The following is a 57671-nucleotide window of genomic DNA, read 5'->3' on the forward strand; positions in this document are numbered from 1 at the left end:
CATAACCGAACTAAAACCAATTTCTAACGTCTCTTGAATCTTTTCAAATGTCATACCGTGATCAAAGTGAACTGCTACTGGAACAGTTGCTTTTTTCGCTGCAGCTACCATCAAAGGACCAATCATATGAATTGGCGAATGATTCAAACGAACTTCCGCAATTTGTAGAATAAGCGGCGAACTTAACTCTTCAGCTGCTTTGATAGCTCCCATGACCGTTTCCATATTAGCGACACTAAAAGCACCAACCCCATAATTCTCTTGATTTGCTTTTATTAAAAGATCTTTCATTTGAACTAATGGCATTACATACTCACCTATTTCAATATTATTTATTAAATTTAAAACCAACCTTCTCGTCTTTTTACTCCTTTTGTAAGAAGATTTGTTGATTGCCATATCATTAACTTAGGGATAATCTCAAAATGCGGAAATTACAGACCTGCTTTCTCTTGTATAAATTTTCGAGCTTTTAATGCGTATTCAAAAGGATTCGCTAAAGCTGGATCTTGCTCTGCTTCTACCACAAACCAACCCTTATAATCAGAGTTTGCAAGGATAGTAAACACTTCATCAAATCCAATTACGCCATCCCCAGGAACTGTAAATGCACCATTCTTCACTGCCTGCAAGAAGCTTAATTCGTTTTCCTTTACAGCATCTACTACTTCCTGGCGAATATCTTTTAAATGTACATGTTTAATACGAGGTAAATATTTTTTCAAAACATAAAGCGGCTCTTCTCCTGAAAAAACTAGATGACCTGTATCAAAAAGCAGTGATACAAGCTCTGGATCCGTCATATCCATTAACTTTTCAATTTCTGCCGTTGTTTGAACACCCGTACCCATATGATGATGGTATACAATATGTAGCCCCTTTTCCTGAGCTAATTTACCGAGGTGATGTAACCCATCTGCAAGCTTATTCCACTCTTCTTCTGTAAAAACGGGCTTGTTTTGAAATAGCGGTACATCCATTAAACCTTGAATACTATGTCCTTGCTCTGAAACAACGATGACTTTTGCACCCATATCATGCAAGAAATCTCTATGTTTAATAAATGCTTGTACCGTCTCTTCAAGCGGCTTCGTTGTCAAGAACGCACTAAACCATGCGCTAGCAATCTCCAGGTTTCGTAATTCCAATGATTTTTTCAATACAACTGTATTTCTCGGATATTTATTCCCTACTTCACTTCCATTAAATCCAGCTAGTGCCATCTCACTAATACATTGTTCAAACGTATTTTCTGCTCCTAGCTCCGGCATATCATCATTTGTCCAAGCAATTGGTGCAATCCCAAGCTTAATCGTGTTTTCTTTGAACATCCCCTTGTCTCTCCTCTTCGCTAAATGTTATAGAGTTTCGCTAAATTCTCCTATCTGTTCGTTAAAAAGAGAGCTTACTAAACAATATGCATGTAGATAAAAAGCTCTCTTTATGTCCTAATCTAATAAGATCTTGCCTTTTGCAAGTTACTTACTTTACTCTCATACGCAGCTTGTACACTTTGACTATTAGATACTTCTGCAACACCTACATGCCACCATGAATCGTATCCATTTGTCATTGTTTTTGGTAATACTTTAATATCAATCAATGTAGAAACTGTTTGTTTTTTCGCATCTATAAGCGCTTCCTGTAATTGTTCTATCGATGTAACACGATACGTTTTTACGCCATATCCAGCCGCGCTAGCTGCAAAATCAATTTTCATAATAGCCCCGTCTAATTTACGAGTTTGCTGGTTTCGGTAGCGAAACTCTGTTCCAAAGCTCCCCATTCCGTTGCCCATTTGTAAGTTATTAATGCAGCCAAATCCGGAGTTATCAAACAATAAGACGTTAATTTTTTTGTTTTCTTGAAGACTTGTGACAAGCTCAGAATGAAGCATTTGGTAACTGCCATCCCCTACCATTGCATATACTTCCTTCGATGGTTCAGCTAGCTTTGCACCCAGTGCGCCGGCAACCTCATAACCCATGCAAGAGTAACCATACTCCATGTGATATGTATTAGGTTTATTTGCTGCCCACATTCTTTGTAAATCACCCGGAAGACTTCCTGCCGCACCAACGATAATTGCATCTTCATCAAGTAATGTATTGATTTGTCCAATGACTGCAGTCTGTGTTAATTGTGTACCAAGTGCGTCTACATACTCATTTAAATTTTCATCGAAATGACCTTCTACTTCCGGCGTGAAACCTTGACCTGTAAAGCGAATATTATGTAGACGTGCTAATTCTGTTTCCCAAACCTCTTTTGCATCAGCGATTTCTACTGTGTAACTAGATTGATACTCAATTGCTTGTAGTTCATCTATTAGAGCCAGAAGTGCTTCTTTTGAATCAGCTATCACCTTCAATGCATCGAGCTTGTTCGCATGAAATTCTGAAATGTTGATGTTTAAAAACTCAACCTCTTCATTCTGAAACAATTGCTTAGATGCCGTTGTAAAATCAGTAAATCTCGTCCCGATTCCAATAACAAGATCCGCTTCCTTTGCAATTGTATTAGCTGCTAAATTTCCAGTTACTCCGATGCCGCCAAGATTATATGGATGATTGCTTTCAATCGCACTTTTCCCAGCTTGCGTTTCTCCAAATGGAATGCGGAATGCTTCAGCAAACTGTTTCAGTTCCTCTGCTGCCTCTGCGTACCTTACACCACCACCACAAATCATAATTGGCTTTTTCTTTTTCTTAATCATTTCCACCGCATCTGCTAAACTGGCTTTTGTAGGTAGACGACGTTCAATGCGATGAACACGCTTTTGGAAGAAGTAACTTGGAAAATCCCACGCTTCCCCTTGGACATCTTGTGGTAAACAAATTGTTACAGCTCCTGTATCTGCCGGATTCGTTAAAACACGCATGGCTTGAATCATAGCTGTCATCAATTGTTCAGGACGATTTATCCGGTCCCAGTACTTACTTACCGCTCGAAAAGCATCGTTCGTAGAAATAGATAAGTCATGTGTTTGTTCAATTTGTTGAAGAACAGGATCCGGTTGCCTCGTTGCAAATACATCACCTGGAAGTAGTAAAACGGGAATATTATTTGCAGAAGCAGTTGCAGCAGAGGTAATTATATTTGCTGATCCAGGACCAACAGAAGAAGTACATGCCATAATTTGTTTTCTATGTTTTTGTTTTGCAAAGGCCATTGCAGCATTTGCCATCCCTTGTTCATTTCTCCCTTGATATACTTCTAATTCCCCTGCATCTTCTTCTAAAGCTTGACCTAGGCCTACTACATTTCCATGACCAAAAATCGTAAAGATTCCCTTAATAAATTTTTGTTGTTCTCCATCAAACTCTACGTATTGCTGATTCAAAAATTTCACCAAAGCTTGCGCCGTCGTCATTCTAACAGTTTGCATATTGTTTGCTCCTTTCTATCTCTATCAGTCATTCTGCATATGAAAAAGGAGTATCAGGAATTGGGTAGACTCCTAATACTTCCTTCTTATGTTTTACTACTTCCGTTACTTTTGCCTACAAGCAACTAGAGAGATTCTACTTCTCTCTTAATGATTATTTTTCCCAGCGAGATGTAAGCATTTTCTTTCTAGTATAAAACTCAACGCCGTCAGTACCATTCGCATGAAGATCACCATAAAAAGAGTCTTTCCAGCCAGAGAACGGGAAGAATGCCATTGGCGCTGGTACCCCAACATTCACACCTAACATACCCGATTCAATTGTTTCACGGAATTGACGTACACTTGCCCCGCTATCTGTATAGATGCAAGCTCCATTTGCAAAGCGAGACTCATTCGCAATTTCAATCGCTTCATCTAATGATTTCACACGAACAATTGATAAAACAGGAGCAAAAATCTCATCTTGCCAGATTTTCATTTCTTTTGTAACATGGTCAAAAATTGTTGGGCCAACGAAGTATCCAGCTCCTTTTACAGCTGTATCTTCGCGTCCATCACGAACTAATGTAGCGCCCTGTTCTACACCTGAATCAATGTAACCAATTGTACGCTCTTTATGCTTATCACGAATAACTGGCCCTAAAAATACATCTTCATCAAGACCATTACCGATCACAATTTTATTTGCTTCTTCTACTAGTCTTCCAACTAATTGATCTGCAATTTCTTCTTCTACTGTTACAACAGAAGCTGCCATACAACGCTCACCAGCTGAACCGAATGCAGCACTAATAATTTGCTTTGTTGCTAGTTCAAGATTCGCATCATTTAATACAATGGAATGGTTTTTCGCACCCGCTAATGCTTGAACGCGTTTTAAGTTTTCTGTTCCTTTTTTGTATACATATTCTGCGACAGGCTGAGAACCTACAAATGAAATTGCCTTCACTAATTTATGTTCCAGAAGACCGTTTACTACATCGTGTGCGCCATTTACGATATTTAATACACCTTTAGGTAAACCAGCTTCTTCAGCTAATTCAGCTAATTTTGCCGCTAGAAGTGGCGTGCGCTCTGAAGGTTTTAACACAAATGTATTACCACAAGCAATCGCAAGTGGGAACATCCAGCATGGAACCATCATCGGGAAGTTAAAAGGTGTAATTCCGCCTATAACACCAATTGGGTAACGATACATACCAGACTCAATACCTGTCGCAATATCAGGAAGCTGTTTTCCCATCATTAATGTAGGAGCACCTGCAGCAAACTCCACGCACTCAATACCACGAAGAACTTCACCGTAAGCCTCGTTATAGCTTTTTCCGTTTTCAATCGTAATCAGTTTCGCTAACTCTTCCCAGTTATCTACTAGTAATTGTTGATATTTAAATAGAATACGAGCGCGTTTTGGAACAGCTGTTTTAGACCAAGATTTGAAAGCTTCATTTGCTGCTAATACAGCTTGTTCAACATCTACTTTTGTTGAAAGGGGTACCTGGGCGATTACTTCCCCTGTTGCTGGATTGTATACTGCTTCCATCTTAGTTGAAATAGATTCTACCCATTCGCCGCCAATGTAGTTTTTTACAATTTGTGCTATTTGTACTGTCATATTCATTCTCTCCCTTTTATGTAATGTAGAAGCGTCCAATAGGATACGCCCTTACTTAATTATTGGTTTATGAGGTTTCTATACAATTTCCTCAGCCGTTTCCATGAATGCAGAAATCTCTGCCCTTGTTGGCATTGCATCCGAACAACTATGTTTAGAAATAACAATGGAAGCAGAAGCGCCTCCTAATCGCATCGCCTGAGGAATTTCAAGCCCTTGCATTAAGCCATAAATAAACGCAGATGCATACGAGTCGCCAGCGCCAAACGTCTTTAATACCTTTGTTTTAAAGATACCGCCGCGGTGCGATTGGCCGTCTCTCGTATAAGCGATTGAACCATCCCCGCCATGCTTAATTACGACGATTTTTGCATGATGAGAAAACCATCTTTCAGCCGTAACTTGATCATTAGATTGTTCGTAGTTTAATAGTTTTTCCATCATATCGAATTCTTCACGCGTTCCAATAATGACATCAGATTTTTCAGCCGCTAGATTGTAATACACAGCCGTTTCAGCTTCTGAATGCCATGTATAAGGGCGGTAATCCACATCAAAAAATATGACTACATCGTGCTTACGCGCATATTCTAGCGCTAAAAATACCGCCTCGCGAGAAGGACTTTTCGCTAAAGCTGTTCCTGAAATTAAGAGAGCCTTTGATTGTTTAATATAGTCCTCAGATACTTCTGTTGGATCAAAATTTAAATCGGCGACATTGTCGCGGTACATTAAAATACTACAATCTTCAGGGCTTTTAATTTCTGTAAAAGCTAAACCTGTCACTGCACCAGTGCGATCAATACGTATATGGTCCGTATTAATATTGTTATCCTTTAAGTACCCTGTAATAAATCGGCCCATTTGATCATCGGACACTTTACCGATAAATCCTGTTTGTAAGCCAAGGCGTGCCGCACCAATCGCAATATTCGCAGGAGAACCTCCCACATACTTAGTAAATGTTCTTGTTTCTTCCATAGGACGTTGTGTTTCATTGGCATTTAAATCAACGCATAAACGTCCAACTGCAATTAAGTCTAATGGACAATCTTCTTTAAAAATAAGTGGATTCATTGTTACTACCTCCTATGCTTTATGAAAGAGTGAATGATATGGTTCATATTTTTATAAACCTAATATTCTTAACTCTTTATCTTTCTAGAAGTAAGCGCTCTCTTTATTGGTTTAACGCAGGCTGTTTATGTTCGATTTGAACAGGTTTTCCTGTTAGTAAAGATTCCTTCGCAGCTTTCGCAATTTGTTCTGCTTGTAACCCATCATTACCACTGCAAATAACAGCTTGTCCTTCTATAATTGACTTTGTAAATTGTGTTACTTCCTCAATGTAAGCCTGCGTATAGCGCTCTAAGAAGAAATAAAGTGGCTTGTCTTTTACAACACCTTCTGTTTTTGAAACTTGTACTGTTGTCGGGCAGCAATTATCCGCAGCGACCGCTCCTTTTTCACCAAACACTTCAAGACGCTGGTCATATCCATAAACAGCTTGGCGGCTATTATCAATTACCCCTAAAGCTCCATTCGCAAATTTTAATGTGACAATCGCTGTATCAACATCATTTACCTCCTGAATGGATGGATCAATTAATGTTGTTCCATATGCAAATACTTCAACAACTTCACTATTCATTACATAACGAGCCATATCAAAATCATGAATCATCATATCCATAAACAATCCACCTGAAGAGCGAACATACTCTATACTTGGTGGTTGTGGATCTCTAGACGTAATTTTTAAAATATGTGGGTGTCCCACTTCTCCTTGTTGAATAAGATCATAGACTTTTCTGAAGTTAGGGTCGAAACGACGATTAAAACCTACTTGAAGAGATACTCCTTGTTCTTTTACTACTTCTAATGCATCTAATGTTTCTTCTACTGAGAAACTAACAGGCTTTTCACAGAAAATATGTTTTTTCGCAAGAGCCGCTTCTTTAATAATTTGCGCATGTGTATTTGTTGGTGAACAAATGAATACAGCATCAATTTCTGCATCTGCTAATAAATCCTGATAGTTTGTAGTCAGAGTGGAAATCCCTTTATCCTCGGCCCACTTTTCTAGATGACTAATCACTACATCTGAAACCGCTTTAATTTTTACTTGTGGCATAAGCTGCAGATTATCAACATGCAGTTTCCCAATTCGTCCAGCCCCAATAATTCCAATCGTTATAACATTCATATGATTTCTCCCTCTTTATTTAAATTTAAGAAACAAAATGAAAGTCTATAAGGTTTAGCACATCAAATTAAGTTAAGCGCTTTCCCTATTTTTCTTCATTATACACACTTGATTCTAAATTGAAAACATTTTTATTTTTTTGAATACTTTTCTTTTTATTCGAATTTCAAATTTCGCAAGTAAACGTACTACGTCCATATACAAATTAATAATTAGAAACAAATAATCTAAACCGCTACAAAAATAATCTTTTAAAATACTGATATAACAAGGGAAGATAAGCCTTTTAAATAGTAAACCCCATCTATAAGGTATTCCTTTCTTTTCATACTCATTATTATTTTATTGTCCAATAAGTAAATAGGATGCCCTTATAAAAGAAAGTTGTAAATTGTCAAAAAATTTCATTGACGACCCTATTATGTAAGCGTATACTTTTTTATCAAAAAGAATTAAGCGCTTAACCAAAAAACTTATCGGTGGTGGGAGAATGAACGCAATGAGTTCAAACAAAACATTTATGGACAAGATTGGTATTCCTTCTAATTTAACTTGGGGATACATAGGGATTATTGTTTTTATGATTGGGGATGGTTTAGAACAAGGATGGTTATCCCCTTATCTCGTTGAGAAAGGCCTAACGCTAGAACATGCTGCTTTTCTGTTTACGATTTACGGAATTACTGTATCTGCTTCTTCTTGGTTTTCGGGGGTATTTGTACAAATGTGGGGACCAAGAAAGGTAATGACATTTGGTTTAGTATCATTCATTTTAGGCTCCATTGGGTTCATAGGTATAGGCATTCAACATATGAATTATCCGGTAATAATAATTTGCTACGCTCTACGAGGATTTGGGTATCCCTTATTTGCTTATTCTTTCCTAGTTTGGGTATCTTACAGTACTCCACAGCAAATGCTCTCAAGGGCGGTTGGCTGGTTCTGGTTCGTATTCCAGCTTGGGCTTAGTGTTATTGGAGCCTTTTATTCTAGCTATATGGTTCCTAAGATTGGGGAAATCGCTACTTTATGGAGCGCCTTAATTTTTGTTGTCGTCGGGGGATTATTCTCAATTGTTGTAAATAAGGACAGATTTAAAGCACAAACCGTAAGCGCTAACAAATCAAGCGAATTACTAAAAGGCATTACCATCGCATTTGAGAATCCTAAAGTTGGTATTGGTGGTATTGTTAAAATTATAAACTCGGCCGCTCAGTTTGGATTTGTTGTTTTCCTGCCTACTTATATGATGAAATATAATTTTACTATGACTGAATGGCTACAAATTTGGGGTACTCTATTCTTTGTAAATATGGTGTTTAATATTATTTTTGGTATTGTTGGAGACAAGTTTGGCTGGGTAAATACGATTAAATGGTTCGGAGGAGTCGGTTGCGGAATTGTAACTCTTGCAATCTATTATGTACCACAAATGGTGGGACATAATTATTGGGCTATATTATTTGTTGCCTGTTGCTACGGAGCAACACTTGCCGGTTATGTACCGCTTACAGCATTAGTCCCATCTTTATCTCCTGAAAATAAAGGAGCTGCAATGTCTGTCTTAAATTTAGGGTCAGGATTATCAGCATTTGTTGGGCCATTAGTAGTAACTGCATTCATCGGTCCATTAGGGGTAGGCGGCGTGATGTGGATCTTTGCTGGCTTGTACTTCTTTGGCGCATTTTTAACTCATTTCCTTACTATTCCAAAGGAAAATGAGATGAAGCAGGATTTAAATACAAAAAGCGGCGAGCAATTCTCAGTTTAAACTCTAATTATAAAGAAGGTCATCATAACTGTACATAGTTACGATGACCTTCTTTTCGTTACATTCAAGTAGGCTATTAAAAAAGTTTTCATGTAATATCCTTTACTGAGGACCTCTCTACTAACTGAGGAATAATTGTAATTTTTTGCTTAGCATGCTCCTTCATTTCCATCGTTTTTAGCAGTTGTTCAAACGTACAGGTCGCCATTTGTGTAATCGGCTGTTCAATTGTTGTTAACCCTGGATCTGCAATCTCAGCATAGATTGTATTATCAAATCCGATAATTGATAAATCTTCCGGAATCGAAAGTCCTTGTTTTCTTGCTTCATTCATTAGGCATATAGCAATCAAATCTGTACAAGCAAAAACCGCGGTAGGTCTGTTAGGTAAATTAAGTAACTCTTTACTTGCACGTTTGCTATCTTCAACTGTCGAATAGCAGCTAATGATAGCATCATCATCTAATGAAACCCCTAAATCCGTAAGAGCTTGCTTAAAACCATTCAGTCTTCCTACGCTACTTTTTCTATCCTTCTCCATCATAATTGTTAAAGATGTATGGCCTTTCTGCGTTAGATAATTCCCAGCTAGATAGCCTCCCCTCATATCATCAGTTGTCACAACATGCGTTGTGATGGAAGGATGATCTACGGTGAATAAAACAAGAGGCAAATCTCGATTCACGATTTTTTTAACAAGTTTATAATCATTTAGTTCCGTTGCAATAATAATGCCATCTACTTGCTTTTTAAATAATAAATCAATGTACTCGTGCTCACGTTTTGTTTGATGATCTGTACTACATAAAATGAGTGTATACCCGGATTCTCGTGCACTATTTTCAAAAGCTCTTGCTACTTCTGCAAAAAATGGGTTTGAGATATCTGGGACAAGTACCCCAATCGTATATGTTTTTTTACCTGTTAACGCTGCTGCTACACTACTTGGCTGGTAATCTAATTCATCCATTACCTGATTTACTTTGTTTATTGTTTTTTCACTAATACGCCCAGTTTGATTAATTACCTTGGATACAGTTGCTATTGATACACCTGCTTTTTCCGCAACATCATAAATTGTTGGTTTCACTTTAATTGTCCCTTCTTAATCATCTTTTTCTATATTTTATCATAAATAGATTTCGCTTCTTGGTATCCAAACGGAAATCTTTTAAAATTTGTAAGCACTTGTATATTCAGGCTTAGTTCTCTCAATTACATACACCTCATTCCAAGTAGATATTTCAACTTATAATGACTCTGTATGGATAACTTTTTACGAACAGCATACTTCGATCAGAAGTAAAAAAATTATATTCTGATCAGTTTTTCGAATGTAAACAACAATTCAGCAATTTTACGATTAGTAATATAGCAATTATGCTCTTTAAATAGTTTATTTGCTTTGTTACAACCTGGACTTCGTTGGCTGGCCATAATTACTTCACACCTTCCCCTTATTCAATTGTTTGCCTTTATTCTCTATACACTCAATATATATGAGAGTTATCCGTATTCACTTCATGGAAATATGTTTTCTCAAAACGAATAATAGTCAATGGTATTTTAAATCTTCACATACAAGGCTCATTACAAACAGAGCTTATATGAACTTTGATATTATCTTTTTACACCACCTCGCATATAAAAACCCCTACAACATGTGCAGAGGTTCGATAAAAACTTTTTAATTAAATGATATTTTCACAATTGTTACGGACATAGCGTGTGACCAACAATGATATTAGAAAGTTGAATAGTTCCAACAACAGCTCTCTGATCGCATGTAACCAAACGATTGCAAAAATTTATAGTTTGAGATCCTGATACACCAAAATTAATTAGTTTAACTAAATTACAGTCCAAATTTTTTAGTACATTAATCTTTTCAGTACTACTAGCAATTATTTCATTTACACATATACTACCTTTAGAACAAATATATGCTATATGGCTATTATCTGTAGCTGTATGATTACATACCGTCCCAGTAATTGCTCCACCACATTCAGAGGTAACTGCTATATTTGCTAAATACGGAATACAGCCTATTATCCTAACATTCTGACAGACACCCTTTACTGGACCACACTTGGTATCACAACATATTTCTTCATCCTCTATCACTATATATAAGCAATCTGTCGTGTATAAAAATCGATAAATTTATCTATTCTGTTTTCACGGTTATCAGCATTGTCATCAATTATTTCATTTTCTTGATATTCTAAGTCCATCACAAACAACCCTTTCATGTATATGATATTTGTATCTATCCCATATACATAATAAACAACAATAAAAAAATGAGTCTGTACGCCTATATATTCAAATATTAATAATTTGTCCATTCCAAAGCATATTCTAAATCTGAAATCATTTCAGATTATATTTTAATTTCCTCTTCTTCGGCTGTTTCTTTAGCTTGTTTGATGCTTTTCAATGACTGTTTATACTCTTTAATTAATGCTTTCATTACCTCATTGCAAAATAAAAAAGGACATCAACTGCTATAAAGAATCAGTGCCTTCACGCTTTTATTCCCGGACTACTTAATCTTGTTCTCTATCTTCTTTAATGGATCCTAAAATTGCTAAAAATAAATTTGCTTTATCTATAATAAGATGATTTCTGATTGCTAAAATTATCATCAATGGAAATACAATGCTCGGAATTAGCATTATGTTCATATTACTGTTTCCTACAATGTCTATAATTGTTTTAACATAATTTATATTCGTTCCACCAACCTTACTGGAAATTTGCGCTAATTGTGCCGTGGTAGCTATTAATATCGTTACTATAATCCCGATAAAAGTAGCAAAAATGGTGTAAATTTGATAATTAATTTTTATAGTATCAATATAAGAAACTAACATAGAATAATAAAGGTTTAACTGCTTCTTATCACTGATTTCTGAGTCTATATATTCTTTAAACTTCTCCATTTCTCCAAGGTTATTACCCTTTTTAAAACTTGTATACTCCTCATTTAAGTAACTATAAATACTACGACTTTTTTCTATACCACGCATTCTTGCTTCCTCTTGAATACTTGTATTACTACTATTCTTTTGAACTTGCTCATTTGCATTAACCTCAGACAAAAAAGATTCCTCCTATCATCAATATAAATATCCGTATATAATTTAATATTAATATAAAGATATCAATTAAAACAACTCATAATAATCATCTGGCGCAATTTCTTTTGGGAATTTATTAATTACCTTTGCTTCATTTGATATATAAACAATAATATATGTATAACACACCTTAGAATTGAATCTCTTAATATAAGCCTTTTCAAAATCAAATATTGTTAGTTACTCAGGCATTATAATCACACCAAACCCTTACTTCTTGGAATTACTTTTTGTTTTTCAGCTTGATCATATACTAGTAAAATTGCTTACTGGGGTTTCCGTTTAAGTATTTTCAAAATGTTCCCTACAGAAATACCAAATTTCCACACCTCTCGAAAATCATTAATCTATTGGATGCTCCACCCATGATTAAATTTCTCTCGCATAATATAATCTGCTTCATTTTGACTTAAGCTTCTTTTCGATATTTAGCTAATACTTGTTCTAAACGTTTACGTTCACCTTAGGCGCATTCTTTTCTAAAGCTATTTCCATTGATTTGAGAACAAGTTGTACATTCAAATCTTCAATCCCCGCATTATTCCCTTCAGCCACAAATGGTTTACTAACTCCAAAGTTTGCTCGTTGAATGCTATTGGATTTTCTTCTACTACTTTTCTATCACTTGAGCAGCTTGCTGCTTCTTTTTCCTTCATATCAAAAGCCTTTAAGCTAATTTTTCTCACTTTAGGTTAGAGCTATCTTGTTAGTTTATTAGGCATAGATCCTTTTTTCTTATCCAATATTTCTGACCTTTAAATCTGACCATTTCCACGAATCACATATTATGAATTCATTTATAAATCACCCTTACAAATAAAAAAATAAGAAGATCCATGCGAATAAACGCTTTAGAATCTTCCTATTTCTCCATATACACCCTTAAAAATAGTTGGCTTATTGCTTTGTATTAGATAATCCCTTTTTTCAATAAACTTACATAACTATTATCTCCAATGATGACATGATCTAGAAGAGGTATACCAATAATGTTTCCACATTCTTTTAATCTCTTCGTTACTTCAACATCTTCATGAGACTCCATACTATGTCCTGATGGATGGTTATGAAAACATACAATTGAAGATGCATTGTTTAATATTGCCGTGCGGAAGGTTTCCCTTGGATGGACTAACGATGAATCAACAGTTCCTTCGAACACAATGCTACAGCCAATAATTTCATTCTTTGTGTTTAAGTTAAATACACCAAAAATTTCATTAGGTCTTGATTCTATATCAAATATAATCTGTGCAAACCGTACAGCATCCGCTGGACAAGTGATTTTCTTTTTCTCAATATCATAAATACGATTACTGTCTTTTACCAACTTTACAGATTGAACCATAATTTTCTTACCCATGTCCTTCTCCCTTCGAAATAAAAAAGACGAGACTTCTCCTCTCATCTTTTTTCAACTTCTTTTGTATTTTGAAATTCAAAATTCTTACTTCCCCACTACAATTCTTAATAATTTAAGATAATCTATCACATCCTTGTTAGTTGATTACTTGTCCTATTCCTACAACGCAAAAAACCTTCCAGGAATACATTCGTATTACAAATTAGCGTATGTGTTTTATACACTTCTTTGTAATGAATCGTAAACCCGAAAGGTTTGTGGTTATTTAGGAATGATTAAAAAGGAAAAATTTCTTAATGTTATTATATAATATACTAAACATTCCTTCAATCCCATATTTCTCAAAATTACATTTTCATGGAAAGAACAAAGTATTCAACTTTGAATCTAAAAATTAAAATAGCCATCTTCCTATAAACTAAATCAAGATAATTAATAGTAATTAACAACTGTTTACTACTTTTAATGATAAGACGGTTAAAAACAATGAAACTGTTTAAAAATCTAATGTTTTTAATTAAATAATTTGATTAAAACTGCAATTTTTCTTGCAGAATCAGTTTCAATGATTCCATGGCTAGCTTATCTTTCGAGTCCCTTGTGTCAAGTTCACCTTTAAATGCTTTAGATAGGATAGATTGTTTTAATTCTTCTAAATCGTTCTTAGAAGGTAACATTTTAAAAATTGATTCTTCTTTTTCTAATAACTTCTCTAAATGAATTACAATTTCTTTTTGTTCTTCTATTGGAGGTAATTTAATCGGTAAACTATTTGCATTTTTTTTATTCAAATAAGCAATAGTTGTTGAAGTTGCTATTCCTTGCATGTATTTTTCCAAAGTTCGAATTTGATACATCAAAAATTTCGGATCGATTATTTTATTTGGTAAGAATGCATGTAATTGTTGATTAATAACCATAGGGTTTTGTACAACCGCAGAAATACCAAACCTACCTACACATGTCATTATCACACTATTACAAGGAATAATCTTGGCTTTTACATGTTTTATTTCTGCTTCTGTTAATCCCAATCCGCTTTTACTTGTACAAACAGTTTCAGATATAATATCAGGAATTGTAATCCATGGAATGTCACCACTAAATGATTTGGGTTTATCTCTTCCTGGTACAATACATTCACAAATAAAGCCTACTGGTAGTTCAATCCAATTATCAGGAAATTCTCCAGTTCTTTTTAGATCATTCTCTATAGAATAATTAGAAAAACTATATTTCTTTAACTCTTGTTTAGAGCCTATTTGTAATTTTCTTTCTGCATGAAACTGCTCAAATTCTTTTTGTGCATAATATAAATTATTTTTTCTCCAACTAGATGTTAATTCTCCATTAAAAGCCTTTTCTAATATCGCTGCTCGACGAAGTTGAAATGTTTCTTTTGCATCTTCAATCAACTTCCTTGCATGTTCAATTTTTATTAATAAATCATTAGATTTAACGATTATATTTTTTTGTTCTGCAATGGGGGGTAAAGGTATAAATAAATTTTTCAACCCTTTTGTATTAACATTGGCTCTAGTTGTCCCTTTGCTATTCTGTTCTATTTGCTTCCAATAGAGAGAAGTTTTCATAAATAGAGCTAAATAATCTGCTAATAAAAGGTTATTAGGAACAAGTCTAATTAAGTATGATGCAAAAACTGAATCCTCCGGGTTTTTGATTATTTGCGATTTACCAACAGAACCCATCCTAGCTACAACAATATCATTATGATTAAGTTTATACTTTAAAAAATTTTCTTTAGAAATTTTACAGAATGGAACGCCTTCCCAATTGATTTTTTCATCCAGGTCTGTAATCCTCAAAAAATGTGGCCCTATTTTTTCATGAGTTGCACTCTCTGTATATCCATACTGAAGATGATCAAGTAATCCCTCCAACTTCACCCACCCCCAACCTTCTGGCAAGTTATAAGGCTGCTTATCTTCTGGAACTGTCGCTTTTTCTAACACCTCGTTCATTGTCTTCAATTTTTTCTTAATTACCATCTTTTTTCACCTCGATCACTTGTAACTCATCTACAACCTCTTGTAGTAATCCCATGGCTTGTGAAAGTTTTGAAATAACCTCTTCTGCAGATTCAATTGGATCCGGTAAGTTATCATAAGTTGATAAAGACTTGTCTGCAATTAAACCAATATCTAAACTGTCATCTTTTTTCATAATTTCTTCATGTGTAAACCTATTAAAACGTTCATCATTTATTTCTTCTCGATTTTCAGCACGGTATGCTTTTATAAAATCTTCAAAATGCTTATGTGTTAATAGTGTTCGCTTACCAAATGACGGCATATTTGTACGTAAGTCATACACCCACACGTCTTTTGTATTATCTTTGTCCGTTATGCCACGATCAAAGAATAAAACATTAGTTTTTACACCCTGCGCATAGAAAATACCAGTTGGTAAACGAAGAATTGTATGTAGGTTACACTTCTCCATTAAATCACGACGAATTTGAGCACCAGCGCCACCTTCAAATAACACGTTATCAGGTAAAACAACAGCTGCACGTGCATTTCCATCTGTTTTTAATGAGTTATAAATTAACTGTAAGAAGTTTAGCTGTTTATTCGATGTTTCAAATGTTAAATCATCACGTGTTGCACGTTCTCCGCCTTTTTTCATACCAAATGGTGGATTTGTTAATACAACATCAAAGTTTTTCATCCACTTACCATTGGCAGATAACGTATCACCTTGCTCTAGTGGACCTTCAATGTCATGTAATAAAGCATTCATGAGAGCTAATCGGTGAGTATCTTTTACAAGTTCCATACCAGTAAATGCTTCATTCTTTTGGAACTTTGCTTGATCTGGTGATAATTCAAAATAATCATCTGTTTTTTCTTTTAAATAGCGATCAGCCGCAATCATAAAACCAAATGTTCCTGCTGCCGGGTCATTTAATTTTTCACCTGGTTTTGGATCCATTAACTCCACCATTACATCAATTAGTACACGTGGCGTAAAGTATTGTCCTGCACCAGATTTTTTCTCACTGGCATTTTTCTCAAGAAGTCCCTCATATAAATCACCAAGTCCTTCTTCTTTCGCATTATACCAATCTAATTCATCAATAGACTTTATTAATTTTTCTAAGTTCTTCGGTTCATCGATGCTTGTAGCCGCACCACTGTAGATCGCTCGTAAACGCTCATTTTCTGTCTCTGAAGAACCTAGTTTTAATAGTAATGCTTGATAGAATTCTTTTAACTCAATACCTTCTTTAGATAGTAAATCATCCCAACGATACCCTTCTGGAATAACACTCTCTGTTTCTTGCTCTTTCATCATTTTTAAGAACAAAATATATGTCAATTCAGTTACATATTGTTGATATGTAATCCCGTCATCACGTAATACATTTGCTAATCCCCATAGTTTTGAAACAATCTCGTTGTTATTCATAATCTTCCTCCTAAAATAAAACACTGCCTATTATTATACCTTTTTTTTATTCAAATCAAAAGGAGCTCAATAACAGAGCTCCCTTGTCCATTAACTAGCATAAAGACCTTCATTGATAGCATACACAAGTTGATTTACTTCTTCTTCACCTAGATCTTTTTTCAGCCTTGTATACCCGCCTTGACTTTTAAATGGTTCTTCTGAAAAAGCATCCTCCGGTGTAGGTGCTAACACTGGGAATTTCAATAATTGTGTTTCGATACGCTGTAGCCATTTTTTCTGTCTAGGCGTCCAATCGTGCATCTCATATACTTTCCTCATCGCATTTTTCACTCGTGCTTCTTGGTCAACCAATGCTTCACCAAGTGCCGCTTGTCGAATAAAGCTAATAATATCCGCTGCAATTTCTTCATTCTTCGCTTGCTTCCAAGCATTTCTCAAATCATTTTCTTTATATCCTTCCGTACTCAATTGCACAATAATATTACGGAGGTCATCTTTCGTTAAGTCTTTAGGACGCTGACAAATAATTTGGAGTGCAGGTATTGTATTCATATTCTCCCGAATATATTGTACAAAACCATCTAGATAATCGACTGGCCTTGTTTTTCCTTCCCCATATCCACGATTTACAGACGTAACCTGATCTTCATGCTTCGAAATTACTTGAAGTTCCTTTTGCGTTCTATAATTTTCTAGATAATCAAATAAACGACTATTTGTCTCCACTTGATTTTGCGTATAATCTTGAATGTCATGTGCAAAGTCATCAACTGTCGTACCTTTTGATAGTTGTTCAAATTCTTTCTTTGCGGTTTCATCTAGCTTTTGTTTTTTACGTTGAATTTTTGCAACTAACTGATCTAAGAAGTGCTTTGCTTCATCCTTTGTCTCTGATTGAATATACGCTTCTTTTAAATCACCAATTGATACATTTTGCTTTTTCACAACAGGTTTCATATCTGTATACTTTTGTAGTTGATGATAAATACCAACTGCATCAAAAATACGAAATACTTCTTTATTGATGTCAGGACATAATCTTGTTGCACGGCCCAACATTTGATCGTATAAAATACGTGATTTAATACGACGTAAAAAGACGATATTTGTAATCGACGGTACATCAATTCCTGTCGTTAAGAGATCTACTGTTACAACGATATTTGGTAATTTTTCATTTTTAAAGCGTTTAATCATTTCATTCGGACGATAAATAGAGCCTGTGATTTTTACAATCGCATCATCTGATACTATATCTCCTCGCTCCTCAAATGCTTCTTTTAATAGACGTACAATTGAGTCAGCATGTCGATCTGTCGCAGCAAAAATCAATGTTTTTTCATCACTTTCAGGATCGATGTAGTCTGTTAATTTCGTTAAAACTGCTCGATTAAACCCATCCGAAATAACTCTCTTATTGAAATGTTCCACTTCAAATTTCAATTCATCTTCCAATTGTTCTAAAATGATTTCACCCTCGTCAGGGTCATACAGTTCAATCTCTTCACCTTGGTTAAATGTAATACCATTTTCCTTAAGTTCTGTTTCAAATAAGTACGGAGGTTCATGATCTACTAAGTAACCATCTAATACAGCCTCAGTATAAGAATATTTATAAATCGGATTTCCAAAAATCTCCGTTGTATGTAATGCTGGTGTTGCAGTTAATCCTAAAACCGCTGCATCAAAATAATCAATAACTCGTCGGTACTGACTCACATAATCATTTTGATTACGGAATAATAGTTCATCTTCTGTCATTTCTTTATCACTTGTATAACCTCTGTGTGCTTCATCGACAATAATAAAATCATATTGTCCAACAGAAGGAAGTTTTTCTCCATCATTATAGAATAAGCGTCGAACCATCCCTTGAACCGTTGCGATTTGAACTTTTGTTTCAACATCAGGTGTCATATCTTCTAAAGTTTTAACATCATAAATAGATGAAAACGGTAAACCATTCTCCATTTTAGAATCTTTTAATGCGTCTTCTGTTTGTTGTCCTAATGAATTACGATCTACTAAGAAAAGAATACGACGACATTTTTTCGCTTTAATTAAACGATACATAAGTGCAATTGCTGTACGAGTCTTACCTGTTCCTGTTGCCATTGCAACCAGCATTTTACGCGCACCTTCTATTAATGCATTTTCAACAGATAATACCGCTTTTTGTTGATACTCACGTAAACTAAACTTTGTAATATCATCCTCTTTTAAGCGCTTATCAGCTTCTTCATTATTCACATCTAATAAAAGTTTTAAATCCTCTGGTGAATGCCACCCTTCAATTGCGTGAGCTCGTTTTGTTTGGTGACGTGTATCCCAAAACCAAATCCCAGATTGATCTTCCAATTGTCGAAGGAACGGACGACCATTTGAAGCATAAACAAATGGCACTTTATATTCACCATTTGGAGGTAACAGTTGAATACCCTCTATTTGTCTAACATTACGTGCATAATCCTTCGCTTGACTATCAAGAGCTGCCGGAATGTCACGGTGTTTTGCTTTCGCTTCAACTACAGCTACTAACTGCTCACCGATAAATAATGCGTAGTCAGCATATTGACTACCAACTTTCCATTCAGCAATCGCCATGTTTCTATTTTTTTCAGGCATTGTTTTATAATTTTTAAAGTTAATAGTTTTTGAATCAACTTCCCAACCAACTGCACGTAATTTATCATCAATTAATATACGTGTTTGTTCTTCTGACATTTGATATTTACGTAAATGCTTACGCGATTTTTCTTTACGTTGAACACGAAGTTCTTTTTCTACTTCACGATCCGAAATGACTTCCAATTGTTTTTCTAAGGCTTTTTCTTTCTTATCAATCTCTGCTTGTAGTTGTTTGATTTTTTCTTGTAATGCAGAAGAATCGGCTTCATCAATTGGAGGAACATAACTTGGCGCACTAAACTCCCAGTCTACGTAAACCTCCATAAACCAAATAGAAACTTGATAAGCTAATGCTAGCAGTTGCTTTGCTTCTTCTGCTGTTCCATAACTACCATCGTGAGCAGCTTTATTTCCCTTTTTACGAAGTAAGTGGAAAATCTCTAACATTTCTGGTTCTGCTAAACCTTCCCGCTGAATTGCATTTAATCTCTCAATCTGATTGGTACCCTGTAGTTCTTTAATATTGTCAGAAGCAAGTACAGATTTTGCAATTGTTTCTCCAAGTAAACGCAATTTACTGATCGTTGTGTTTGAGTCAATATATACATTACGCTCAGCACTTTCACCAATCTTCGCCAACACTTCCCATTCACCTTTAAAAAATGAAAAGTTACTCATCCCATCACCACTTTACAAGTAAATTATCATATTTATATACAACTATATCAATAAATATTATACTTATCTTTACAATATAATACAATTATATACTATTAGTGACATTCAATTGTATCTTTATTTATACACTATAAATGCATATACAAAAATAATATAATTTTAATTATAAGGGGGCATACAAATTGGGCGATATTAAAATATTCCGTTTAAATGAAAATAATGTAGAAGAATTAGTTGGGCAAGCACTAGCGGTCGAAAAATCATTACAAACTATAATAGAACGACACCTAGATACATTTTTAGGAATACGTTTTCTAGCCTCTGAGTATAGCACAGGTAAAAAACACGCAGGTAGAATAGACACATTAGGCATAGATGAAAATAATTCACCTGTAATCATCGAGTATAAACGTTCAGTAAACGAGAATGTTATAAACCAAGGATTATTCTATTTAGATTGGCTACTAGACCATAAGGCAGAATTTGAATTGATGGTGATGCGTAGATTCGGAGAGGAGGTCTCTAATGCTATCGACTGGAGTAGTCCACGTTTATTGTGTATAGCAGGTGGTTTTACTAAGTACGATGAACACGCAGTAGAACAAATTAACAGGAATATTGAACTATACGTTTATAAGCACTATGAAGACGGGCTACTGTTACTTGACTTGGTTAATGCTACAACTGCTCAAACTGTACATATTAATGATGATACAACTGCTCTGACTACTAACAGAAATACAAAAGTTAAAACCGTCTCAGATTACCTTGAGCAATCAAATAGAAATTTAATTGATAGATTTGAAGCACTAAAATTGTACATGTTGGCATTAGGTGACGACGTTCAAGTAAAAATATTAAAACATTATATAGCTTTTAAAAGGATTAAAAACTTTGCATGCCTAGAAGTACACCCCCAAAGCGATAAGATCTTATTGTATTTAAAGGTGGATCCGAAACATGTAGAGCTACAGAGTGGTTTTACTCGCGATGTTAATAATATAGGACATTATGGTACGGGAGATTTAGAAGTTATTATTACAAGTGACAAAGATATCGAAAAGGCTAAACACTTTATTAATATGAGTTATGATGTGAGTTAGTAAATCCTTTTACCAATTAAGGCGATTTATTTATAAAAGTGTAAACTTCTCACAGAAGATTTCGACTCAGTAGGGAAAGCGCACCTTGACAGGGTTTATAGACGGGTTATCAATTATAACTTTAAAAACCGTTGATATATGTATACTGTCAAACCAAAAAAATTAACATTAGGTTCTACTCAAATATTGATTGAAACCCAACACTCCGTTAAATCTGAAATTCAGGATACAAGGAGTGTTCTTTATTGTCTTTAGGATACTTTAACGAAAAAGAAAATGTACGGAAACGCCAGCCGCATAAGCAAAAAGCTGAAAGAATTACAAAGGAAAATGCAGTTGAACGATTATTCGAAAGGTTTCTTGAAGTTAAAGTTAAACAGAACCTGCGACCGAAATCTTTAAATTAATTTGTCCTTATGTTCAACAGTATTAAAACTTTTCATAACGAAAAAAGTACGAAAGCATTTTATCTGTCAGATATTACAACAAACTCAAACATTTTTATTCTTTACTTTGACCAAGTTATCGGATTTATGCCATTCTCAAATGAACAATGATACTCAAAAACCACTCGTCATAATGCGAGTGGTTTTTATCTGTTTTAAATCCAGTATTAAAAAATTATACCTTTTATTTATTACGGTGAATTATACCTTTTAATTTCTCTTTGCTTACGGGCTCAGAAATAAGTATACATTCTAAATGTATCGTACCATCTGACTCATGTTCTTGGTTATACCTGTCCACTTTTATTACGTATTTAACATTGTGATATTTATAATTAACATCATTGTATGTTACACTAAGCTCCAATTCTGGTAAAGCATCCCTGTTAATCGCAGTAGCCCTAAAGACGTGATTAAGGAGCACTAAAACATAGCTAGGCAATAATATCCCCACTTTTTTCCCAGGTTCAATTACATCTTTTCGCCTTATATTCCTTTTAATCTCAAGAAATCTTTTCTGTTTCATAGAATTTTGGAAATATATATCAAATGATTCTTTTTCATCATTAATAGAATCTATTTTAATATCGTGTTGACCATTCTTAAATTTATCATTTATGTTTTCTTGCAGCTTATGTAAATTATTACATCTATAGCTATATGCTATATTAATTGCGGCTGTACCACCGTAATTATATAGCGGTATAGTGGTCCCAGAAAACTTATTATTCAGCTCCTCACCCTTTTCCCAATCCAAATGAGTTTCAGGTAAATCTAAATCAAAACTTTTTATTGCGGGTCCTATGACTGGTTCTCTTTGTTTTTTAAATTGTCTATTTTGAAACCAAATTGCACCAATAGCAACAAGCACAGCACAAAAAGAAATAATTGCCCCAGCTAATGCTACCCAATCAAAGCCACCTTTTTCTAAAACAATTATCAAATAGTTTCCTTCCTATACAACAATATCCTATATATTCCATTATAACACGTTTCACAGAATATACGTTTGGCATTTTCATATATGGAACTCACAAAACCACCAACTTTATTGAAGCTGATGGTCATTTTTATTAAAACTTATGTATTTGTGTATAGCGACAAGCTAGTTTAATCATTTTCAATCAAACTTTTGTATGCAGGAGATAAGATAGTATCTGCTTTGAGCACAAAGCTTCCTCCAGGTTTACCTTTTAAGATTTGTCCATTTGTTTCTTTAATATCAAGTACATCATACTTTTTTATTAAATCTTTAAATTTGTAATTTTTTTCATACAATGAATTAATTAAAATCAATTCAAATTCAGCATTAGACCATTGCGCCCGTAACGTGCCAAAGTAAAATCTTTTATCTCCGATAATCATATCTCGCCCAGTTTTTTTCTTGACCCTTCTTTGTTCTTCTTCATTATCAGCTACATTTTCTACTATAAATTTAACAATTCGGTAATTGTTTCTCATGTAATGACCAATGGCGTTTCCATATTCATTTTGAATACCTTTATATAACTTATTTAAATGTTCTTGATTAACTAGATTTGATTCGTTTAATAGTAGTTTTTTGTATTTATCTCTTTCCTGATGCGGATATTTATTCCATTCTTCTCCTGGATATTTGATTCCAAAAGCTAGTTTAGCCAATCTGTTTTCAAAAATACTTTTCAATTGTATAATAGCTTCTCTTCCCATATATTCTTGCCTCGTGCCAGCTAATCTCACGGGGCCGTTATAATAGACTATCTTAATTTCATTAACAATCTGATGATGTAGCGTTAACATATTAAAAAATGTTGTTTCAAACTGTTGTCTTTTCATCGTTTCATTCGTAATTTGCGTTTCTTTTCTAGCTTCCTCAGCTTGTTGTACTGAAGCTGCCATTTGTTCTACTGAAGCTTCTGTTTGTTTTACCATTTCATCAATACTTTTTCGACTCATTTATAGCTCTTTACGTTGCATGATATTGGTAGCAATTAATAAGAATACACTAGCTCCAGTTAAAAAGGTTACTGTTGTTCCTCCTATGAAATCCCCTATTGGTCCAAGCTTTTCTAAATAACTAAAATCAAAATGATAAACTATAAATGGCATTGCCATCGCAATAGGTACTAAAGCAAAACCAATCCATGTAAAAAATTTCGCCCATCCTTCTGTATTTTTGTTTTCGTTGTCTATACTAGTCAAGTAGTTCATCTCCTCTTGTCAGGATTCTCAATTAACTTATTATAACAATTAATCTAGTTATTAACTATATTTTCATATAAACATCTGCTTCACGAGTTATGTATTTTCTCAATGTTTACTTGTATTCAATTTCCACCATAGGTTGTTCATCACATTTTGCATACGTCCATTCAATTCGCTCGATGATAAATTTCCAGAAGGTTTTCTCCTGTCATCTGCATTTCTTTCCAATATAATACTAGTACACTTATAAAGGTAAGTACTTTTCATCAACTAATTACCCAATTAGTACATCAAAAAGCTTTACTCAAGAAAACATCTTCGTTTCCTTTTGGAATAAAAGTAAGGCTCGAAAAGAAACTTGTTTATAACAAAAAACATCTAACTATTAATTGAACAAGATACGGAATTACATCTAGATGCTATAATAACATAATTACATTATATATATATATATATCCAAATAGATAATACGTTATATAGATGAATATTAGGAGAAAATTAGCAGTGGCATATTTTATTATGGTAAGAGACATTCGATTTCAAATTTTAAAACCTATAGAGAAAAGGTGTATCTGTGACGTTGACTACTATACATTAATCGAGAATCCAATAACCTTAATACTAAAAGGGGAGAAAGACTCAGCGGTATTTAAGACACCAACAAATGAGGCATATTCAAATAGGAAATATCAGAGTAGAGCCATCAGTTTTAAAGGTTGCATATGGAAACTAGATAAAATTAGCGAAAGTTATAGCATCTTATCTCCCAAAAGAAATGACAGCTGCACGGATATCGACCCCTGCCACGCGATACCGTTTGGCAATCACACTCTTTTTAAGCTACCTTTGTTTCTATAAATGGAGTGTATAAATTTGACTCTTAATTATTAAATACTTCATGTAAAATATAATCTCCGATTTCACACCATTCAATTACGACGAAAAAATGAATTAGCTCTCCTATAATTCACTTCTAATTAGATAGCTATTTCTAAATTTTCACTTCTTTTACTAATTGGCGACATGATAAAATAATATGGATAAGTGAATTTTAAGACAATATAAAGATAAAATGTAAGCTTGTAGGAGGAAACAACTTGAATTTTGTTGATGTAAATTACTACCGAAGCAAAATAGAAAGACACTTTAACCTAATAAACAGAGATAATAGTGAAGAATTTTTACCTTCACTAGCCATTTTCTTTGATTTTTTATGTGAAGATCCAATTATTAGATCGATGATGGGTCAAATATTAAAACGTTTAAATAAACCTGAAGATTATTTAATGGAATGTGTAGAAGATCTTTCTAAATTACTTAATATGTTTATTAAGGAGTGTGTAGTGGAAATTAATCACTTAGGAAAATTGAAAGATTTAATTAGATTTGAACTACGTGATCCCGAAAAAGAAACAGATAATATAGATAACATGTTACCACTATCAATAATAATAACTAAAGAAAATGACCTAGTAAGGATAGAGAAGGAACTACATGTTACGGATAACTATAATATTGTTCAGTCTAAATTTAAAGGACTAGAAGACGTAATTTCACATTTCGACTTAAATATACAGAAAATCTCACGAAAGGTCGAATTGAATTTTGAAGATTGGCGAAAGCCTTCTTCTGAATTTATTAATTTAGAACTCTTAAATTTCAATAACATTTCATCAACAAGGGAAGAATTGGAACAAAGACAACTAAGTTATAATTCGGCTTTCCAGAAATTAAAAAGCTTGGTAGGTTTATTAAAAACACCATATAAATCTATAGAAACTCTTAGTAGACAAAATACAAAAACAGATTTATTAGAAATAATATCTTATTTAAATTATAATTTTCCCTACCTGACTCATGTAAACAATCTTGTAAGAGATAATTCTTGCATTATTAAATATGGAAGAGCAGATTATAGGAACCTGATAGTAGAAAAATCTAAAATAATGGCAAACTTTAGTTATACTGAATGGGAATCAAAACTAAATCGAATTTTATCTCATTTGTACACCTTAATAGACAGTACATGGTATATAAAAGCTCTTTTGGACAGATATTTGATGAAAATCACTGAATATGGCTGGGCAAGACTAGCTAGATTATGTGAAAAACTGAGTCAACCAATGGATGAAAGGTTGTTACAATTTGATTTAGCAGAGTATTTATTCGACCATGGAATTACAACTGTGGTAGAAAAAGTGGCTGGTAACGATAGGCTGGATATTATGACTTTCGATGACAACAGTACAATTATGGAAGTTAAATTTTTTAGAAACATTAATGACTTAACTTATGTCTTTCAAGGGATAACTCAAACGTTAAAATATACCCAAATTCATGGAAAAACAATTGGATACTATATTGTTTTTCAGTCTTGTGAGTCACACTCTCTAGAATTAGTAAAAGAGTTTACAATTGGAGGTGTTACAATTTTCCTTCTATCAATTGACATTACTGGGAATAGCGGAAGAAATGATAATAGAGAAAGGATAGATTTAAACGATGCGGAATTTCGTAATTTTATCACTTTCAAGGATAAGAGCTTCAATAAACAATGGAACAATGTAACCTTATCTGATTTTCTCCTAATTGATGATATTAATGCTACTACGGCTCTAAAAATAATTGCACAAAAATCTGATATTAAAGATTGGAGTGATCTAAAAAAAATAAAAGGAATAGGCTCTAAGCGAATCGAACAGATCAAGAAGCATTTGCAATTCTAAACCTTAACTAGTAGTATAATTAAAAAGAGCCAAGATACAGAGAGCAATAAGCAAAAAGACACGATGACATTGAAAAAGATTAGGCCACATATACTGCACTCTCTCATGAACGGTCTTACCTATAGGTCAGATGGTATCATAAAAATTCAATACCATTTTGTGAATCTGTTTCAAAAAAACATAAAAAGGTAACTCTCCCAAAGGATTAGTTGTCTTCCTTTAAAATGAGTTGCGAGACATATACTCCACGTAACTATAGTCCTGATGCTATATAGACCCTAAAAAACTAATCTATCCTCTAAGACTTGCATAAAGTACCTAGTGGGTATAGTCACAGCATTTTAATGCAAACCTTTCTTTAAGCTGATAAGAAACTGATTAAAAAATGTTCAAGATTCTGGTCAAGAAATTTCATTTTTTTACTTTACAGTATTTGCAAATAGAAATATAGAATAACTTATAACCCCTTGATACTACTACTTTTCCGCTCGATATTCTCGAGACATAAAATATACGTTTCTTATCTTGATAGGTTGGAGGTCGTGAGTTCGAATTTCTCCGGGTTCATACCTTTTTAAAGGACCGTATTCTACAAGGACTTGTAATCGTTAAGGTGTTATCCTTTTCACACCAAAAATAACCCTAGTGTTGCAATCATTTACTTTTTAGGGTGCAAGTCATTTACGTCTTCTTATACGGTAAACTGTATGATATAGTGAGGCGTTTTATTTTGTCCAGAACGAGTAAAAGAGAAAAAGCAAAGCTAGGTCGTACAAATATTGAAGTTACACAAGTTGGAACCTACACGTTCGGAGAGTTATTTAACATTTATATGTTTGCAAAAAAAGCAGAAGTTCTTGCCAGAAGAATCCTTGAAAATAAGAAGGGGTATTTCTTAGTATTTCACCAATAATTAAAAGAACATCATGAAGATGTAACACCTAATACACTCGATACAAATACCATTAGAGAGTTTTTTATATTACTTGAAGAATGATCACGTTAAGCATAAAAATAACCCTTTTTGTTTTATTATAATATATTTTCTTATAGCAATACAAAGAAGCCCCAAATCATGGGATTTCTCCATGGTTTGGGGTAAAATTTAATTTTTAAATTCAGAATTCTTCTACTTTCTTTTAAAATATCATACTCATCACACTCAACGTGCGTGGAGTTTAATTTAAAATAACACAGTTGTTGATGGGTTTATTTCACAGCTTAGACATACAATACTTTTATAAAATATTTATGTTTAAATTCATTAAAAACGCACTAAAAATGGAAGAATAGGTTTAATTTAAAAGATTAAGTTTGCTTCCCTTCCGGTCACGCTAAAAATAACATAAAACAAATCCTTACTCATTTCATTAAATTTTATTCCCTATTTCTTATATTAGTTCTCTAATTTTTTTAAATCCAGCCTCAGAACTTAAACCTGAAAATACTCCTCCAACTTTCCAAGATCCACTTGTTAAACCGCTACTATCAATCCTTTTTCTAAATAACCCAATAGTATGCGAAATATCCCCATCAGTTTCAATTAAGAATTGACCTATAAGTCCATTTATCGATTTAGCTCCCATTGTTTTTTGAATATAATATTTTTTATTATATAGTGTGCTTACCTCTTCAAAATTACTAAAGTCTAAAAATTCTTCAAAACAATCCATCCACTTTTCAAAAATTATATTCCAACAAGGTATTAACAATTCCTTAGAAATCATTACTGCACATTGGTTAACAAACGATAACTTATTTTCAAAAGACAAATCTTCAAAATCTATACTTTCTTTAACTAATCTTTCACAAATAGGTTTAATGGACTCAAAAAATGTTTTAAATCCTATTATCCCAAATGAATTTGAATTATTAACATCCAATTTAATTGCATTTTTCCAAACGGAACTAGCCTCTGCATTCAATATATGCGCAACTCTTATTGCAATATGTTCGATTACATCAAATTCTTTAACCATCTCTAAAAGATCGTATTTATACAAAGCAAGTATTGTTAAATCCATTTTTAAAGGCTTGGCCTTAGAGTTTATGTTATTAAATACTTGTACCTCTCTTCTTCTATTATCATCATCAATGATCATAATGATTACGCTAAGTTCATAATTCAATAAGTCTGGATTTTCAACTGCCGCTAACTCAAGTCCTTTTAATCTATGTTGGCCATCAATAATTCTGTATGGACCCTTTTCTTCACCTATATCAATAAGTAAGCTATAAATGTTTTCATTAATACACTCTCGTTCTTCTTCCTTAAATTCTGATCTATTAATCCCAAGCACAATAGATGTAGGCGAAATCAATTCATTCGATTTATTAATACTCCTCACTATTTTTTTATAATGAGATGGATTTAGCCCCCTTTGATATCCATATGGTTCTTCATCGCCATATACTAATGTGGTCGTAACCTTATTTATAACCCTAAATGGTAATACTGTGATGAAATACTCTTGGTCATTTTGAAAATATTTCAAAGCATTAAATTTCTCCATAACGTCCTCCTAAAATTGTATTTAACAAATGTATTGTTTCTTGTGTCACTTCATTATTTTTCTTATTAGATGCATTATGTTCATTCAACACTTTTATCATTGCACTAATAAATATTTTACTATCCGTATCCTGATTCTCAATTATTTTTTCTATAAAAAGGTGTTTAAACACTACCAATTTAAGTTTTTCTAAAAATTCTTCAAAATTTTCATTATCAAGGTCTTCGAATTCGCCAAACTCTTCATCTTGAGCATTATTGCTAACTTGGTCTATTGCTATATTTATCAATACAAATTGGGCTAGTAATTCAGTATTAAGAAGTATGTTCTTTTGGAAATAATCAAACTGATAAACCGTTAAAATATTTATAATACTATCAACGTATTGTTCTGATAATAATTTCATTTGCAATAGGCTAGCAATTTTATTTAAGGAATCATATAAAAGGCCTCGAATTAGCCCCTCTATACGTTCAATTTCTTGAAGCCCTTCTTGTTCTTTTATGTTCAACCAATTAAAATGAATTGTTTCTATTAGCGAAATCTCGAAATTTTTCAGTTTTAAATGCTTAAAATTGTTACTTAATGCATTTTCTAATACTCGGCTTTCTGGTATTTTTATATCCTCAACTTTGACCTTACGATTTACAGAATATTCACCAAAACAACAATTATATAGACCATACAATTTATCCATATTCTTCTCTAGTATATACTTAGAACCATAGTTCTCTTGAACAAATTGTTCAAACTCATCACTTATAGCCTGATAAAAATTATATTTTTCATATGCATTAGAGAATTCTTTTTTCCCTTCTCTGATAGAAAGCATTAAATCTTCTGTCTTCTCCAGTACAGAACCGATATTTACCATTATTTCTTTATTATTGTTTTTGATGTAGTTAAAATCATAATCTTTATAAAACAGATTATGTTCCAAATCTCCCCAAGCAGAATCTATCTTACTTTTAATTTGTAGTTCAAAAGCATATTTATCTCTAAAACATCCCTTTAATTTATAAATTTTTCTACCATTACTCATAGTGGTTGGGATTTCCCCATCTAAAACCAACTGGACTCCATTTATTTCCTCGGACATCTCTTTTTTAATAAGATTTAATACATACTGACAATCATAATTTAAGCTAGTCAGTATTTTTATTCCAATAATATCATCTATTTTATAAAAAAAGTCGTTTAGCGATAACTTCTTTTCCTCACTCAAACTTTCCACATTAAAAAACTCTTCCAGTTCAAAGATTAAATTTTTATTCTTTAATTTTTCTGTAAGACTAACTGGATCTTTAACTCTGTCTGTAAAATCAAACAGATGAATATCTTCATAAACAGAATTACTTATTATCAAACCAGATTCTCTTGCATTTTGTTCAAAAATCCTTTTAAACTCACTTATTATCTCGTTTGTTACTTCTTTTAAGTGTGTGTACACATTTGCTTTATAATACTCTCCAAAAGAATTTGCTTTTTGTACATATTCTCTAATATGTTCCATAAACTGTTGTAACCCCCTTTTATAACTTCACAGCTTTCTTTTTCATATTTATCTTTTTGAAAGATGCATAACATTTATCGGATATATTAACATTTTTATATCTTAATCTAAATAAGAAGAAATCTTAAATAACTGTTATATCTTCACTTTTTACCTTGATACCTTTTTCCATCAAGTCATTTAACACTTAATCGATCGTGATTTCATTAAACAATCATCAATTGCCAGCTGAGTTACTTATTTCTTCGCTCCCTCTTCATTAAATGTATCTTCATTTTCTTCTTTTTCCTCATTAGACAATTCATCATAACGAATCCCATCATCCAATATTTTTAAATTCCATTTACTTTTTACGACATTAGACAAAATGAATTTTTTTACAAGCTATTCAAATTCATATGCATTTGTAGGGCACCTTTTTCTATACTAAAGATTTCATAAACATTTTTATCAATTTCATCTTTTTGGGTGTTAGTGCTAATATATACGTCAAAATATTCAATTATTGCATGATAAGTTTTATAGATACTCCGGTGACTTTCATCTACAATGATTAAATCAAAATGTCCCACTGTAAATAATCTATTACTATCTTTTATTTTAATATAACATTAATTATTTTGTATATAAAAATAAGAATACAGATTAAATTTCATGTACTTTTTATATAAGACCATTTTAATACCCTCTTCACTTTCTTCTCATAATTAGCGTGGAATATGGTAATACAATAAGATGTTTATCATTTCAAATAGATAGTCACGTAGTTAAAACCATTCAAAATATCATGACAGAAGAAGACTAAGAAGTACCAATTAATTTTCAAAATTACCAGGAAGAAAAGATCATTCTCAATGGTTCTGAAATCAAGTGAGAGGATGATGGATTATTTACATTGATTGATTTTGAATATGAAAAATTAAAAAAGTTATTCTTTCTACATATTCCATCAGAAAGAATAACTTTTTTGCAATTTGAAATGGTCTATTAAGAGCATAATAGGACAGCGATATGACTTAACTCATAAAATTACATACCAACTTATTTTTCAATAAGCATGCGCTTCTCCACTGCAAAATAACACTTGAACTTTTATTAATATATATTCCTCTTGGCTTACAGTTGCCTCCCGGAACTGTTTAGATTTATTCTCTGATGTTCATCTGCATATTTTTTATAATCAAAAACACAAAAAATTCTACTATAATCGATAGATTTCTTGTCATCATAATTCCTTAAATACTCTTCAACTGTATCTAGTGAAATCCTCTCGTTTATTACGCCTAATATTATAGCTAAGTTCTTTTTCGATTGTGATATATCTTCAACCTGTAAAATTCCATCAATACTTATATGCTGTTGTGCAAAATCCGTTACATTATCAATTATATTAGTTATTTCCTTTCAATACTCTAGAACTTTCAAGATCTTACTGAATTTTACTAAATACGTATATAGGGAAATATATAATTTAAAACGACTAATATTAATACCCTGTTCCATGTTCTCGTAAAATTGATCGTTAATTTCCTTAAACTCACCATGGCGATAACTCTTTAACACTTCATTAAATTCTAATTCAAGATCTTTCGCAATCTTAGTATAGTCAACTCCCCATCTTTTTCATATTTTGATTTCAGATCATAACAAAATTCATTTGATCCCTTAATCTTATTTGAAATGTAGAAAAGTAGACCATCCCATGTAAAAGAATTTTCTAAATACCTCAGGCTTAGTCCAGTACCTACAAACAGTACTGGATGATTAGTAAATTTTCTAATATGCATCTAATTCCCTCTCTTCATTTCATTGATTCACAATGAAATTCCAAGCTAAGTATGCACCATTATTTTTTAAAAATTAATCAAATTATACCATTTATTAACAAAACCAAATTAAAACACATTATTAACATACGATATAAACGTATATATTCATCATAAAAAATATCAAAGAAGGCATCTGAACCCAATAAATCTTCTAAACCATTGTTTTTTAAAATCTATTATTGCTTTATGAGCCTCAATTAACTCGCTTAGTTCACTAAAATCATCTGATAAACAATCAATAATTTCATAAGCCCCACGTATATCATGAAAGAGAATCTTTGACACAACTGCTTTCTGAATCATACCTTTTAGCGAGAATAATTAATTAAAAATACACATATAATTATAATGCTCGTTTACATAGTACAATCAAATATTTTTTAGTTATGTTGTCCTAAATCACAAATTATAATAAACAAAAATGCGACAAATTCCTCATAAATTGTATATCCATAAATTTAGTCTTGTTATGGACCATTTTAAATAACTAAAATTTAAATCAAAAAGCATTACTTAGCATGACTATCGAAATATCTTTGAACTACTCTTACTTTCTTGTTCCAAAGCCTCCACAAAATATAAATTGATTTACATCTGTTTATATTAACTTAACAAAAAACAGATATACTTAAAGTGAATAACATTTTATCATTTTTTAATAACACCCAGGCCAAGTATTGTTTATATAAAATTCGTGTAACTTCTCTTATATCATTTATCTCTTTAATAAAGCTATATGAAGAGTATTTTTTAAAGCTAAACAATGATCTATACTTGCAAGTTAAACTTTAACATAATACTAATAACACATCATACTAAATCAATATAATTTGAAGGTTTATACTCAAAAAAGATAGGAGTATCTATACCCCTATCTTTTTACATTCTATTTCTATCAACCAATATGTTGTAGTTCCTTAATTACATCAGCACGTGTAAAGTATTCACTTTTATAATGAGAAAATTGCAACTCATACAATTTTTCATAAAAATCCTGATTTAAACTTATCAATTTTTTATATTCTGCTTTTAATTCCACTGAAAAATCAAAATTATATTTCTTCTTAAATACTAATGCTCTCAATAGATTTAATTCTTTTTGAGGATTATCATTTAAAACTATATTTATTTGCTTATTATCCATTGACCATTTTAAATCATCATCATATAAAATATTCTGATTAAAGTTATATACAATACCATCAACACTAAGAAAAACTGATTTAGCAAGATTTTTTTCTTCAGCTAATAATTTTTTCTCTTTAAAAGCCCATGTATTTTGCAAATTCCATAAGTCAAATTCTATACCTTCAATTTTAACTTTATATCCACCAAATCTATTTTTTTTAAAGTTATATTGTTCTACAAATGTAGTAAATAACATTTCATTTTTGGGGTTTAATTTCACAGCTATATCAAAATCTCTTGGCATATCTTTATATTCATTATAGATATAATAATCTCTAATGGATCCTCCAAAAAATAACAACTCTCCTATTTCAGAAAGACTTTCAATAAATTCCCAAGAATCCGGGTGATTTTGCAACAAACTAAATATCTCAGATTTAATTGTTGTTTTCATTCCCATATTTGCTCCCCATTTCTTATATCATTAATATTAATTAGGGTAACTTAACCCCCAATAATTTTTGATGTAAACTAACTGCATATGAATCAGTCATACCTGAAATAAAGTCAGTAATTAATAGTAGTCGATTATATAAAGGTAATTCTTCAAATTTTATATTAGGTAGACCATTATTGTCAATAGATTGAATATGTCGGAAATTTTCAGATATCAAATGGAACAACTTTTCCTTCTTGGATCTTGTTTTTGGCTCGTCATGAATATCTACAACCGCATTTACAAATAAATTTAATAAATCACTTATTACTCTATCTCCAACTAATTCAAGTGTAAGTACCTCGGAATCATTATAACAATATTTAATAGCAATTTTCTTTAATTTACTTTCTAATACTTTTGCTGTCGAAGCCTCTAAAAGTCCTCCTTCAAACTTACCAGACATAATGTCTTCATATCTACTTTTAAATACTTCTATAACTGCTCTAATCATTATTCCTTGAGCTGCAACCTTAAAATTTTGAACATTTACTAAATCCCTATTAGGTACTTTATTTTTAATTGTTTTTTCTCTAGAATCTTCTAACATTCTATAATATCCATTATAGTTAGATTCAAGGTACTCAGAAATATTTTTATATTCCTCTTCCCATTTCACTATTCCTTTTTTAACACCATCTTCAACATCAGCTGTTAAGTATGCAATATCATCCGCAGCTTCTAACAAATATGTAGCTGGATGCCTTCTATCCCCAATACCTACTTCTTTACATAACTCTTCAAACAAACTCTGTTCTGAAGAAAAATAACCAAATTTCTTTTTCTCTATAGCTTGAGGATTATCAGATGACCAAGGATATTTCATTAATGTTGCAAGTGTACCATAAGTAAAATTAGCACCAAATTGATCATTAAGAAATTGTAATTTTGTTAAAATTCTTATTGCCTGTGCGTTACCCTCAAAATATTCAAAATCATTTTTTTGTTGATTAGTTAGTTCTGGAAAGCCTCTATTTAAATAATCTCGTTCTATTTTTTCGAACTCTTTACTCTTAAACCAATTACTAAACCAATTTCTTATTATATCTTCTCCATAATGTCCAAAGGGAGGGTTCCCTAAATCATGTACTAGACAAGATACTTCCACTAAAGAAGCTAATTCTTTAACTTCCCAAAAATCTTTAAACTTTTTTTCTTCTAATAACCATGTCCCAATATTCCAGGCCAGTGATCTTCCTAAAGAAGCTACCTCCATAGAATGTGTTAAGCGAGTTCGAGTAAAATCATTTTCTTGAAGTGGAAAAACTTGTGCTTTATCCTGAAGTCTTCGTAGAGATGAAGAATAAATAATTCGATCATAGTCTTTATCAAATTCATTACGAAATTTGTCAGCGTCTGATGTTGATTTTCTTTGTCTTTTTTTATTTAACAAGTAGTCCCAATTCATGTTTGTAGTCATAACTTTAACCCCTCTTTTTAGTTTATATTTTATTCCTTTATCATAATCTCATAAACCACTCCTAACTTCCATTATTTTATATATTTTTATACATCATACTTCTTCAATTTATATTATTGATAAATTTACTTAATACGTTCTCTTCTAATCCTGAACTAGCTATTTCCCATAGCAAATCAAATAGAATCATTTTCTCTCTTTTATTAGATGATTTTTATTTCCATTTATCTGTTTATCAAATGTTTGATTATCAGCTTCTGTTTCTTCGTCGCTGCAAAAACTATTCGTTTATAATTAAATTTCATTAAGGATGAATCTAATTGATATTCTTTTTTTACCCACAAAAAACCCACCTTCAGCTAAGGATATCTAAAGGTGGGTTTTCACTAAAAGCCATATCTCTTTATAGGCACCTGACTTTATTTTAACTTATTGTAAATCCATACTCTGGAACCACTAATTTATAACCACATAAAGAAATGCATTTATCGATTCTTTCTATATTCCTAGTAAATCCTCTGCATCCCTCTTTTAAAACCTTTTCGATACCGTCAACACCAAGCTCATTCATCAATTCAATATAATGCTCTATTGTAAAAATTGGTGTATCCAAAGGTAAATTATATCCAGTACCAATTGAATAGTTAGTCAATATAATATGCTCAACTTTTAAAGGTTTTACATCACTATAGGTATCTCCAAAATACTCTTGAAGAATATTATCTTTATTTGTTTCAACATATTCTTTAGCAATTTCTATTTGAGTATATCCTTTTTCTAATAGCCCATCTTCTAATTGAATTACATCCTCAATTGACTCCACAGGAATTTTATATTTTAATTCTATAACCTGTAAATAATTCTTCCTCGGGTCGTATACTAGTAAATCCATTCCAGGACGAATAGCCTTTTTCTTGTCTCTGCCATAAGAAATGCTATATTTATCCCCTAAATTTTTGTATATTTGATCCCTCTCTAACTTTTCAAAATAATTTTGAGCTTTGCTATAACTCTTCTGATTCATTTTAGCTAATAATCGTATAGCATTAATTGCAGGTCTTGTGGTCATAAATATCTCCTGCATTAATACCAACTTATTATGTATTGGTACAAAGTAGTTTAAAGAAATATCATTTTTTATATTATCAAAATCTAGTGTAAAAAAGTCCAAAATAGACATAATAATTGACCTATCCATTTTTGAATACATTTGTACTATCTTTATCCATTCTTCTCTTGATTTTTCGTATACATTCTTTCCCTCATAAATCTTAGTTATATTATTGTTAATGCTTTTTTCAATATCCTTAACAATAAAGTTATTAATTGATAGAGAAAACTTTTTATAGTCTTCTAACGAAAAACCCTCAAATTGTATATTTTCTTGAAATTCAAAATCTCCCATATGAATCTCATACATCATTTCTTGGAAATCTTCTCTCCCACTCATAGAGTTAAACTTATCTTCTTCTTGTTTTCCTATTCTCCATGCATTATAACAACTATATAATTTATGGTTCTCTTCTTTATTAAAATTAAACTTTATAGTTCTTTCATCAAGCTGATAAGATACTCTATGTTTATTATGTAAAAACCAGAATCGATAAAAATCTTCATAATAATATGCCACCGTTAATAGATCCAATACTTCATCCGCTACTACTTTGTCAGAGCACATTGATTCTTTCGGACAATACAAAATACACCATCTAATTACCCATTTCATTGATTCTTGTAAAAACTTTATTTCATCCATAAACTCTTTAGGTATCTTTGTTAATCTAGATAAAAAATTCCTTTCATCAGATGCATTTATCACTGAATACCACATTGAAGTTTTACGAATCACTAATCTTATCGCTTTGTCCCTTTGAAGTTTAAATAATTTATGATTTCTTATTTTATTTTCAATTTCATTTTTTATAGTATATAATTTCTCATGCTTATTCACCTTCTGTACACTCCCATATATAAGTTAATAAAATCGATTTTTCAATATATTCTCTAAAGTTATTATTCTATTTTTCTTACTTATTCTAAGTTCGTAATAGTATCTAACCTCCTAACACCTCAAGCAGTTTTAAAGATTGCTGGCACCTACTTTTCTAGCCCTTGATGTACCACGAAGTACTGGTAAATCAAGCTTTCTTACGTCCTATTGTTTTCTTATAAATTATAATTTTGAAAATTCAAGTAACAGTCATAGCATGCAAAAGTCCCTTATATTTATCTGTACACAAAAAAATAAAAATGAGACCATTATGGTTCTCTTTTTGTTAACACTTAAAAACACTTTAGACGAGAGATCTTTTCCTACTTCAGTTTTTCCAAAATTCTTGTTCCCCTCTGACTTTCTTCTTACAATCCTAAGATTCGATATTTTATAACAGCTTGGTTACGAACAATAGAGTTCTCGTCGTTTAATGCCTTTTTAATGATTGGAATACTGTAACTTTGGTCAGCCCATTGACTTTTAGCAAGTTCCTCCAATAATTTTTTCCTTACATCAAATCTATTCCTCTTAATTAAGGAAAGTAATTCTTCTGAAATAGACTTTAATAAGAAATGATCTACACTGAAAATAGTATCTAGTTATACTGAAGGCTCTCTTTCATTCTTAATCTCTTGAACCAGTTTCTTCATTTTCTTTAAAGAGATGAAGAGAAAATAAGCTAGTGCTTCCGAGCCAGCCTTTTGTACATCCAAGCGAGAGTGCTTAGAAAAACACTTCCTTTTTTCCTCACTTTCTTTTGTCTTAGTAAATATAATTGCTTAAGTACTAATATTGACCTTATTCTACAAATAAAAATTGCACCCTTCAATTATCCACTAATCCAAGAAACAGGATAATCGATATTTTTTGTTGAGTATCTATAATAAAAACTAGCTTTTCACTCCTATATCATATTATCATAACATCGTAATATAATATAATACTGTTGTAAAATAAAAAATAAAATATCCATTCAACTAGATATTTTATTAATAGATTAAAGAAGAAGCAATATAGCTCCCTTCAAAAGACAATTCATTTTAATTGTTTTATTCATTTTCCGTAGTTTCTACTCTATAAAATTTAAACTATGTAAAGGAAGATTTCTTTAAAAAAATTAATAAACCCGCTAATTTGTACTTTCATATTACTTATAATAACTAGTGTACTATAAGTAATACGTAATAAATTATATGAAACAGGAGTTAATATCATCACATGGACTTAACAAACATTTTTCAAACTTTAAATATTACATATTACATTGCTGCAGGCCTACTATTATTAAAAACATGCACAATACTTAAGGCTTCTAGTATAGAAAAGCTTTTTTTCAATCAAGAGAAAATTTTACTTATCCAAATACCTCATATTATTATTTTCACAATATTCATAACGCCAATCACGATATTATATTTCTATATATTTTCCGATAGATCGTTAAATATATCGGATATTAATGAAATTATAGGTTTTATTATAGTTTCGCTTTTAGTAAGTACGATACTTGTGCTTGAAATATACATCCCTTACCTTTCTGATCCACTAGGTAAAGATGCATATTATATTAAACAAGATGATGATTCAAAAATATATCTAATAAAAAGTCTAAATAAACTTGAAATTTTAGGATATAGTCACCCACGTTTAAAGAAAATAGACAAAAATAACCCTAACAATAACTACACAAGAATTCTAAAAAAAGAAGACGTAAAAAATACTGTGATATTTAGGGAACGCTATCAGGATAGTTTATTAGATAAAATTAAAAAATGGATAAGTTAATTATCAAAAAACTATCAAATTTATTTATACTCTATTTACAATTTATTAAAAGCAGTATTAATTGCCCATTAAGTATTAAACTACATCTAACACTCAATGGGCAATTTTTTAGTTATTTCTTATGTATTAGATCATATATTGAAACACATTACTTTATGAAAAATACGGATTAACTCTTTCCTTATTCCAAACTAGTTATATTATTCCTTATAATAAGGATATACATATTTCTTAATACACCTCAAGGAGGCATTTATCTTGAATTATGGTTGGGCTGGAACTATTGAACAATTTAAAGAATTAGATTTAAAATTATTCATTAAACAATTGCAATATCATGTTTATAAAATCAATGCAAATGATTCTAAAATAGCTTCTCAAAAGAGAGCATGGATTGATAGTTACAATAAACTACAAGATTTATTTAATCGATTTCCTAATTTAGATGCATCACTTATTTTTGAATATGAGATTTTACGCGGAGGTGGCCGCCGTCCAGATATACTTTTATTAATCAATGGTTATTTGATAGTCATCGAGTGTAAAAGTTATAATCACGTTTCACCTTCTGAATACATTCAAACATCACTTTATATGCGTGATCTCCAGCATTATCACTCAGCTATTCAACAATCTAACATGCAAGTCATAGGTATTCTACTGCTTACAAACTATGAAGGTGAACAATGGGAATTCCAAAAAGATTATCAAGTAACCCTTTCAACAGTTGATGGATTGGAAAGTATTATTAAACGAATATTAGAGAAAACAGAAGTACAAACGTTGACGCTAGACGAAATAATCAATGGTTTCTATGAACCTTCACCTTCTATGCTAGAAGCTGCTCGTTCCATTTTACATAATGAACCACTCCCTGACATTAAAGCAATATCAAGCAGTAATTTTCCAAAAGTACAACAAACTATACGCACAATTATTCAAGAAGCACAAAATACAAATACCCATCACTTAATATTAGTATCTGGTGAGCCAGGGGCAGGTAAAACATATTTGGGTCTAACCATTGCACATGAAATGAAAAATGCAGTTTATTTATCTGGTAACGGGCCATTAGTAGACGTATTACAAGATACGTTAAAAAATAGAACGTTCGTACAAGGTCTATATGGATATAAAATGGATTTTCTGGAAAAGAAAATGATTCCAAAAGAACAAATTATCATTTTTGATGAGGCACAGCGAGCATGGGATACCAAAAAAGTCGACCAATCACTCACTCGAAGAAAGAGAGAAGCCCAGCACTTAAGTGAACCGGATATTATAATGAATATTACTACAAATAATAAGCCGTGGAGTGTAACAATTGGCTTAATTGGGGAAGGCCAAGAGATCTATTCTGGTGAAGAAGGCGGTCTCCCTCTGTGGAATACTGCGATTGCTGGAAAAAACGTGACTGTTCATTCTAAACACCCTAATTCTGTATTCACAAATGCAGCACATTATAAAACTCATTCTCAGCTACATTTAAACTCATCTTTCCGTGCTCATGCAGCTTTAAAATACTATGAAATTATTAATACTTTATTAGATATTAATTTTGAACAAACGAAAATGCTTATTCATAACCTACCAAAGGAACATTATCAACTTTTTATTACGCGTGATTTAGAAAAAGCAAAAATTACTTTAAACCAGCTTTATCAAGATGATACAAAAACAGTTGGTGTCGTCTGTGCTGGTGGCGCTGATCGTCAAAAAGAAGTCCCTGTTCTACCACTAGATGAAAGGTATGAAAGGCCTAGTAAAATCGCTCAATACTTTAACTATCCAGGGTCTCAATACTATTGTAAAAACCTTAACTACAGCGCAACTGAATTTCAAACACAAGGACTTGAACTAGATATGGCGCTCGTTCATTGGGATGATGATCTTTATCTACAGAATGGGGCTTGGAAGGGACAGCACTATCAATGGGGTGTCGAAGATCCGTTCCAAATTAAACTCAATGCATATAGAGTTATTTTAACAAGAGGTCGAGATGGAACAATTATTTACATACCACCAAAACCCATACTAGATGAGACTTGGAACTTACTTAAAAATCAATTAAAAATCCCTGAATTAATGTTTTAAAATCTATAATGATAGACTACATTCTAGATTCCCTCAGAATATAGTCTATTATTTTTCTATTTCACAGCAACCAGGGAATCATTCTTAAAAGACTTAAAACATTTGACTCTTATATGATAATAACGTTCTTTTAGAAGGGGTTTTCAAGAAAATATTGGTTAAAACAAAAAAAGCCGCCTCGATTAAGAGCCGGCAATTTCCTTAAATAATATAAATAAAGGGAGACTAGCATACAATGAATATAGGAATACATTTTCACGCTCCAGAAGATGAAAACTTTAATTTGTCCATATTAAAATTACTAGAACTTTTTAATTCTAACAATTTCATTTGGCAAATAGATACTGCCGAAATATACCTAAAAGATTCTCATGATAATTTTACATTTGAACAATTACTCGGCGACGAACGTTTCATAACTGAAAATAAGTTAAAACAAACCTTAATAAACAAAAAATACTTTTTAGTCTTCTTAACAATGTGCGCTTTTCCTGATATGAAAAAGAATAGCCCAACATGGATAAGAACAGCATCAGACTTTAATACTAGTGATTGTGAATTTTTACTGAGTATAGTTGATGGTTTTGATATTAGTATTTTATGCAAAGATAAGCACTTACTTCAGAAGTTACATCAACATGTTCAAGACCTAGGTTATTTAGATACTAAGTATTTAACAGAACGTACTGCAGGAACTTTTTAACTAGATCTTAAAAAGAAGGATTCAATACTCCTATTAAATCCTTCTTTTCCATTACTCACTACTTCACATTTACATAATAAGAACTAGCTGTAATATAGAACACATTACCTCTACTATTCTTCACTTTATATTGTGGTGAACCATTTACAGATACTTTATCAACGATAGTGAACCCTAAACCTTCACCGACAGTTCCTACAACATCTCTATCAGCCCAAGAAGCTTTTGAATAGAATCGTAAGTCATTCACTTTAGAGACTACACGTTTACCTTCCACAGATGAAGATTCTTCTTTATAGCGAATGTACGATGAATCGTTATAAACCCACTGATTCCCTCCAAGATTCAACCAGTTTCCTACTTTACCCCAGACTTTATATGATTCACCCTTTTGTAGCTTACGAATGACATCATTGCTTGTGGATGGTCCAGATCGAAGGTTTACATTTAAACCATCGATATAAGCTACTCCCGTTACATCCGTTACACTTTCAGATAGTTGTTGTGGTTTTACTTCCACAGTGACAGAATGACCATTATATGCTTTTAAAACATCAGAACGGAATTGAGCTTCTGATACACCATGTGAAGCAAGATACCCCTGTGGATCCTCATGATCTGTACCGCCTAATTTGTATGTGATATCTTTATGAGTCCATAATCCAACACTCGGATGGATATTTCTATCTTTTAAAATTTTCGCAAGTAACTTTACATATCTTTCATACGATTTTTTGAATTTAATTGGGTCACTAGTCTCAGAAAGTTCTACATGTACAAATCTAGCATTTGCTGCTGGACCTGCACCCCATGCACGATATTTAGTAGAAGCGATTTGAATTGTTTCATCCCAATCCGTTGCATAATGAACGAATGCATTTCTCCATGTTCTAGCTTCATAATTTCTAATATTGATGGCAGGTGCTTCTGGTGTCGCTGTGGAATGTGCTACTACTCCCTCATATGTACCCACACCATATCTGTATCCTTGCTTAGGTAAATCTGGAATAATCATTTCTCTATCTGCAAAAGCACTTGCAGAAAAAGAAAATAAAATAATACACATGATAAATAACGCGCTACATTGTTTCATTAATTTTTTCATTTCTTATTTTCCCCTTTAATATTTGCATAAATAAAAAGAGCACCTCAATTGAGACTGCTCCTTTTGCTATCATTTTTATATTTGTCTTTATTTAATTTTTTTCTTTTCTAGATTTTGATCTTCTAATTTTCGCCTCTATTTCAGAAGATACACTTTCTAACAACCAAGTAGGAATCCATTTATCCCAGCCAATCCGTACACAATTGGCTGTAAAACTATTAAAAATATGATAAATTAAACCACCCGTTACCATAAAAAAGAAAAATTCTGGTAGTTTAAATGCAATATCAAATAAATGCGCTAAAGAAGGTAATAAAAAAAGCACCACAGTTCGTGCAATGCCCTCAATTCCATATTGTGATGAATACGTACCATCTAATTTTGAAGCCTTACTACCAGTTATCCAATCTAATATAACTACCCATACCAAAATGATAATCCAAATTAAATTCATCTTCCCATACAGAAAACTAAATAATGTTCCTAATCCACAACTTATAACACCACCTACTTTAAATTGAGTACTTGTAATAACATCACTTATATTCAATACTTTTATGAGTTCGTGAATTCTTTCCAAGTCCTCACCTCCTTTCAAATTTTAGTCATAATAAAAAAGCCTACTGTTGTAAGCTTAGAATTTACATATTTAGTCTCTTCCAACAATGCTCTAATGGTTCTTGGCGAGGGTAGCTCACTTCTTGTTTTGAATCATTATTTACTATTAAATCCTCACAAAAAATCATTCCGTTTCGTTTTAGAGGTTTTCTACTTCCGATAAAAAAAATATCGTCAATAATTTTGCCGCTTCTTTGAACTAAATTTCTCTTTAATGATAGGAATTCAGGCTCAAAAATAATACCTTTAAAGACAGTAATGATAATCACCTCATTCAATACGGAATGCTAACGAAGCAGGTAAGGAACCATAACTACCAGTTGCATTTATATATTTATATTTATGAATTTCGTTATTTCTTTCAATCTCTAATATGTCACCATTTACTATTTGCGAATTACTAGTTTGATATATTCCTTCTAGCTTACCACGAACACCATAACTATCTGATAAAATATAAAACGGAGATAGTAGAAAGGTATTATCGATATTTGGATTTAATCCTGTAGGTATTTGCAGCCAAGTACTACGATATGATTGTGACATAGTTGTATCGTTAGATCCTTTTGGGCGATTAAAAGTAAGGCCATTGTTACTGGTTGAATAATTTCCACTCCAAGCACTAGCGTACCAAACTAAAGCACGTGTATATGGTTCATGTTTTTCTTCTAGCATTAATCCCCCTAGTGCCCCAATATATGTAACTGCAGGAGCTAATCTTGTGCTTATAGGTGGAATTGTACAGGTTATAAATTTTTCCTTATCAACAAATAGATAGAATTCAATTTCAGTATCTATAGCAATTTGAGGACCATTTGAAGCGAATCCATCATTGTAATTCCTTCCCCGGAACCAACTAGTCGGCCAAGATTGATCGGAACTAGTCCCACGGCCTTTCTCTTTATCGTATCCATAACAAAATTTAAAGAAGGCATCAGAATATATCGTTGATCTAACGTCAAAATCTATTTTTTTGGGGCTTTCCTCCATATTCCTTCCATCATATGGTATAAGTTCGATATAAATATTTTTTTTACCATCATTGCCATTCGAATACATAACATAGACATCATTTGAAGTTGATTTTCCTTCATTTATCTGTTTCCAGCCAACACGTAACATCTCGTTAATAACCAGATTAAATATATCCTTTTTTAACGGTGTGAATCTTTTAAAAATATGTTCTTCCATAAAAGACACTCCTTTATTTTAAACTTACTGCTTTAATAATTAACGTAAATAAGGCCGGTTCATTTCCTTTGTTTTCAATATACAAATGTGCAGAACTTGTTGTATCTTTATCTTCGCAAGGAATGGCTAATATATCGTAAGTCTTCTTTTCTTGAAGACTCTTATATATCTGCAGACCATCCTTTTTCTTATCAAAAATTGTAGTGATAGCTTCAACGTTCTTGCTGTTTGTTACATGTATAGTTCGAATGTCAAATTTATTAAATTCCATATTAATTGAAAGGTATTGAGTTTGTCCTTTTTGTACAAGTATTTGCTCAGATTTTTCAATAAGTACAGGGGATGAACTATCACCTGTACTTCCTTTGGAACGATTAATTTTCATTTCAGTACCCATATAAACACCTCAATCATGTTGCAATTTAATGTTAAATAAAATAGGCTCAAAACCAATGTAGTTTAAATCTTTAGTTACCAGCACCCAAAATTCCCCATAACTATTTGCACCTATTTTATCTATTGTAATTTGATCTGCCCAAGTTGATTTATCTAACGAAATATCTGCCCAGGTATACCCTACCTTTTCCATGTATTGCTCAATAGAAAGTTTGAGATTTTGAACTGCTACAGAATTTTCGTTTTGGACAATCATTTTAATGATTCTTTTTCCCTCGATCATATAGCCTAAATCAGTTGAATCAGTATCGTTTAATTCTTTAGAGTCCATTATGATCTTTATAGGGGAACCCATATTATAGATGTCACCGCCATAAAATAGAGTTTTCTTTTCTGCAATAAGTCTATTTTGTTCATCGTAAACTTCAATGGACCCTTGAAACTCTAAAGATGGTAAGTTTATATCTATACCGGTATTTAATTTGCCCACTTGATTAATAGATAGTGTAGTGCCATTTTCATCTTTTAAAATTACTCTGTTATTTGGGAACAGTTGTCTTAACTTTAATTTGTGGCCACTCGTGATAATGATACGATCAATATCTAGTGGCTTGTATGGATCTGCGACACCTTTCTTTAATACAACACCGATTTTAGTCGCTTCTAATTTATCGCTATCTGCATAATCAAAGGTAGCATCTACCTTGCTGTAAAAGTTCCATTGTTCACCAGTAGAAGTCGCAAGCCATTCCCTGTGTTCTTTAGAACTATTAATAGAATGAGATTCAAGAAATTCTATTTTATTATCAGCGTTTTGATAGATAATCAATCCGCCCTTATCCCCTTCAACATCAGGAGTATAATCAGCGATGACTTGTATTGCTATATCTCCCTGCGGCTTATCGATTAATAACATTACATCTCTATCAGCCGAATGATTCAATCTCATAAAGCCTTTTCTCGCAGCAATACTAAATGAATCCGAAGGTGATATAATCCATTCCGGGTTTATAGAATTAAAATCATCTACGAGGATTTTTCCACTTTGCTTTTTGTATAACGAAACTTTTGGTCTAGGCGGCAACAACTTTCCGAGATCATCGATATCTAAGGCATCTAAAGTACTCGTATCATCTGCATATAAGACCACATTATGAGTTGCGTACTGTAGATCGTTTTTTTCATATAAGAGAATAGAATATTCCCCCCAAGAATCGGGATCATCCATCGTATAAGAACCACAAATTTCACCATCTATCTCGACATAAACAGTGCCAGTCCAATATCTATTAGTACCACCTATTATACGAAGCTTACTACCCTCAAATGAGAAACTTATTTTTGATTTACCACTACAAACATGGTATTTACCGGAATAAGCGGCTGCAGAAGATAAATTTATTTGCCAATTACCTTCATACGTAATAAAAGAATTGTTATCATCATAACGCTTCCAACCTGGTTCTGGTTCTTTTAGAATATCCCCTATCTTAATAGGAGGAGGAATTATATCTCCTCTTAAGATATCAAACGCATCCATTTCCATATAACTCCCCGTTAGTTTAATCGTATGAACTCCCTCAGACAACCCTACCTTTTCATAAAATAACACTTGGTTTTTAATCATCAAAAAGTTACCTGATGAATAGCTCCCTGAGGGAATTCCATCTATCTCAACAAAAACATCTGGTGATCTATTCATTTGCTGGGTGGTAATTACTCGAATACCTGTACCATTAAACGAAAATTCTACAGAACCTTTGCTTGGATCATCACGTTGACACATTTGTGTTTCGTTGTAACTATTTGGTACTACGCCCCTTGAAAGTAAATACCAGTTTGTCCCTTTGTAAGAAATAAGGGGGGTTGTATCATCGAATCGTTTCCAACCTGGTTCTGGTTGCTTTAAAATATCCCCGATTTTCGCCATTTTATTTCTCCCTATCTTGTTTTCTTCCAATTAGAATTTGTCCACCATGAAGAACGGCTATGACGTAACCATAATTTTGGTTTTTCTTTTTGAACTTTTCTATTTTCATCAACTTCAATGATTTCAGTAGGGTAAATATCATTAACAAGAAAATCATCAAATTGCATGTACTCTGAATCAATGAATTTATTAATAATAAACCTTTCACTTTCGTTAATTTCAGTATTAATTCCAAGAACTTTCTCGAATGGTTCAAATTCCTCTACTGAACTTTCTATGCAAGAATCACTATTAAATCGCTCGAATTCTTCTATATCAGTTGCTACACGTACATTTCTATCAAATGTATCTAGTTCTTGTAATAAAGACTGCTTTGCAAGTGTGTCAGCAGCATCATAATCATTAGCGATTTGTGAATCTAATTCTAATACAGGTCTTTTAAAATCTATTATTCCGGAAACATCCGTCATGATATTTGGTGCGTAACGCTCCATATCAATGGTATCAACGATTCCAGAATTTATAGTAACTTTAGAACGATCCATTATATCGGACAACACTGTCATTGCTTGTAACTCCCGTTGAACCCTTGCGAATAATTCATAATCAGGTAAATAAACAGGTAGTCCCATACCTTCAAATAAATCCATCTCTTCATTTTTGGCTTCTAATTCGATAATACTTCTATCTGCTGTAGAGGATTCTCCCTCTATAACATCAATTTGTTTGGTTTCTCGTGCGCTCAATTCATCTGTTGTAATGTATGAATGGATATTTTGTGATTTCCTATTAAATTCCCGTGATTCAATGGAATCTGTTATTATTTCTGATAATACTTTGTGAGCATTGGTTTCATTGTCTAGTATGTTATGGATTAGTTCAATTTCACGAGTAGCACTATCAAATTCAATAATGTTTTCTACAATAAGATCCCGAGTTAAAATAAAATCACCTGAAGAATCGACTACATCAATAGGAAGTTCACGGCTCTTATTATCCATCAGTTCCATTCCTTCGATAGAATTCCCGATTAATTCATTTGTAACTCGAATTGATTGTGTCTCATCTTCAATTTCACTTTCATGACATGAGTGAATTTTATTTGCGTGTTCATAAAGCACAGAGGATGCTATCACTTCATTTTGAATTCTTTTGGCATCTTCTATATCAAAGGTTTCTAGTTTTAAAGATAAGTTTTTTCGCATTGATGTTTCATAGATTACAACTGCTGCTATTGTTTCTATCTGTTCTCTTTCAGCTAATTCGAATGATATTGAACCCCCGTCAACTTGAAAAATATTTCTATCTGCAGTATCAAATTTTGCATAGTCTGCTTTTAATTCTCTTTGGATTCTTGCAAATAGATCATAATCAGGTAAATAAACGGGTAGTCCCAGATCGTTAAATAGATCATATTCTTCATAAGAAGCAGCCACTTCATGAATACATCTATCCGCCATTTCTAAAGGATTTGTTGTTACCACAGCTAACTCTTTAATTACAATCTCACCCGTGTCATTCTCAAACGTACTTGACTGCAATTCTTTCTCTTTTCGGTCTGCTAATATACTTTCGTAGAATTTTTCTCCATACAATACACGAGCTACTTTTACCCATTCGGGAAGTTCTTCTACTTCTGTAGCAAACTCACGAATTTTCTTATGAAGAAGCTCTTCTTCTATGACTTCATTCATTTCATATTCATCTGTAGTTCTAGACATAATAGATTCATTTACAATTGTAATTTCATGTGTATCAAATGGTTTATCTACAAGTTCTTCTTTCACATGGTCCATATCAAAAATACGTCTACGCTGCTTTGCTGACTCATCATCTGTAATATCTATTGCAAAGCATTTTGAATGTAAGGAGTGTTCCATTTCAGAAATATCTATATTAACGTTACGGTCTATACTAAAAGCGTTTAATGTTGTCATACTTGCTTCAACTTCAATGTCCTTGGAAGCCCGGTTAATTACATCAGAGAAGACACCTTTAATCCTATTTACTTTTGTTGCAAATACATCAGCAGAATCTTCTTTAACAGCTTTAAACCTTGAATTAGGCGGCATACTTACAGGAAACTCATGCTCGTTTTTCCCAAAAGGATTATTAATTGAAATTGAAATACAATAAGTCTTTTCATATGGTAGACCTGGACTAACAGAAACTATATGATTTTTTTCATTTATAAATAAAGAAGGGGCAGCAATTGAATATTTTTTCTCATTCATCTTTTGCCTTCCCCCTTTCTTGTTTAAATATCTTCTTTATAGATTGCTAAGCCAATTGGATTGAACGGCGAAAACTTACTTGTGAATGGAGAAACCGCTGTTGTTGGCAATGTGTAGCGATATAATTGCGCCATTTGATAATTAGCTAGAATTTCACCACCAGGGAATTCCTTAAAAATTACGGTTTTATCATCCGGATTATAGTCATAAGCCGTTTTAGGAACTTCCTTACAATCCATGAATAGATTCAATGTATCTCCTTTTGGTTTGTGCTCTAAATGGAATATCTTTTTAGTTCCATCACCTTTACCAATCACTTCATCTGTTACAGTTTTTTCAATTTCAAGCTCGTCTGCTTGTTGAATATTTTTTGGATGTACAGCATATACATCGTCAAGTTTCCCTACATATCCATCATTAGGGTGTACGATATAAATTTGTGATAAATGGTATTTACCGCTATACATAGAAGGGTTAAATCTCCCTTGGCCACTATCGATATCGGCATTATGAGTAATAAACGCAAGGTAATGCTGCTGATACATAGACCCGGTTAAAGATTGGGACAAAACAGGCGTAAGATTTCCACCGGTTGTGTTTTCACCATAGTCCATATTTGCATTACCGATTTTTTTGGTAGAATTGTTGAATTCTTCTCCAGAACGGCAGCCGCCCATAATAATTAAATTCTTTTGCGGTTTATTATCAAATGTATACATTCTTCCGATGTACAATGGAACAAACAAAGCTCGTACAGGGCTTGGTGTTGGATCGATTCGCATAAACATTACAACACGATCTTTGTGAGCGTTACCGTACATGTAAACAACAGAATCACGTTTCCAATCTTTTGTGAATCTTTGCTCGGGTGTCAAACTTAGTACTGTATATGGAGAAGCATTCACAAAATTGATAGATGTAAAGATTTCAGCTAGGACTTTAGATGTACTTTGTACGTCAAATGATGTCTTTGCGGCTAGTATTTCTGTTACATCGCTACCGTTACTAGATTCTAGCAAACGTGTGCCTGCAATTTTTATGTTATCTGCACTTGCAGGAGCAACTTTGAAAATAATAGTATCACCTGTAAATGTATAGTTATTTGTATCTAAAATTGTTCCGTTTTTGTATACTGCAAAACGGCTTTCATCAAAATCTGGGTATGGTAATTTAAAGGCTGTTTTTGTGCCATTACCATTCCCTAAATCTGCATCTGAATCACTAATTTTCACTTCTTTCTCAATAAAGTATCGAGTGTAAGTAAAGAAAATAATATCATTCGTTGGCTCATATGCATCGTTAGCTAAACGATATTCCCCTGTCACTCTAGCTCCTTTAGCTACTGGTGTATTAAATTTAATTAATCCGGTTCGACCATCCACTGTATAAGTGTTTTTTTCTTGATAGATACTATTTATATAAATAGATAACGAACTCGCAATGATTGGAGAAGTAGGAATAATAAAGTTTGTTTTTTCCCCATCTCCCACTCCAAAATCCCCTAATCGTGATTCTGTGGCTACATATCTGGAATCTGCGAAATCTGAATCAGCAGTATCATATGCAACTGCAAAACCAAATCTTCTACGCTCCAAATCACTTCCAGTGGATTCAAATAATCGGACATCAATAAATTTGCTGGTTTCTCTCCGGATACGGAAAAATAGATCACGTTTCCATCCGTGATCTATAAATAACTTTTCTAATTCAGTAGGCAAGGTTTGTAAATTTACAATTTTATCGAACCACATTTATATTCATCCCCTATATTGTTTTCTCGAAAATACCTAACCCTGCTGGGCGATATGCAGTAGCTGGCATTTTTGTAATTGGTGAAATTGCATCTACGGTAAAGAATCTGTAGATATCATGCGTATCTGGGCATGTATTTTGTCTAACTTTTAATTTATCTCCATTTAACAATCCTAGCGGAGAAAGAAGGACAACATAAGGCATATAACCGCGCACCCCTTCATCTGGATGTACAATATAAGCCCTAGAAGTATGAACCCTACCGCTATATAAAGATGGATTGAATTGATACTTATATTCGTCATTATCGTGGCTTTGCCACGCTGTAGGATATTGGCCACCATTAGCACCTTTTCGATCGGGTGGCATAATATTACTCGGTATATTCCATGCAATATAATGCGCTTGGTACCTTGCACCAAAACGAGAACGTTTAATAATTACGTTATCAATGCCGTTACCTGGCGATTTAGGGTATTGCTTTGTGCGTGGCATATAGCTAGATACATCCCTAAATGGCGTTTTACTTTCAAAATTAAAACTGTGAGAAGAGCTTTCTCCACCTTCATCGTAAGCAGTTCCAGCCCAAAGAGCATCCGCTATAGTGTCATCATTTGCATAGCTTTCTAATCGTCCCATGTATACCGGAGTTACAGGGACAGTATTATTCTCAAATGCGGGAGTTTTATCTGCTTGTATTAATAAGACAACCCTATCTTTATCAATTTGCCCTGTAATACGTACTAAAGAATCTGGCCACCAATTTGTATCAGCGTCTATATTTAGCAATTTAGGATTCCTTAAAGTCGATTTAACCCAAGGCGACATCATTAAATCTGGATTATCTGTATATTCATAAACGGTATATGTATAAGGTCCGTTGTTGGAGTGTCCCGTTTTTTCTATAGCTTTCACCTCAGCCAATTCAACATCCATAATAGACTGGAATTCTTTATTGTCTTCTGCTCCCATAATAATTACACTATCCTCTAGATAACTTGGAAGCTTTTCAATCATATACAAATACATGCATGAACGATCTTTATATTGTGGGTTGTTTTCTAAATATGTCTTAAATTCGGTTTTTCCCTCTGGCTTAGAAAAATCAATGTTTAATTTAGACTTTGTAGTCCATTTCCAAGCTTGGACAATTCCGTATAAACCACCATCGTTATTTTTTAAAACCACATGCTTCGCAGCCCAATATTTATGTTCAGGTTCCTCTGATTTAGTAGCTTTATAAATTGTTTTATAAAAGCTACTTACTTTCTTCCATCCATTTGCAACCATGGTGTTTACTAACTCCATATGAAATTCTGCTTCTGATACTATTTTTTCAATATATGCCATAGGTTTCACGCTCCTAATCTCTTAATAGTTGATAATTCAGCTTTACTACTTTGGATGTGCCGGTTATATTGTGGTATTCGAACTTTAATACGGCGTTAGCCGGAATAGGCCTAATAATAGAAAAATTGAACCCTTCTGGTACATCTTTTACATAAACATTTTTAAATATTTGTTTCCCATCGATAAATAGATTCCAATAATCACGATCACTATAACTTGATGCAGCTATAGAAAATGCAATTAACTCTGTATCGAATGGTAGTGAGAATTCATCTTTTTTTATTGAATCATCTATTCCAATTCTTCTACCTTCTATATACGGTTCCGTTTTTGTAGGGAAATAAGGAGCGTCAAATCTACCGCCCGCCATATACGTAACAGCAAAACTCATGATACCCCTCCTTTATGATAAAAAATGCAATTCAAACCATACTGTTTTATCAAGAATACCTTGATTTTTAAATGAAAATTGAACAGTACTTCCTGCTGCTAAAGGTTTATAAACCATGAAGTGCATACCTTCGGGAATATCCTTGGTATATATGTTTTTACAAATCGTTTTACCATTCACGACTAAGCTCCATTTATCATCTAATTCATATATAGATGCACTTACACTTATTGCATACAGCTCCATATCTGCAGGTAAAGTATATGTAGTTTCATTTGTTTGGAACGAAAAAGAATCCATAATAAAACCAGGTATAAATGGTTCTGTTTTTGTTGGATGAAAAGGTGGATCTAATCGACCACCAGCTAAATAGGTTGTTTCAAACAAGAGTAATCACCCTTTTTCTTGTATTAAAAAATTCCCGTGCATCATTACGACACATCGGGAATTGTTAAATCAGATAGTATACCGTTACCTTTATTAAGAAGTCTCGGCTGCACACGCTCTAATTGCTTTTGTGCATTGTATATTAATTGTATCTCCATTTCTTTTCCTGTTACTTTATGAGAGACAAGAACCTTTTCTAGCATGCTGTGTGCATTAAAAGCTAAATCATAGTGTAAATATTTATCTCCATCGACTGCAGATAAACGAGCACCATCACGAATAAGCGTATATCCTTCGGTCATGCCTTCTTTAAATACGTCATTTGGATCATTACCAGGAATCGGTTTTCCACCGCTGTAAAATTCCCTATCAATTAACCCTTTCATTAAATACATAATAGGATCATATAAGTTCTTTTGCATTATCATTGAATCACCCCTAATTTACCCTCGTAACAGACCAAGTTTTTGCTGGTCGTTGGATATAATAGTGATCTTTGTTTTGATTTACCCTAGGAAATGATAAATCTGGTAACGAACCATAATCAAACAAGATATTATTTTGCGTATCCAATACTTGCAAACGTCCTGTAAGAATTCCTTTAGGATTCCGAACTGCTTCAAATACGATAATATTCACGCCATATTCAAGCGGAATATCAACATACGTCGGGTTATTTCGGATGAAATAATTTTCTTCGATTAATTTATCATTACAGTAAATATTTAATAAATCGCCATCCTCTACATCCCAATCCCAAAGTTTTAAACGTAATGTATCTACATTTACTGTAATACCAGTTATATCTGTATATGGAGCTGGTTCATACCCATAGTTAACAGATAAATCTAAAGTTTGATAGAATCCATCATCAGCAGATATCATGGTATTAATTCCTTTAACAAAGTAGTTCCATTGTTGCCCAGAATCTCTATTGTAAACAGAAACCACATCGAATAATTGAATCCTAGGATCTCCAATGACCGCTACAGTTAATGTTCTGAACTTCTGGATTGCTTTTAAATGATAAGCTGCAGCAACCGCTCTTCTTGCAAAAAACGTTGTCGCCCAGGGAACTTCTATCATTTCCTCTCGTAAATCACCCTGCGATACATTTTTTAATAGAAACGAATTAAGAAATCCGTTTGCATAATCTCCACATTTAACAACAATGCTGTTACTTATATCCTGGTCAGTTAGCTGCATATCTAAAGAGATAAGGTTTTCGCCTTCTCTAAAACTAAACTTTGCAGGCTCATTAATTGCATAGTCTGGCATTTTCATAAATGTACAACTTCCGTCTGGTTCGTGTTTAATATAATGGAATGTTGTATCTATGATATCGCGAACAATCTCATCCCATTTTTGAAATCTCTTTCCTGTTGCTCCTTCAATAATCCAGCTTTGATTTGTACCGGGAATGTTTACCCTACTTCCGTGTAATGTAACTCCTGCTTTTTCAAGGAAGAATTTCACTACATCATACACATTACCGGTAGGTGCAACAATTTCATCTGATCCCCGCGTTGGAATTACTGATTTTTGTAGAACCTTTTTATAAGATGTTGTGCAGGTAACTGATATTGTGCCGCTTTCAGCATTCACCTTTACGTCAGATACAAAACCATGTATATACGGTAAAGCTTCTTCACCATAACCGATAGAAACCTTAAACTCAGTCTGCGGATATAATTGGTTTGTGTTTGATACTTCACTGTTGTAAAACCATTCTTGAATGGAAGAAAACTTACCATACCAGTTATCAGGTGCCATTTGCCCATATTCATTAGCAAAGGTAATAGAAAATGTACTTGCGAACTGATCTGCGTTCTCCTGCACTTCCAGGCTCATTACACGATGTTGTATTTGTACATAAGAAGAAGATTCTCTTTTTTTCATATAAACAATTAAATTAGGAGCATTATTCCCCACTTGGAAATAGCTCCCCAACATTCTGATTAAAGAAATAGATCCTTCTCTCACATTCCATCAACTCCAATACCAGCTTGTGACATAGATATTAATTTACACTTTGCTATTACTAGCGTTCCTTTACGTATTGCATCAACTTCATTAGGCGGAATAATACCACCGTAGGTACCGTAATCACCTGTAATAATATGAGGGCGATATATTTCACTCATGAATTCACGCCAATGACTGATATCATTGAATAAAGCAGTAAATTCTACTTCACATCCTTTATTACCAGTACTTTGGTAACGAGGATATCCATGCATAACATTGTAATTTTTTAATCCGTTTAAGGATTTAGGCATTTTCGTTTGTTCAATCATTGCAATTGTAGGTATAGGTCCATATGCATGATAATAAACATCACGCAAATAGGCTACGTTAGAAGAACCGTAACCGCTTGTTGTAAATTCAATTGTTTGTGGCCCTGAGCCAACAAAAATTTCTCTTGCTTCCCAGGCATAAGCACCTCTTGCTCTAAATTTTTCAATACCATTTACCCGAACAATAAAGTATTTATCTGGTAACATACCATCAGAACCAATTGGAACTTGGGACATAAAAGAAAAGTTATATGTCCCAGGCCATGAAAAATTAATAGTATATTTAATTGTACTTTTTAATTCTGTAGCATCCCATAAGAGATGATATGAACCAGCTCTTCTATGCAATGTTTTTAATATACTCATACATTCCGCACCGCCATTCCCATTAGATCGTCAGCAACTACGTTTTGTAGTAATTTTCTCATTTTCACAAAATCCTCTGCGGTTTGCAATTTTTCAACAGCAACCTTGAATGTAGCATTTTGAATTGTAACACCTTTATCTGTTTTCTTTTCAACAGAAGAGTGCCCCGCAAATGGATGTGCAGCTTTTCCAATCATATCAGCAGAATGTGCCCCCATTTGTCCAATTCGGGTAGATACATCCGTTACTAGTTGCATCGGTTTCGGTGGAACAACCGCTTTATTTAACAATCCAGAAGCCTTGTCCACAGCCGGGATCATTTTTTCCATCCCTACTCCAAGACCTTCTGTAATATATCCGCCGTACTCCATCATTAGACGAGAAGGAGATTTTATACCAAAGAAATTTTTAATTGCTTTTGGTATTCCGTCTACAACGCCTTTAGCTTTATCAACAACCCAGCCAGCCATAGATGTCATACCTTTACCAATACCAGCAATAATATCTTTCCCCCAGCTTACAGCGTCGTTTGCTATCCCCTTAACTATAGAACCAACTTTACTGAATACATCCTTTACTGTATCAACAACGCCGTCAAACGCTCCGACGATAGCTTTTTTAATTGCTGCAAAGTTACTTACTATGAAATCTTTAATAGCACCAACAACACTAAATATTGTGTTTTTTATCTTATTAAAGTTATCCACCACAAAGTTAACAAATGTCCGAACAGCAACTATTATTGTTTCTTTAATAAAATTCCATGCGGTTACAATAATAGACTTTACGATATCCATTACAGTCGTAATTGTGTTTTTAATAAAATGAAATGCTGTAACCACAAAATTCTTTATGGACTCTAATACAGTTATAAAAATTGTTTTAATTACATTCCAAATCGTAGAAACAACCGTTTTTATTCCATTCATTACAGTCGTAATTATGCTATGAATTGTTTGAAACACACTACTTACAACTGATTTTAAGAAGTTTAATACAGTCGTAAAAACTACCTTTATTCCATTCCACACTGTAGAAATGAAGGTTTTTATCCCATTCATCACAGTCGTAATTATGCTGCGAATTGCTTGAAATGCACCACTTATAAATGATTTCAAAAAGTTTAGCACCGTCGTAAAAACTGTTTTTATAATATCCCAGCCAGTTTTAAAAATATTTTGCCATGTTTTAATAGCAGTAGAAATATAACTTTTAATAAATTCTAAAGCAAACTTAACAACACTTTTTATTACGTTTAGCACTATATTAAATATCGTTTTTATTAAATTCCAACCAATTTCAAATGTCTTTTTCCATATGTTGATATACATTGTAATTACAGTGGTAATTATTTTCCATGCCCCGCTAAGTATTTTATCTATAAACGATACCGCAGATTGGAATACTTTTTTTGTTCCTTCCCAAAAACTTGAGAAAAACTTTGACAAGCTATCCCATACTGACTTCGCAACTTTAACGATAGCATCC

General features: G+C 32.8%; 44 protein-coding genes and 2 pseudogenes (2 of these 46 cut by a window edge). 7 read left to right on the forward strand and 39 right to left on the reverse strand.

The features are described 5' to 3' along the window. From MHB70_RS27205 to iolG, 6 genes are all read right to left on the reverse strand, one after another. A protein-coding gene (locus MHB70_RS27205; protein WP_061530371.1) for a class II fructose-bisphosphate aldolase crosses the window boundary here: on the reverse strand, positions 1-306 show its 5' portion. 540 nt of this gene lie to the left of the window's left edge; only the first 306 of its 846 coding nucleotides appear in the window; its start codon is at positions 304-306; its stop codon lies off the left edge, out of view. A 128-nt stretch (positions 307-434) separates the two neighbouring features. Next, positions 435-1331 carry a myo-inosose-2 dehydratase gene (gene iolE, locus MHB70_RS27210; protein WP_061530370.1) on the reverse strand — a complete coding sequence of 299 codons (897 nt, stop codon included), beginning with the start codon at positions 1329-1331 and terminating at the stop codon, positions 435-437. A gap of 122 nt (positions 1332-1453) precedes the next feature. Continuing rightward, entirely contained in the window at positions 1454-3388 is a 1935-nt protein-coding gene (iolD, locus tag MHB70_RS27215; RefSeq protein WP_061530369.1) for a 3D-(3,5/4)-trihydroxycyclohexane-1,2-dione acylhydrolase (decyclizing), read from the reverse strand. Positions 3389-3542: 154 nt separating this feature from the next. Further along, positions 3543-5006 carry a CoA-acylating methylmalonate-semialdehyde dehydrogenase gene (locus MHB70_RS27220; protein WP_061530368.1) on the reverse strand — a complete coding sequence of 488 codons (1464 nt, stop codon included), beginning with the start codon at positions 5004-5006 and terminating at the stop codon, positions 3543-3545. Between the two features lie 78 nt (positions 5007-5084). Continuing rightward, complete coding sequence (gene iolC, locus MHB70_RS27225; RefSeq protein ID WP_061530367.1) at positions 5085-6083, reverse strand: 5-dehydro-2-deoxygluconokinase; 999 nt, start codon at positions 6081-6083, stop codon at positions 5085-5087. A gap of 103 nt (positions 6084-6186) precedes the next feature. Further along, complete coding sequence (gene iolG / locus MHB70_RS27230; RefSeq protein ID WP_061530366.1) at positions 6187-7212, reverse strand: inositol 2-dehydrogenase; 1026 nt, start codon at positions 7210-7212, stop codon at positions 6187-6189. Between the two features lie 490 nt (positions 7213-7702). Here iolG and MHB70_RS27235 point away from each other — a divergent pair, with 490 nt between their 5' ends. Beyond that, the gene (locus MHB70_RS27235) at positions 7703-8983 is read left to right on the forward strand and encodes an MFS transporter (RefSeq protein ID WP_061530365.1); all 1281 of its coding nucleotides are present in this window, start codon (positions 7703-7705) and stop codon (positions 8981-8983) included. Positions 8984-9071: 88 nt separating this feature from the next. On the opposite strand, the gene MHB70_RS27240 is transcribed toward MHB70_RS27235, so the two are convergent. The 9 genes and pseudogenes from MHB70_RS27240 to hsdR form a co-directional block, all read right to left on the reverse strand. Next, a complete protein-coding gene (locus MHB70_RS27240) occupies positions 9072-10073 on the reverse strand; it encodes a LacI family DNA-binding transcriptional regulator (protein ID WP_061530364.1) in 1002 nt (333 codons plus the stop codon). 230 nt (positions 10074-10303) lie between these two features. Next, positions 10304-10420: pseudogene (locus tag MHB70_RS27245) on the reverse strand (phage terminase small subunit); the annotation flags it as partial. Positions 10421-11109: 689 nt separating this feature from the next. Further along, positions 11110-11334, reverse strand: coding sequence for a hypothetical protein (locus tag MHB70_RS27250; RefSeq protein ID WP_061530362.1), 225 nt, complete (start codon positions 11332-11334; stop codon positions 11110-11112). Positions 11335-11535: 201 nt separating this feature from the next. Beyond that, positions 11536-12090 carry a hypothetical protein gene (locus tag MHB70_RS27255; RefSeq protein ID WP_016107652.1) on the reverse strand — a complete coding sequence of 185 codons (555 nt, stop codon included), beginning with the start codon at positions 12088-12090 and terminating at the stop codon, positions 11536-11538. A gap of 495 nt (positions 12091-12585) precedes the next feature. Continuing rightward, a pseudogene (locus tag MHB70_RS27260) lies at positions 12586-12779 on the reverse strand (DnaD domain-containing protein); the annotation flags it as partial. Between the two features lie 260 nt (positions 12780-13039). Beyond that, positions 13040-13492, reverse strand: coding sequence for a JAB domain-containing protein (locus tag MHB70_RS27265; RefSeq protein ID WP_061530361.1), 453 nt, complete (start codon positions 13490-13492; stop codon positions 13040-13042). A gap of 530 nt (positions 13493-14022) precedes the next feature. Beyond that, positions 14023-15501 carry a restriction endonuclease subunit S gene (locus MHB70_RS27270; RefSeq protein WP_061530360.1) on the reverse strand — a complete coding sequence of 493 codons (1479 nt, stop codon included), beginning with the start codon at positions 15499-15501 and terminating at the stop codon, positions 14023-14025. After that, positions 15491-16924 carry a class I SAM-dependent DNA methyltransferase gene (locus tag MHB70_RS27275; protein ID WP_061530359.1) on the reverse strand — a complete coding sequence of 478 codons (1434 nt, stop codon included), beginning with the start codon at positions 16922-16924 and terminating at the stop codon, positions 15491-15493. Before MHB70_RS27275 ends, MHB70_RS27270 begins: the two co-directional genes overlap by 11 nt. Positions 16925-17014: 90 nt before the next feature. Further along, the gene (gene hsdR, locus MHB70_RS27280; protein WP_061530358.1) at positions 17015-20233 is read right to left on the reverse strand and encodes a type I restriction-modification system endonuclease; all 3219 of its coding nucleotides are present in this window, start codon (positions 20231-20233) and stop codon (positions 17015-17017) included. A gap of 182 nt (positions 20234-20415) precedes the next feature. On the opposite strand from hsdR, the gene MHB70_RS27285 reads away from it, so the two are divergent. Next, positions 20416-21336, forward strand: a complete 921-nt coding sequence (locus MHB70_RS27285; protein ID WP_061530357.1) for a DUF5655 domain-containing protein — start codon at positions 20416-20418, stop codon at positions 21334-21336. 630 nt (positions 21337-21966) lie between these two features. On the opposite strand, the gene MHB70_RS27290 is transcribed toward MHB70_RS27285, so the two are convergent. The 3 genes from MHB70_RS27290 to MHB70_RS27300 all read right to left on the reverse strand — a co-directional run bounded on the left by MHB70_RS27290 (position 21967) and on the right by MHB70_RS27300 (position 23963). Beyond that, a complete protein-coding gene (locus MHB70_RS27290) occupies positions 21967-22725 on the reverse strand; it encodes a hypothetical protein (RefSeq protein WP_061530356.1) in 759 nt (252 codons plus the stop codon). A 167-nt stretch (positions 22726-22892) separates the two neighbouring features. Beyond that, positions 22893-23717, reverse strand: a complete 825-nt coding sequence (locus MHB70_RS27295) for a putative phage abortive infection protein (protein WP_230306535.1) — start codon at positions 23715-23717, stop codon at positions 22893-22895. After that, positions 23718-23963 carry a hypothetical protein gene (locus tag MHB70_RS27300; RefSeq protein ID WP_230306534.1) on the reverse strand — a complete coding sequence of 82 codons (246 nt, stop codon included), beginning with the start codon at positions 23961-23963 and terminating at the stop codon, positions 23718-23720. It abuts the gene before it with no gap. A 1100-nt stretch (positions 23964-25063) separates the two neighbouring features. On the opposite strand from MHB70_RS27300, the gene MHB70_RS27305 reads away from it, so the two are divergent. Beyond that, on the forward strand, positions 25064-26692 hold the full coding sequence (locus MHB70_RS27305; RefSeq protein ID WP_061530354.1) for a hypothetical protein: 1629 nt from the start codon (positions 25064-25066) through the stop codon (positions 26690-26692). A 730-nt stretch (positions 26693-27422) separates the two neighbouring features. Next, positions 27423-27605, forward strand: coding sequence for a hypothetical protein (locus MHB70_RS27310; RefSeq protein WP_230306533.1), 183 nt, complete (start codon positions 27423-27425; stop codon positions 27603-27605). Positions 27606-28083: 478 nt separating this feature from the next. On the opposite strand, the gene MHB70_RS27315 is transcribed toward MHB70_RS27310, so the two are convergent. The 7 genes from MHB70_RS27315 to MHB70_RS27345 all read right to left on the reverse strand — a co-directional run bounded on the left by MHB70_RS27315 (position 28084) and on the right by MHB70_RS27345 (position 37542). Continuing rightward, positions 28084-29205 carry a DGQHR domain-containing protein gene (locus MHB70_RS27315; RefSeq protein ID WP_061530353.1) on the reverse strand — a complete coding sequence of 374 codons (1122 nt, stop codon included), beginning with the start codon at positions 29203-29205 and terminating at the stop codon, positions 28084-28086. Next, entirely contained in the window at positions 29192-30718 is a 1527-nt protein-coding gene (locus MHB70_RS27320) for a hypothetical protein (protein WP_061530352.1), read from the reverse strand. The genes MHB70_RS27315 and MHB70_RS27320 overlap by 14 nt, the downstream gene beginning before the upstream one ends. Before the next feature lie 237 nt (positions 30719-30955). Then, complete coding sequence (locus MHB70_RS27325; RefSeq protein ID WP_257138116.1) at positions 30956-31084, reverse strand: hypothetical protein; 129 nt, start codon at positions 31082-31084, stop codon at positions 30956-30958. An 11-nt stretch (positions 31085-31095) separates the two neighbouring features. Continuing rightward, complete coding sequence (locus tag MHB70_RS27330; protein ID WP_179862824.1) at positions 31096-31290, reverse strand: DEAD/DEAH box helicase family protein; 195 nt, start codon at positions 31288-31290, stop codon at positions 31096-31098. Between the two features lie 2152 nt (positions 31291-33442). Further along, on the reverse strand, positions 33443-34135 hold the full coding sequence (locus tag MHB70_RS27335; protein ID WP_061530349.1) for a hypothetical protein: 693 nt from the start codon (positions 34133-34135) through the stop codon (positions 33443-33445). A gap of 34 nt (positions 34136-34169) precedes the next feature. Next, the gene (locus MHB70_RS27340; RefSeq protein WP_061530348.1) at positions 34170-35591 is read right to left on the reverse strand and encodes a deoxyguanosinetriphosphate triphosphohydrolase; all 1422 of its coding nucleotides are present in this window, start codon (positions 35589-35591) and stop codon (positions 34170-34172) included. Between the two features lie 424 nt (positions 35592-36015). Beyond that, on the reverse strand, positions 36016-37542 hold the full coding sequence (locus tag MHB70_RS27345; protein ID WP_061530347.1) for a hypothetical protein: 1527 nt from the start codon (positions 37540-37542) through the stop codon (positions 36016-36018). Between the two features lie 1260 nt (positions 37543-38802). On the opposite strand from MHB70_RS27345, the gene MHB70_RS27350 reads away from it, so the two are divergent. The 3 genes from MHB70_RS27350 to MHB70_RS27360 all read left to right on the forward strand — a co-directional run bounded on the left by MHB70_RS27350 (position 38803) and on the right by MHB70_RS27360 (position 42166). Then, positions 38803-39369 (forward strand): hypothetical protein, encoded by a 567-nt coding sequence (locus MHB70_RS27350; protein WP_061530346.1) that lies wholly within the window; start codon positions 38803-38805, stop codon positions 39367-39369. A 258-nt stretch (positions 39370-39627) separates the two neighbouring features. Further along, entirely contained in the window at positions 39628-41463 is a 1836-nt protein-coding gene (locus MHB70_RS27355; protein ID WP_061530345.1) for a DNA/RNA helicase domain-containing protein, read from the forward strand. Between the two features lie 235 nt (positions 41464-41698). After that, positions 41699-42166: a DUF2691 family protein gene (locus MHB70_RS27360; protein WP_061530344.1), complete on the forward strand. Its 468-nt coding sequence runs from the start codon at positions 41699-41701 to the stop codon at positions 42164-42166. A 58-nt stretch (positions 42167-42224) separates the two neighbouring features. On the opposite strand, the gene MHB70_RS27365 is transcribed toward MHB70_RS27360, so the two are convergent. The 14 genes from MHB70_RS27365 to MHB70_RS27430 form a co-directional block, all read right to left on the reverse strand. Further along, positions 42225-43271 (reverse strand): N-acetylmuramoyl-L-alanine amidase, encoded by a 1047-nt coding sequence (locus MHB70_RS27365; protein ID WP_061530343.1) that lies wholly within the window; start codon positions 43269-43271, stop codon positions 42225-42227. 91 nt (positions 43272-43362) lie between these two features. Further along, positions 43363-43851 (reverse strand): phage holin family protein, encoded by a 489-nt coding sequence (locus MHB70_RS27370; protein WP_061530342.1) that lies wholly within the window; start codon positions 43849-43851, stop codon positions 43363-43365. Between the two features lie 308 nt (positions 43852-44159). Beyond that, positions 44160-45080: a hypothetical protein gene (locus tag MHB70_RS27375; protein ID WP_061530341.1), complete on the reverse strand. Its 921-nt coding sequence runs from the start codon at positions 45078-45080 to the stop codon at positions 44160-44162. A gap of 13 nt (positions 45081-45093) precedes the next feature. Continuing rightward, positions 45094-45477 (reverse strand): hypothetical protein, encoded by a 384-nt coding sequence (locus tag MHB70_RS27380; protein ID WP_061530340.1) that lies wholly within the window; start codon positions 45475-45477, stop codon positions 45094-45096. 9 nt (positions 45478-45486) lie between these two features. Then, entirely contained in the window at positions 45487-47406 is a 1920-nt protein-coding gene (locus MHB70_RS27385) for a hypothetical protein (RefSeq protein ID WP_061530453.1), read from the reverse strand. Positions 47407-47417: 11 nt separating this feature from the next. Then, entirely contained in the window at positions 47418-49640 is a 2223-nt protein-coding gene (locus MHB70_RS27390) for a hypothetical protein (protein ID WP_061530339.1), read from the reverse strand. Between the two features lie 23 nt (positions 49641-49663). Continuing rightward, positions 49664-51391 (reverse strand): hypothetical protein, encoded by a 1728-nt coding sequence (locus MHB70_RS27395; protein WP_061530338.1) that lies wholly within the window; start codon positions 51389-51391, stop codon positions 49664-49666. 13 nt (positions 51392-51404) lie between these two features. Beyond that, positions 51405-52742 carry a hypothetical protein gene (locus MHB70_RS27400; protein WP_061530337.1) on the reverse strand — a complete coding sequence of 446 codons (1338 nt, stop codon included), beginning with the start codon at positions 52740-52742 and terminating at the stop codon, positions 51405-51407. Positions 52743-52755: 13 nt separating this feature from the next. Next, on the reverse strand, positions 52756-53133 hold the full coding sequence (locus MHB70_RS27405) for a hypothetical protein (protein WP_061530336.1): 378 nt from the start codon (positions 53131-53133) through the stop codon (positions 52756-52758). A 12-nt stretch (positions 53134-53145) separates the two neighbouring features. After that, a complete protein-coding gene (locus tag MHB70_RS27410; RefSeq protein WP_061530335.1) occupies positions 53146-53520 on the reverse strand; it encodes a hypothetical protein in 375 nt (124 codons plus the stop codon). Between the two features lie 44 nt (positions 53521-53564). Further along, entirely contained in the window at positions 53565-53948 is a 384-nt protein-coding gene (locus MHB70_RS27415) for a hypothetical protein (RefSeq protein ID WP_016513542.1), read from the reverse strand. A gap of 10 nt (positions 53949-53958) precedes the next feature. Beyond that, on the reverse strand, positions 53959-55503 hold the full coding sequence (locus MHB70_RS27420) for a hypothetical protein (RefSeq protein ID WP_061530334.1): 1545 nt from the start codon (positions 55501-55503) through the stop codon (positions 53959-53961). Further along, positions 55500-56183, reverse strand: a complete 684-nt coding sequence (locus tag MHB70_RS27425; RefSeq protein ID WP_061530333.1) for a hypothetical protein — start codon at positions 56181-56183, stop codon at positions 55500-55502. The genes MHB70_RS27420 and MHB70_RS27425 overlap by 4 nt, the downstream gene beginning before the upstream one ends. Beyond that, positions 56180-57671, reverse strand: the 3' portion of a protein-coding gene (locus MHB70_RS27430) for a phage tail protein (RefSeq protein ID WP_061530332.1). It continues 893 nt past the right edge of the window; the window shows 1492 of its 2385 coding nt (coding positions 894-2385); the start codon falls outside the window, past its right edge; its stop codon occupies positions 56180-56182. The genes MHB70_RS27425 and MHB70_RS27430 overlap by 4 nt, the downstream gene beginning before the upstream one ends.

This window comes from Bacillus sp. FSL M7-1020, from assembly GCF_038050415.1.
Classification (GTDB): domain Bacteria; phylum Bacillota; class Bacilli; order Bacillales; family Bacillaceae_G; genus Bacillus_A; species Bacillus_A toyonensis.

Coding starts and splice junctions, on each gene's coding strand:
- MHB70_RS27340 (WP_061530348.1), bottom strand. CDS start 35,591: ATGACTACAAACATGAATTGGGACTACTTGTTAAATAAAAAAAGACAA.
- MHB70_RS27295 (WP_230306535.1), bottom strand. CDS start 23,717: ATGAGTCGAAAAAGTATTGATGAAATGGTAAAACAAACAGAAGCTTCA.
- MHB70_RS27395 (WP_061530338.1), bottom strand. CDS start 51,391: ATGTGGTTCGATAAAATTGTAAATTTACAAACCTTGCCTACTGAATTA.
- MHB70_RS27350 (WP_061530346.1), top strand. CDS start 38,803: ATGGACTTAACAAACATTTTTCAAACTTTAAATATTACATATTACATT.
- MHB70_RS27335 (WP_061530349.1), bottom strand. CDS start 34,135: ATGGGAATGAAAACAACAATTAAATCTGAGATATTTAGTTTGTTGCAA.
- iolD (WP_061530369.1), bottom strand. CDS start 3,388: ATGCAAACTGTTAGAATGACGACGGCGCAAGCTTTGGTGAAATTTTTG.
- MHB70_RS27265 (WP_061530361.1), bottom strand. CDS start 13,492: ATGGGTAAGAAAATTATGGTTCAATCTGTAAAGTTGGTAAAAGACAGT.
- MHB70_RS27405 (WP_061530336.1), bottom strand. CDS start 53,133: ATGAGTTTTGCTGTTACGTATATGGCGGGCGGTAGATTTGACGCTCCT.
- MHB70_RS27360 (WP_061530344.1), top strand. CDS start 41,699: ATGAATATAGGAATACATTTTCACGCTCCAGAAGATGAAAACTTTAAT.
- iolE (WP_061530370.1), bottom strand. CDS start 1,331: ATGTTCAAAGAAAACACGATTAAGCTTGGGATTGCACCAATTGCTTGG.
- MHB70_RS27250 (WP_061530362.1), bottom strand. CDS start 11,334: ATGGACAAATTATTAATATTTGAATATATAGGCGTACAGACTCATTTT.
- MHB70_RS27375 (WP_061530341.1), bottom strand. CDS start 45,080: ATGGAAGAACATATTTTTAAAAGATTCACACCGTTAAAAAAGGATATA.
- MHB70_RS27385 (WP_061530453.1), bottom strand. CDS start 47,406: ATGGCGAAAATCGGGGATATTTTAAAGCAACCAGAACCAGGTTGGAAA.
- MHB70_RS27415 (WP_016513542.1), bottom strand. CDS start 53,948: ATGATAATGCAAAAGAACTTATATGATCCTATTATGTATTTAATGAAA.
- MHB70_RS27275 (WP_061530359.1), bottom strand. CDS start 16,924: ATGAATAACAACGAGATTGTTTCAAAACTATGGGGATTAGCAAATGTA.
- hsdR (WP_061530358.1), bottom strand. CDS start 20,233: ATGAGTAACTTTTCATTTTTTAAAGGTGAATGGGAAGTGTTGGCGAAG.
- MHB70_RS27425 (WP_061530333.1), bottom strand. CDS start 56,183: ATGAGTATATTAAAAACATTGCATAGAAGAGCTGGTTCATATCATCTC.
- MHB70_RS27390 (WP_061530339.1), bottom strand. CDS start 49,640: ATGAATGAGAAAAAATATTCAATTGCTGCCCCTTCTTTATTTATAAAT.
- MHB70_RS27380 (WP_061530340.1), bottom strand. CDS start 45,477: ATGGGTACTGAAATGAAAATTAATCGTTCCAAAGGAAGTACAGGTGAT.
- MHB70_RS27320 (WP_061530352.1), bottom strand. CDS start 30,718: ATGGAACATATTAGAGAATATGTACAAAAAGCAAATTCTTTTGGAGAG.
- iolC (WP_061530367.1), bottom strand. CDS start 6,083: ATGAATCCACTTATTTTTAAAGAAGATTGTCCATTAGACTTAATTGCA.
- MHB70_RS27365 (WP_061530343.1), bottom strand. CDS start 43,271: ATGAAAAAATTAATGAAACAATGTAGCGCGTTATTTATCATGTGTATT.
- MHB70_RS27400 (WP_061530337.1), bottom strand. CDS start 52,742: ATGGCATATATTGAAAAAATAGTATCAGAAGCAGAATTTCATATGGAG.
- iolG (WP_061530366.1), bottom strand. CDS start 7,212: ATGAATGTTATAACGATTGGAATTATTGGGGCTGGACGAATTGGGAAA.
- MHB70_RS27315 (WP_061530353.1), bottom strand. CDS start 29,205: ATGGAGAAATTTAATGCTTTGAAATATTTTCAAAATGACCAAGAGTAT.
- MHB70_RS27220 (WP_061530368.1), bottom strand. CDS start 5,006: ATGACAGTACAAATAGCACAAATTGTAAAAAACTACATTGGCGGCGAA.
- MHB70_RS27270 (WP_061530360.1), bottom strand. CDS start 15,501: ATGGTAATTAAGAAAAAATTGAAGACAATGAACGAGGTGTTAGAAAAA.
- MHB70_RS27235 (WP_061530365.1), top strand. CDS start 7,703: ATGAACGCAATGAGTTCAAACAAAACATTTATGGACAAGATTGGTATT.